Consider the following 52110-nt stretch of genomic DNA (forward strand, 5'->3'; position numbering starts at 1 on the left):
TCAAGAAAGGCAGCTTTCCCCAACGAGGATGCAGTCTTCAAGATTTTCTACCTACGCATCCAAGAGCTCTATAAAAAATGGAAGGGTCGTCACGTCGCAAACTGGGCGATGGTCCGGAACCAGCTGCTCATGGACGACAGGATGTCTCAGCTTATGCAGCAATACGATGTTGCTTATTGAATCGATTTACACAAAACTCTTGACACACCCGCTTTTAAACCGGTTATGCTGGAAGAACATTTTCGGTGTGTACCAGAAATCATTGGTTATAGCAATGAAAAAATGTATAATAATCGAATTTTGCCATTGCGGGATTCTCATTCTTCAGAATTAATGCCACCTGTTATTAACTATCGAGTGGATGGTAGACGTAATGGTAAAGCAAAAATTAATGACAAAGAGGCTGAGTGTATCGTTTCCTTGATGTTGGCTTGTTGGGAACAAACTGAATATGCTGATAAAACGTTTGGTATCATTTCGTTATTAGGTGATGAACAAGCTTTTTATATTATGAATTTTGCATATAATCATGATATCAATATGCAAGAGTGGAATCAGCGACAAGTCGTGGTTGGAAATGCAGCATCCTTTCAGGGGGATGAACGCGATGTCATGTTTCTAAGTATGGTAGATGACGATGAATCGGCAAATCGTAGTCGTACTAAACTGGATTTGCGAAGAAGATATAATGTTGCGGCTAGTCGGGCGAAGGATCAGTTATGGGTCGTAAATTCTCTAGACTATACTAAACTTAAACATGGGGAAAATCTTGAAGATGAAGATGTTCGTTTTGGACTTTTAGAATATGCTGAAAATTATCAGGAACATAGAGCGCGTTTCTTGGAAGCGGAAGTTAAGGCTGAATCACCTTTTGAAGCTGAGGTAGCTAAATATCTATTGGCGAAAGGCTACCATATCCAGCAACAGTATGAAGCAGGTCCATATCGCATCGATATCGTTGTATCTTATGAGAACAAACAAATTGCCATTGAATGTGATGGAGAAAGATTCCATAGTGGAGCTGCGAAAATTGAAGAAGACATGGAAAGACAATGTATATTACAACGTATTGGATGGAAGTTTATTCGTATTCGTGGTGGCATGTATTACCGGGATAAAGACGGTACCATGGAGGATGTTATTAAAAAGCTCACCACTTACGGGATTTATACTGAAAATTCTCAGAACAGCGCGGACGATGATCAATATCATTCATGCGGTTTGTACCAGCGTGTTGTTAATCGAGCTCAACAAATTAGAGATGAATGGCATAAACAAGATAATGTGATAAAAACTGCTGCTAATAAAATTGTTCAATATCCAGAGTCAATAAGCGAAGTTCCATTAAAAGCTGTTATGTCGCCTGGAAATCAATATAAGGTTCATTATAAAAAAGAAACAGTGGCCCCCAAAACACTGAATTTGAAGCAACAAAGAAAAATCAAGATGGGTGATAAAGTAACGGTTAGATTAAATGAAAGTACAAAGACATATATCATGATGAAAAACTCTAGAGGTTCTCTTACTGAATTAACAAAAGCATGTTTAGGGCACTCTGTAGGAGACGAGATTATCTACCAAAATAATAAAGGAAAAATCTTAGGAATTAAGTAGTCTAGCTGAACACGGCTGAAAAGGAGATTTTATGGATAAAACAATATTTTCTATAGGCGGGAAAAACTGCCTTATTTATTCAGCAGGGCAGCCGGTGTATCTATTGATACAGCCTGTTGATGACCATGATTGGGAGGTATTGGACGAACAGGTAACAGCCATTGCGAAGGCTGTCCAAGTACCTTTCGTTTTTGTCGCTTTTCTGGTAAAAGATTGGAATCAGGAATTATCTCCCTGGGATAGTCCTGCTGTTTTTGGGTGTTCTGATTTTGGGCATGGTGCAGCCGAAACCCTACACTTCGTAGAAACAGTTCTCTTGCCAGCTGTCCGCCTGCGATACCATTTACCGGAAGGCATCCCCGTGGTGTTAGGCGGATATTCCCTGGCAGGGCTCTTTGCTTTGTGGTGCGCCTGGCAGACGCCAGCCTTCTCGCTATTGCTGCCGCGTCGCCGTCGGTCTGGTTTCCCCATTGGCTGGATTATGCCAGTCAGCGGCCGCCACAGACCCAGGCCGTATACTTGAGCCTGGGCGACAAAGAGGAAAGGACGCGCAATCCTGTCATGGCGGCGGTAGGGGACTGTATTCGTCAGCAGTATGCCTGTTTAGCAGAATTGTCCCGCATGCAGGTGCTGTTGGAATGGAATAAGGGAAACCATTTCCAACAGACTGGGCAGCGTTGTGCTAAGGCTTTTGCATGGTGTGTGTCATCATTGGCGCAGGGGCCAGGCGGCGCCAGCAGCACCAGAGGATAGCCAGCCAGACGGGCATGATGAGGACGGCTGTGAGTATGTCCGGCATTTGGGTCATCATGAGGACGATGAAGCAGAGGAAGGCCAGGCAGAAATAGTCCGCTGCCGGATACCAGAGGGACGGGAACTTCGTGGTCTTGCCTGTTTTCTGGCAGTAAGTCTTGAATTTCAAGTGCGTCACGATGATCGTGACCCAGTTGACGATGGTGGCGCCGACTGTAAGGGACAGGAAGTACATGAAGATTTTTCCCGGGAAGAAATAGGTCACGGCGACGACGAACAAGGTCAGGCCCGAGCAGAGACAGAGCGTGTGGACCGGTACGCCCCGAGACGACAGCTTCTTGAACCATTGCGGGGCGTTGCCTTCTTCTGCCAGGCCGAAGGCGATGCGGGAATTGCCGTAAATGGCCGAGTTATAGACGGAAATGGCTGCCGCCAGGACGACGAAGTTGAGGAGATTGGCCGCTGCCGGGAAGCCGACGTTAGTGAAAATCTGGACGAAGGGACTGTTCTGTGTGCCAATCTGGTTCCATGGCCACAAGGTCATGATGACGACCATGGTGCCGATGTAGAAGACGAGGATGCGCCAGATGATCTGGTTGATGGCCTTGGGCAGGGACCGTTCGGGATTTTCTGCTTCTCCCGCCGTGATGCCAATCAGTTCGACGCCGCCAAAGGAAAAGATGACCGTCACCATGGCCAGGCAGAAGCCCCAGATCCCGTTTGGCAGGATGCCGCCGTAATCCCAGAGATTGCTGAAATTCTGCGGGAAGGGCCGGCTGTCCTGGCAGATGAGCCAGGCGCCGAGGGCAATCATGCCCAGGATGGCCGCCACTTTGATGAAGGACATCCAGAATTCCGTTTCACCGTACGCCCGGACGTTGACCAGGTTGAGACAGGTGATGGCCATGAGACAGACCAGGGCCGTCACCCATTGCGGCAGGTCGGGCAGCCAGTAATGGACGTAGATGCCGACAGCCGTCAATTCGGCCATGCTGATGATGACATAAGAGAACCAGTAATTCCAGCCCAGCATGAAACCCGGGAAAGGGCCCCAGTACTTGTCGGCGTAATAACTGAAGGACCCGGACACCGGTTCTTCGACGGCCATTTCCCCCAACATGCGCATGATGAGGAAAATGACGATGCCGCAGATGAGATAGGCTGCGATGACCGACGGCCCGCCCAGGGAAATGGTCGACGCCGACCCATAAAACAACCCCGTACCGATAGCGCCGCCCAGGGCGATCATCTGGAGATGACGATTCTTCAGGCCGCGCTGCATCTGTGATGCTTCTTTCATGAAAAAGACCTCCTAACAAAAAAAAAGGCCGCACGAAAGTTTACACCCAAGGTGGTGTACCCCTTCGTGCGGTCGTTTGACGATTACACTCTGTCTATTAGTATAGAACAAAAATAGCGCTTGTCAATCCGGGAAAAACAAGTGAAGACAGATTACGACGCATCAGCCATATTATGACCGGGCCTGCACAGTTCTGTTACAGCTATCGTGGAATGCTATCTTTTTCTTTATTGAGAAGCTATAATGAAATAGAAATAGGCGGCTGCTATCTTTTGGCTTGCAAATAGCTGGCAGCGGCTCCTCAAGAAAGAAGGATGATTTTTGTTGCAATATATATGCAGGTCTCTCGATTGTGTTATAATGGCAGAGGAGGCGGGGAAAATGGGCCAATTCGTCAATGCGGACGGAGAACGGTGCAGTGTCGATCAGATCGTCAGGAACTTATTGAAGGAAGACGTGACCTATGAATTCATTGCGCACGTTGCCCAATGCCCGTTGGAAACGGTGAAACGCATTGCCGCTAAACAAAAAAAGCAATAGGGAGTGATTCGTTTGAAGATTTTAGTTGTCATGGATGTCGATGCAAAACAGAAACAGTGGCTGGAAACAGCTGCTCCGGAAGCGGATTTTTGCTATTGTCCCGGTGATGGGACCCAGGCCGGCAAGGCGCTGGATGAAGCGGACGTCATCATTGGCAATATCGCTCCTGACCTGGTGAAGAAAGCGTCACAGCTGCAGTGGCTCCAGCTCAACAGTGCCGGTGCCAACGAATACTGCCAGCCCGGTATCCTGCCGGCCGGCGTCACCTTGACCAATGCGACCGGTGCCTATGGCCTGGCCTTGTCGGAACACATGCTGGCCCAGACACTGGCTATGATGAAGAAACTCTATCTTTACTATGACAATCAGCATCAGGCCCTGTGGCGCGACGAAGGGCCGGTCACGTCCCTCTATGGCGCGACGGTCGTCGTCGTCGGTTTTGGCAATATCGGCCGTAACTTCGGCCAGCGCGTCAAGGCCATGGGGGCACACGTCATCGGCTTGCGCCGCCGTCAGGGTGCCGTACCGCCGGAAGCTGACGAAATGGGGGATATGGCCCATTTCAATGAATACCTGGCGAAAGCGGATATCGTCGCTTCGTGCCTGCCCGATACGCCGGAAACGTATCATATCTATGACGCCGCGCGCTTTGCGGCCATGAAGAAAGGCGCTTATTTCGTCAATGTCGGCCGCGGCACCAATGTCGACCAGGCCGCTTTGCAGGAAGCCGTCGCCCAGGGCCATCTGGCCGGCGCTGCCCTGGATGTTACCGACCCGGAACCGCTGCCGTCGTCGGCCCCCTTGTGGAAGACGCCGGGCATCTACATTACGCCGCACATCTCCGGCGGCTATCATCTCCGGGCGACGCACGACTACATCGTCCGCATCGCCGCAGATAATCTCAAACGCTACCGGGCCGGCGACCCTCTGGAAAACATCGTCGACCTCATGACCGGGTATAAAGCATGAGAAAATGGCTTGTCACTAAGCGACAAGCCATTTTTTTAGGGGCTAGTGGTTAGCAGATGGTTTTGAATTTAAAGTCCTCTCTGCGAACTACAAACTCTCTGTACTACACTTATAGAGTAAAAGAAAGCTAGCCCCTAACCCCTAACCACTAACCACGGGCTTGACGATGGTGCCGGTTTTCCGGCAGGTGACGCGGCCGCTGGTCGTGTCGGTCAGGCTGGCGGCAAAGGCGTCGCTGCCGCTTTGCGGGACTTCCATGGTGAAGGTCACGTCGGCGGCGAAATCCCTGCCGGTAATGGTGCCGCCGTGGTCGGGGACGAAGCGTTCCATCGTGCTGACCAGGGGATAGGCGACAGTCGCCGTCAGGATCGTGAAGGGCGTATAGACGGCGATATCCGCGGCTTCCAGGGCCAGGGCGGCAGCGTGGCTGTAAGCCCGGATGAGGCCGCTGGCGCCGAGCTTGATGCCGCCGAAATAACGGGTGACGACGATGGCCGTATTGGTCAGGCCCTGCTTCTTGAGGACTTCCAGGATAGGACGGCCTGCCGTACCGGCTGGTTCGCCATCGTCGCTGGAACGCTGGAAACGGCCGTCCGGCCCGACCTGGTAGGCCGAGCAGTTGTGGCGGGCATCCCAGTATTTCTTTTTCATTTCCTCGATGAAGGCTGCTGCCTCGTCTTCGGATTTCACTTCGCAGACCGTCGCGATGAAGCGGGACTTCTTGATGACATATTCAGCGTCGGCCCGGCCGTAGACCGAGCGGATGAGAGATTCCATAACACACATCGTCCTTTACATTTTTCTTCCATCATACCATGGTTTAGTGGCTCGTGGCTAGTGGTTCGTGGCTCGTAGGGGCTCGCACGTGGCGAGCCCCTACGAGCATATGTGAGAATTCCATGACCCGTTTACATGAACAGTCCATGCTAGGGATTTTGATGATTCTCCCAGCAGTGGGAACGAGAAATCATACATATCCTGAAGCGGGCGCCCCACGCGGTCGCCCCTACAGAAAACAGCGCTAGCGTTTGTAGGGGCTCGCACGTGGCGAGCCCGCCAGGGGATATGTGAGATACTTGTGAATCGGATTTGCATGAACTTTAAATTTAAATCCATCCGCTAACTGCTAACCACTCAAAAAGAGGCTGTCTTAATGCGACAGCCTCTTTTTGTAACACTTTATTTTTTGCCATTGATATTCAATAATGTTTTAATAGCCTCCTGTTTTTCCGGCGGCAAGGCGTGGATGGCCCGGATGATGTGGCTGTCGTCTTCGGTGATGGAAGCACAGAAGTCGCAGCTGTTGCCGTGCTCTTCACTGCCTTTGCAGTACATGCCCGGCCGGCCGACGAGGATACAGATGGGAATCTGGAAAAAATCAGCCATTTTCAGGAGTACTGAAATATCCGGTGAATAGAGGCCTGTTTCCCAAGAATAGACGGCTTGTTTGGACATGCCAAAGAGGGCACCGAAAGCCGTCTGGGTTAAGCCCTTTTTTTTGCGATAATATCTAATTTCTTGTCCTAAAGTCATGCGCGTTCACTCTTTCTGTACACAATAGTCTCTGTTGTACACATTCAATTTCGTATACTATACAACACAATGTAATATACACTGATCATTATAATATGGAAATCATTATAATATGGATGATAAAAAGCGTCAACCGTATGATTCTAAGAACTTGCAAGTATTATGCTTAAATATAATATTGGGACGAAAAATGATACTTAAATTAAGAAAAATATTGATAAAAACATAGAGATGTATACGGAGTATAGAATAAAAAGCTATTTATGGCTGAAAAAGGCACGAATCAGGCGGACCAGGCTTTCCTGGTCGGCAGCGCCCATCAGTTCCCGGCACGAGTGCATGGCCGTAATGGGGATGCCGATATCCATGGCCCGCAGGGGGAGATTGGCTGAGAGCAGGGAGCCCAGGGTCGAGCCGCCGGGGATGTCCGACCGGTTCATGAATACCTGATAGGGGATATCATTTTCACGGCAGAGGGATTTGACGACAGCTACGGCAGCGGCGTCCCCGGCATAGCGCTGGCTGCTGGCGATCTTCAGGGCGACGCCGCACCCCATGACGGGCTGGTTGGTGACGTCGCATTTTTCCGGCACGTTGGGATGGATGGCGTGGGCCACGTCGACAGAGAGCATGAAGGCCCGGGCCAGGTCGGCCGAGAAGTCATCGTCCGTCAGGCCGAAGGCGTGGTAGATGCGGTGCAGGATGTCCGGCAGGACGTGGGAGTCCGCCCCTTGTTTCGTCTGGCTGCCGACTTCTTCGTTGTCGAAGAGGGCGACGACGTTGAGGCCGTCGGAAGCGGCTGTTTCGGCAAGGCCCGTCAGGCAGGCCAGGACCGACGTCAGATTGTCCAGGCGCGGCGACGATACGAATTCATCGTGCCAGCCCAGGCGGCAGCCTTCTTCATAGGGATAGACCGTCAGGTCCCAGGACAGGATGGCTTCGGGCAGGCAGCGGCATTTTTCCGACAGGAAATCGAGGAAGAAATGGTCCGTCAGCTCGCGCTGGTCCAGGCCCATGAGGGGCAGCAGGTCTTTCTGCGGGTTGAGTTCGACGCCTTCATTGGCCCGGCGGTTCATGTGGATGGCCAGGCGGGGAATGGTCAGAATCGGTCTCCCTGCGTCGACGAGGCGGATTTCCGGCTGGAAGGCATCGCTGCCCTGGAGGGCCACGGTCCCGGCCAGGGACAGGGGACGGTCGAGCCACGATTCGCGCAGCAGGCCGCCGTAGACTTCGGCGTTCAGCTTGAGGTAGCCGTGCTGGCGGATTTCCGGCCGATATTTTATTCGCAGACAGGGGAAATCCGTATGGGCCGCGCTCAGGCGCAGGTGGCGGCGCACATCGGAACCCGTGCGGAAGGCGATGAGGCCCGAATCATAGAGGGGGACGTAATAGGCACCGTTCGGCGCCAGTTGCCACGCTTCGGACAGGGACAGGGCCTGGAAGCCGGCCCGGTCGAGATAATCCCGGCTGGCCTGGACCGTATGGTACGGCGACGGGCTGTGATGGATAAAATTCAATAAGTCCTGGATATAATCATAAGTCATGGAGGTCATCCTTTCTGACGAGATAGGTCGGTTATTTCAATAGTAGTTCTTATTATATCATATATATAAGATTCTATGGAATGATATGTTTTTTTGCGGCTTCCTCGCCAGCCATGGTATAATAAAAAGGATTTTATTTTTTGAAGGGACGCTTATGGATTTACACGTAATCTGTCAATTTTTAGGAAGGATCGCCTGGGCCCAGGCCGGCGTCATGGGTCTGCCACTGCTCATGGCCCTGGCTTTCGCCGAAGACAGCTGGCCGGCCTTTATGGGCACCATGGCCGTCTGTGCCCTGGCTGGCTGGGCTTTCCTGCGCTATGGCCACGTGCGGACGAAGAAACTGACCATGCGCGAAGGCATTGCTATCACCGGCCTGGGCTGGCTCCTGGCAACTTTTTTGGGGATGCTGCCTTATTGCCTCGGCGGCTACCTGAACTATTTCGACGGCCTGTTCGAGAGCATTTCCGGCTTTACCGGGACCGGGGCGACGGTCATCCCCGACTTGGAGGTCCTGCCACAGAGCCTCCTCTTCTGGCGCAGCCTGACCCACTGGCTCGGCGGCCTGGGCATTGTCGTCATCTTTATCGCCCTGCTGCCGGAAGCGGGCCAGTCGACGGTCTACATGTACAACGCCGAATCGACGGGGCCCACGCGGGAGCGGGTTCTGCCCAGGCTCCACGACATGACCCAGGTCCTGTTCCGCATGTACATGGCCTTCACGGCGGCGCCTTCGTCATCTTCCTGCTCTGCGGCATGGATTTCCTCGGCGCCTGAACCATGCCTTATCGACGGTCTCAGCCGGCGGCTTTTCCACGTACAACGCCAGTGCGGCTCACTTCGAGAGCCCGGCCGTCGAAGCCTGGATGACCTTCTTCATGATCCTCACGGGCGGCAACTACGGCCTGTACTACCAGGCCTGGCAGAAGGGCTGGCACGTCCTGCGGCGCAATACGGAATTCAAGGCCTACCTGCTGATCATCGCCGCGGCGACAGTCCTCATCGGCCTCAACCTCATGGACGGCTTCGACGTATCGGCGCCGACAGCCCTGCGCTATTCGTCGTTCCAGGCGGCGTCCATCGCGACGACGGGCTTCGTCTCGGCAGACTACGACCGCTGGCCGCCCTTTTCCAAAGGCATCCTGCTGGTGCTCATGATTTCCGGCGGCTGTGCCGGTTCGACGGCAGCGGGCCTCAAAGTCTCGCGCGTCGTCATCATGGTGCGCTACATCTGGCAGGCAGCCAAAGCCAAGCTCCATCCCCATCAGGTCTGGGGCCTGACCATCAACGGCCACCGCGTCGGCGACGATACGGTCATCCGGGCGGCCCAGTTCTGCTTCCTCTATATCATGTTCATCGCCCTCTGGGCCCTGCTGCTGACCTTTGACGGCATCAACACCTTCGACGCCATCGGCATCAGCGTTTCCACCATGGGCTGCATCGGCCCGGCCTTCGGCATCACCGGCGCGACCTGTACCTATGCCGAACTCTCGGTCTTCTCCAAATCCATCCTCTGCCTGTCCATGCTCCTGGGACGACTGGAAATGTTCACCCTCCTGGTCATGCTGCGCAAGAGCTTCTGGAAATCCAGGAGCAGCTGGTAAATGAGAGAAAGATTAAATTTTGCTGAATTCAATTAAAGGACGATTAAATTTTCGAAAAGGGGTTAAAAAATAGGGCATACTATACATATAGATTCTTACAGTATATGTATAGGAGGGATTGTCATGAAGAAATTCGTAGCTTTGGCCCTGATTTTGGCAGGCGTGGTCCTGTTCCAATTCGCCTCTGACTTTGAAAACGCTTTTAGTGAGCCACCGCCGGCCGTAGAAGAGCCATTGCCGGAAAAAGCCTTTGTCTATGTCACGGGAGCCGTTAAGAATCCTGGCCTCTATGCGCTGGAAACGGGGAAAACGGCTGGCGAAGCCGTAGAAGCAGCTGGCGGCATGATTGCCTATGCCGATACGGGAGCCGTCAATTTAGCAGACCGCGCAGAAGACGGTGCCCATATCCACGTGCCCTATGATTTCCAGGGGATTCCCGAAAATCCGGCGGAAGCCGGCAAGGTATCTTTGAACCGAGCCGATGAGAAAGCCCTTACGGACCTGCCCGGCATCGGACCAGCTATGGCGGCTAATATCATCGCTTATCGCCAGGAACACGGCTCTTTTGGCAGTATCGAAGAACTACAGAAGGTCAAAGGCATCGGTCCGGCGAAGTTCGCCAAGCTGAAAGATTTGGTGTGCTTATGATGGGAAAGGTTAAACCGGAATGGGTCAGCCTGTCCCTGGTCCTGGCCCTGGCTGGGGGCATTACCCTGGCAGATGTGCTTTCTTTGGCTTTGAGCCTTTGGATTTCTTTGTTCCTGCTGTCTTTGCTGGGCCTATTCTTTTTCCGGTCCCGCAGCCGTATTGCCCTAGTTGTCTGTCTGGTCCTGGCGGCTCTTAGTCTGGGCGCCGGCCGTCTCCAGCTGGAGGCAGAGCGCTGCGAAGCCCTGCCGCATCAGGCAGCTGGTGCCAGGCTGACCGTGGAAGGGACGCTGCAAGAACGGCGCAGTACCTATACGAATGAAAAGGGACAGGTCGGACGGTACATTATGCAGGTCCGGCGCTATTCCTATGACGGGGAAGCGGACGTACAGCCTGGAAACGGCTGTATCTATGTGACTTTGCTGGAACCGCAGGTCGTAGGCAGTACGGTTGTCGTCACTGGCGACAGCCGGCCTTTGACATACTATAAAAATGACGGCATGTACGACGCCCTCCATCGCGACCGGGAAAAAGCGATTTACTTGCGGCTGTTTGCCGATGATGGGGAAAAGGTGGTCGTGACGGCTCCGCCAGGTCGCTGGGAGGCCTTTTTGCAGGATTTGCGCCAGGCTTTGACCGGGCGTTATGAGGTCATCCTCGGCGAGACGTATGCACCGGTACTGGCTAGTCTGCTCTTTGGCGGCCATTACGAGGACTTGCCGCCAGGTCTGCTGGAATCATTCAGTACGACCGGGCTGATTCATATATTATCTGTTTCCGGGTCTCACGTGGCTTTGCTGCTGGCCGTCATCCAGCTCATAGGCCGCGTCCTGGGATTGCGGCCGCGCAGCTTGTGTTGTATTTCTGTGACTTTTCTCTTCTTATACGGCGCGTTGTCGGATTTTTCGTCGCCTGTCGTCCGGGCGTCCCTCATGGGGGCCGCCAGTGCCTTGAGCCTGACGGCGCGGCGCGAATACCTGGCCGGTCATGCTCTGGCCCTGGCTATGGCCGGGATGCTGCTTTACAGCCCATACCTTTGTTTTGACTTGAGTTTCCGCCTGTCCTGTGGCGCCTCGGCAGGCATCATTCTTTTTCAGCGGCCCGTAAGCTCCTGGTTTGCGGGTCTGCCTTTGTTTTTGCGGGATTGCCTGACTGTCTGTGTGGCGGCCCAGATTCTGGTCGTGCCCCTCTTGTTTTCGGCGTTCTTTTCTTTTCCCGTCTATTCGCTGGTGGCCAATGTCCTGGTCGCACCGGTCTTGGACCTGGTCATGGTCCTCGGCCTGTTGGCGTCGGTCCTGTCCCTCTTGTGGGGCAGCGCTGCCGATATGGTGTTGTGGCTCATCAAGCCCTTGCTGGTCCTGGCTCTGAAGGGCAATGCCTTCATCGCCGCCTTGCCGGGGAGCCGCTTCTGGGCCGGTCAGCCGTCGAAGTGGGCCTGTTTGGCCTGGTATCTGGCTGTAGTCTTTGTCTTTTGCCCCTCTTTTCGCAGGCGCATGGGTCCGCCCTTGCTGGCCTGTCTGGCGGCGGCCTGGTTCCTGCGGCCATCCGGGCCGGGCGTCCTGGTCCTCGATGCCGGACGGGACCAGGTGACGGCTGTCATTCATGAGGATAAATCGGCCGATATATGGTATAATAAATCGAGATTCGCCAACCCCGACCAGGCAGCTGTCGTCGTGACGCCGGCTTTGCGGGCTCATGGCGTCTTCCGGCTCCGCCAGTGCCGTGTCGATGGCGACGGGGCGGATCATACGCTGGCCTTGCTGCGGCGGGATTTTACCCTCCTGTCCGGGACGGGGAGCGGCGATGTGCCTTTTCGCTGTCTGGCGTCGGTGGCCAGGCCTTTTCCGGCAGGACCGCTTTGTCTGGAATTCCGGTCCCTGACGGGCTGGAATGGCCGGGATTTCCCCGTATCGGCCATGGCGACCATTGTCTATGGCTCGCGCCGCAGCGATGAAACCCTGACAGAGTGGGGCGAGACGGCGGCCGGTTACGGTGTGCCTTGTTTTTCGCCATCCCGGGACGGCCAGGTCCGTCTGTACCGCTGGCGGGGGCAGTGGCGCATTTCTACGTTTAATGAGGAACAGTCATGGAATATAAGAAACATATAATGATTATTTATGGGACAGAACCGTATGTCATGGAAGAGAGTCGGAAGCGGTTCCTGGCGGCGGCCCACGAGCGGGCCGGCGGGGAAGCCGAGATTCAGTCTTTCCAGAAGGATGCTGTGGCGGCGACGGTCGTCGAATCCTTCCAGGGGTCGAGTCTCTTTAGCAGTGGGACGGTCACGATTTGGTATGACTGTCCCTTTCTGCCGCTCAAGCGCGGCGGCCGGTCGCGGAGCAAGCTCACCAAGGATGAGCAGTGGTTCCTGGACGAGGCCCGGCGGCTCAGCGACGAGAACAGTCTTTTGTTCTATAGCAAGGGCAAGATGGATACGGGCAGTGCTTTTTTCAAGGCCCTGAAGCCCATGGCCGACGTCGTGGCGGCCGAAGCGGTGACGGAAAAGACGGTCATGCCTTATGTGACGGACTATTTGAAAGGGAAGGGCAAGCGCCTGACCAGCCGGGCCGTCGCCTATTTGCGGGCCCTGTTCCAGACCTGGGGTGATATTTCGTTGCTCTATGTCTTTTCGGAGCTGGAGAAATTGTGCATCACCGTGCCCGACAGCAGGAAAACCGTCGATGTGGCCGATTTGCAGGACCTCTTTGCCGGGACGATGGAAAAGAATCTCTTCACCTTTATGGATGAATTTTTGCGGCGCAATGGGGAAAAGACCCTGCCTTTTTTGGAAGGCCTGTTCAGCCGGCAAGATGCTTTTTTGAAGAATACGGGCTATATGTTGTCGCGCCTGCGCCTGCTCCTGGCTTATAAGGAATTGCGCCGGGCCCATGCCGGCCAGCACCAGTGCGAACAGATCCTGCAGACCATCAATAAGGGCCGCAGCGTAAAATATGTCTTATACCACTTGCAAAAAGTGGCATCTTATTGGAAAATAGAAGAGTTGGAAAGTTGTATTTGCCAAATTTTTACGCTCCAGCTCCATATCCGCCGCGGCACGGCGTCGCCGGCCGATATGGGACCCCTTATTTGTTTGTATTGTAGGTAGGGGCCGCCTACGGCGGCCCGCAGGTCGCAGGTCGCAGTTCGCCTCCCCTCATAGGGAGGTGGCCTGAAAGGCCGGAGAGGTTGATTTGCCGTTTGCAGGAGCAGTTGAAATATAGAGAAAAGGTAGGTTAGCATGTGAGAGATGTAGGGGCGACCACGTGCCTTTTCAGCCCGTCAGGTCATGACTGTAAGGAATGGCAGGACGGTTGCTGGAACGGACAGCTGAGGCTGGCGGCCTGCAGATCGCAGGGGAGAACCTCTCAGTCAGCTTCGCTGACAGCTCCCCTATGAGGGGAGCCAGGGGCGATTGAAATATAGAGAAAAGGTAGGTTAGAATGTGACTGACGAAGAACGAGCACGGAAAGAACGGATGAAGGAATATCGCCGGCGGTACCGGGAAAAGCATGGATTGCCTCCGGAAAAGGACACGCCGTCCTGGAAGAAGCGGGCTGCTGTTGTCTTGGCCTTGTGTGTGATTGGTTTCGGCGGCTTTTTTGCGGCCCAGAGCAAGGCGGAACAGATGGTGACCCTCAATGGGCAATCTATTGCCGATATGACTGATGAAGAAATCACCAATTATCTCGACCTCCACGAGAAGGAAGCGGAAGACCGCAAGCTGCGCCTGGCCGCGGACGGCGTCGATGTGACGCTGGACCTGGACGAACTGGGAGCCAAGTTGGACCGCAGCTATATCGATGATGAACTGCATCTCGTCGGCCGCCGGGGCCTGCCCTGGCAGCGCGTGGCCGATGTGGTGACGACGCTCACGCAGGGCAAGGATGTGCCCCTGGCCATTGCCGTTGACGAGGATAAATTGGATAAGGCCCTGGCCGATGTCCACGACAAGTACGATAAGGATCCGCAGAATGCCTATGCCTATGTCAAGGACGACCAGAAGACTGTCGCCATTGAAGATGCCAAGGACCGCATCGTCATCAATACAGATAAGCTGAAAGATGCTGTGACGGCCAAACTGCATACGGGCAGGACGGACACGCTGGACGTCCCCGTAGACAGCCGGGAAGGGGCGGACATCAAGGCCGACGACCTCAAGAATATCGACACGGTCTTGTCGTACTATACGACCCATTTCGATGATACCAACCCGGACCGCAACGTCAACATCCGCCTGGCACAGAAGCGCCTCAACCACGCCGTCGTCATGGCCCAGAAGGATTTCTCCTTTAACAAGTATGTCGGCACGCGGACGCCGGACAAAGGCTATAAGCAGGCACCGTCGTATTTTGAAAACAAGCTCGAACAGTCGACAGGCGGCGGCGTCTGCCAGGTCAGTACGACCCTGTTCAATGCGGCTTTGCGGGCGGGCTTGTTCATTGCCAGCCGGGAACCGCATTTTGCCCCGGCCGCTTATGTGCCCGTCGGCATGGATGCGACTGTCGCCGATGACGGCCTGGATTTTGCCTTTACCAATCCTTTCCAGCATCCGGTCTGCGTCTATACCGTCGCCGGTCAGAATACGGTGACGACGTATATCCTGGGCAATCACGCCGATACGTGCAGTGTGTCCTTTGAAACGACGCATCTCCAGAACCTGCCTCATAAGGTCATCAAGAAGCACGACGACAGTGTGACCGAAGATAAGCGCAAGCAGGAAGGCTACGACGGCCATGACGTGACTATCCGCCGGACCGTGGCTTACAGCGACGGCGACCGCCATGTCGATACCATCGAGTCCCATTATGAACCGAATGATGAAATCATCCTCACGCCCGGCGACGATAGCGAAGAAGTCGTCAGCACGGCGGACCTGGAACCGCAGGACCCGCTCCTCAACGCACCGCACGACATGATGGACTTCAATGTCCCGGCGCCCGATGCGGTCAACACGGCCGATGAGGAATAACTCATCGGTTCATGTAGTAGGGGCTCGCACGTGGCGAGTCCGTCAGGTCATGACGGTAAGAAATGGCAGGATAGCTGCTGAAACGGACCGCTGTAGAGGGTGAGTCCGTTTGGATTTTGTAGGAATTTCACCAACAGGTAGCGAATGTTCCCACACTGTGTGCGACGGGCGTCCCACGTGGACGCCCCTACCATGGATGGGAAGCAGGGGAGGCATGTAGGGGCCGTCCCAGTTCAGTGGTTAAAATTTAAAGCCATTGTCTGCAAACTCCAAACTATAACGTAAAAGGGACCGCGCATGGTGGTAAAAACTTTGTGCGACAGGCCCGCTTATAGAAAGGAAAATATATGAAAGTCTGGCATATTGTTCCTAAAAATGATATTTTGATCCCCGTCGACGGCGGGCGGTCGGTGACGGTCGCTTCGATTGCGGCCGATCTGGCCGGTCATGCCTGGCATGTCCGGACGGAATCGCCTTATGCCATCGGCGATATGGATCTTCTCCGCGACCGGGTCAGCCGGAAATTGGGCCTGGACGGGACGGTATCGGTCGAACACCGGGTGACGTCGGTCTTTCACGGCGGCGATATGTCTCTGGCCGTGCCCGACAATGACCCGCTGCGCCAGGTCGCCGATATTTCCACTGATGATATGGAAGGCTACGGGATTCCTCATGAAGACTGCTACGATTCCATTTACGATGTGGACGACGAATTGTACGCCGATGAAGATTACAAGAAGGCCTGCCAGTCGGCGTTCCAGCCCGGTACGGGCAGTACCAGGACGGGCACCAAGACCGGCGGCGACAGCCGGGTCTGGATGGGCCGGGCCTTTGGCGGCGATGCCGTCGCCATCAACGACGTCCTCGGCGAGGAACAGAACGACGTTATCCTCAAGGGGAAGGTCGTCAAGGTCGAGTTCCGGGAACTCAAGTCGAAGCGCATCCTCCTGACCTTCCAGATGGCCGACAGCACCAACGGCATTTCAGCCAAGAAGTTCCTCGACGTCAGCAATCAGGGCGGAGGCGGCAAGTTCCGCCGCAAGAACACGCTGACGCCGGAAGAATACGACAACCTGGTCAAGAAGCTCAAGCCCGGCGTCTACGTCCGGGTCCACGGCAATATCCAGTACGACAATTACCAGAACGACTACGTCCTCATGGCCTACGACATGATGGAAGCCGACGGCGGTACAGTGGAACGGGAAGACCATAATCCCACGCCGCGCGTCGAACTCCACCTGCATACGGTCATGAGCGACATGGACGCCCTGATCACGGTCAAACAGCTCATCAAGACCATCAAGAAGTGGGGCCATCCGGCCGTTGCCGTCACCGACCACGGCGTCGTCCAGTCCTTCCCGCTGCTCCAGGAAATCTCGACGGACAAGACCAACAACGTCAAGGTCATCTATGGCATGGAAGGCTACCTCTTCGATGATAAGATCGACCAGTCGTACCATATCATCATCCTGGCCAAGAACCAGATCGGCATCCGCAATCTCTATAAATTGGTCAGCATTTCCCATTTGAAATATATCTACCGCGGCCGGCCGCGCATCCCCCCGGGCGGTCCTGTCAGAATACCGCGAAGGCCTCATCCTGGGCTCGGCTTGCGAAGCCGGCGAGCTGGTCCGCTCGATGGTCCAGAAGAAGCTGCCTTATGAAGAATTGAAGAAAATCGCATCGTTCTACGACTATCTGGAAATCCAGCCGCTCACCAACAACGGCTTCCTCGTCCGCGAAGGCTTCGTCGCCGATGAAGAAGGCCTGCGCGACATCAACCGGACGATCCTCAAGCTCGGCGATGACCTGGGGAAATTGACCGTCGCCACCTGCGATGCTCATTTCATGAACCCCGAAGACAAGATTTACCGGGAAATCCTCATGACTGGCAAGGGCTTCAAGGATGCGGAATTCCAGCCCGACCTCTACCTGCGCACGACCGACGAGATGCTGGCTGAATTTGCCTACCTCGGCGAGGAACGGGCGCGGGAAGTGGTCATTACCAACCCCAATAAGATCAACGATATGATCGACGACTGCCGGCCGGTGCCGAAGGAAACGCTCTATTTCCCGCAGATCGCCGGTTCGTCGGAAGCACTGAAGAACATGTGCTATAAAAAGGCCCATGAAATCTACGGCGACCCGCTGCCGAAGATTGTCGAAGACCGATTGGAAGAAGAATTCACGTCCATCCTGGGCCACGGCTTCGGCGTCCTCTATTACATCGCCCACAAGCTGGTCAAGCACTCCAACGACGACGGCTACCTCGTCGGCTCCCGTGGGTCTGTCGGCTCGTCCTTCGTGGCGACTATGTCGGACATTACCGAAGTCAACCCCCTGCCGCCGCATTATGTCTGCCCCAAGTGCCAGTGGAGCGAGTTCTTTACGCACGGCGAAGTCGGCGGCGGCTTCGACCTGCCCGACAAGGTCTGCCCGAAGTGCGGCACGCCGCTCCACAAGAACGGCCACAACATCCCGTTCGCTATCTTCCTGGGCTTCGACGGCGACAAGGTCCCTGATATCGACCTCAATTTCTCCGGCGAATACCATCCGAAAGCCCATAAGTACACGGAAGAACTCTTCGGCAAGGACAACGTCTTCCGCGCCGGGACCATCGGTGCCGTCAAGGACAAGACGGCTTATGGCTACGTCATGAAGTGGGCCGAAGCCAAGGGCATCAAGGTCAACGATGCCTATGTCAACAGCCTGGTCGCCGGCTGCACGGGCATCAAGAATACGACGGGCCAGCATCCGGGCGGCGTCATGGTCATTCCCCGCGATATGGACGTCCATCATTTCACGCCCGTCCAGTATCCGGCCAACAAGAAGGACAGCGGCATCATTACGACCCATTTCGATTATCACTCCATCGAAGGCCGTCTGGTCAAGCTCGATATCCTCGGCCATGATGATCCGACGGTCATCCGCATGCTCGAAGATATGACCGGCATCAAGGCGACGACTATTCCCTTTGATGACCCGGCGACGCTGAGCCTGTTCAGCTCGACCAAGGCCCTGGGCGTGACGCCGGAAGAACTGGGCTCGAAAGTCGGCAGCCTGGGCATCCCGGAATTCGGCACGTCCTTCGTCCGCCAGATGCTCGTCGACACCAAGCCCAAGACCTTTTCCGAACTGGTCCGCATTTCCGGTTTCTCCCACGGCACCGACGTCTGGCTGAACAATGCCCAGAATCTGATCACGTCGGGGACGGTCCCCCTGAAGGAAGCCGTCTCGACGCGTGACGACATCATGAACTATCTCATCCAGCACGGCATCAAGCCCAAGACGAGTTTCAAGGTCATGGAAAATGTCCGTAAGGGCAAGGGCATCGACAAGCTCAATAAATTGGGCCAGAAGACGACGGACTACGAAGGCGAGCTCAAGGCCGGCCACATTCCGCAGTGGTTCATCGACTCGTGCCACAAGATCGGCTACCTCTTCCCGAGGGCCCATGCCGTGGCCTACGTCATGATGGCTTTCCGCATCGCCTGGTACAAGATTAACCAGCCTCTGGCCTACTACTGCGCTTTCTTCACGATCCGTGCCAAGGCCTTCAAGCTGTCGGCCATGATCCACGGCCTGGAAGGGCAGGAACGGGCCATGAAGGAAATCGCCGCCAAGGGCAAGAGTGCGTCGAAAATCGAACAGGACCTCTATTCGGCCCTGGAACTGGCCAAGGAAATGAGCCTCCGCGGCTTTTCCTTTATGAATGTCGACATCAACCGCTCGGCAGCGACGAAGTTCACCATCTGCGACGGCAAGATCCTGCCGCCCTTTACGGCCATCGACGGCCTGGGCGCCAACGTAGCCGAACAGATCGTATCGGCCCGCGAACAGGCGCCGTTCAGCTCCAAGGCCGACCTCAAGATGCGCGGCAAAGTGTCCCAGTCCCTGGTCGACGTCATGAGCCAGGAAGGCTGTCTCGGCGATTTGCCCGAAGATGAACAGATCGACCTCTTCGCCATGTAGGCGGAAAAAACATTTCCTCGACAGATTGACTTTCGTGCCGTATAATGTTTTTAGTATTTAACGAACTAAAGGAATCTGTCTTAGAAAGAGGGATTGTCATGGCAGTGAATGAAAAATTGCGAGACCATTTGCACGATCAGTTATTTCGTGCTATTTTGGAATTGAAGAGTGTCGAAGAATGTTATGAATTTTTTGAAGACCTTTGCACCATTCAGGAAATGAAGGCCATTTCGGCCCGCCTGGAAGTGGCCCGTATGCTCAAGGCCGGCGATATCTATGAAGACATCGTCAAGAAGACCGGCGCCAGCACGGCGACTATCAGCCGCATCAAGCGCTGCCTGGTCTACGGCAGTGGCGGCTACGAGAAGATCCTCTCCCGCATGGCCGAAAAGGACCCGGATTTCCTGAAGTTATCCAAGTAGGAGGGTAGCCGATTTCATGAAGGCTAAGATTGATGTCACCATTTTCCATAATGGTGATATGGATATATTGCATGCTTCCATTTACGAAGAGTTGTGGAAGGATTATTGTACATTTAAAAAACGGGCTGCCATGCAGCAGGACAAGGGGACCAAGAAGGGCACGTTCCTGGCCCGGCGCTATTACCGGGCGGCCCTCTTGTCCCTGTTCGCTTTCTTTGAAGGCGTCTTGAACAGCTGGGTCAAGACCGTCATCCAGGAACGGCAGGAATTTGCCGGCGTCGAACGGCAGGATACGCTCAAGAAGTGCGACGCCATGGTGGAATACTGCTTTTTCTGCTCCTATACCAAGCGGCCCGGTACGTTTTGTTCGCTTTACGGCTATATCAACCGCTATGAACAGCACGACCTGGCCCTCATCGAGCACATCGACGGCCAGACGCTGGGGCAGATCGAGACGGCCATGGAAGAGTTCTTCTGTTACGTCGAAGCCATGACCGCCCTGCGCCGCTTCCCGAAACCGAACGAGTCGACGACGGGCCTCGTGAGCCGCCTTGGCGGGATGGTAAAGGATTGCCGGGGCTGAACGGAAAGGATGTGTTACCTATGAGTGACAAGTATTACCTCGGTTTCGATGCCGGGACGCAGAGCGTCAAAGTCGCCGTCTACGACGAAGACCAGCACTGCCTGGCTATGGACACGGCCAAGACCCATCTGGCCTACCCCCAGCCGGGCTGGGTCCAGATGGACGTCGATGAATATTACCGCCTCATCAAGCAGTGCATGGCTTCGTGCAGCCGCCAGATGGAAGAGAAGGGCTGGGACGTGAAGAACGTCCGGGCCATCATGGGCGACGGGATCATCTGCGGCATCGCCGGTATCGACGCCGACGGCAACGCCATCACGCCTTATGTCAACTATCTCGACAGCCGCACGGCCGACGACGTGGAAGCCTGAAGGCGCAGAAGCTGGCCATCTGGGGCAAAGAAACGGGCAATGCCGAACCGAACATCATGTTCCCGGCCATGTTCGCTCGCTGGTTCATGAAGAACGTCCCGGCCTGGCAGGAAAAGGGCGTCAAGTTCGTCCACAACTGCCCGTACGTCCTCATGCACCTGGCCGGCCTCAAAGGGGAAGACGCCTTCATCGACTGGGGCGCCATGTCCGGCTGGGGCCTGGGCTATGACGTGGTCCAGAAGAAATGGTCGCCAGAACAGCTGGATATCCTGGGCATCCCTGAACGCTATATGCCGCGCATCGTCAAGCCCTGGGACATCATCGGCAGGCTCTGCGAAGAAGATGCCATGGAAACGGGCTTCCCTGCAGGTATCCCCATCTGCGCCGGCGCCGGCGACACGATGGAATCCATGATGGGCAGCGGCATCCTGGAAGCGGGCCGCGCCGTCGACGTCGCCGGGACGTGCGCCATGTTCTGCGCCGCCACGGACGGCATCATTCCGGAACTGTCCGTGCCGGGGAGCAACCTCATCTTCAATTCCGGCACCCTGCCGGGGACGTATTTCTACTGGGGCATGGTCCGCACAGGCGGCCTGGCCCTGCGCTGGTTCAAGGACAGCATTGCCCGCGAAGAAGGCGATGACTACTACGGGACCCTGGACGAACTGGCCCGGCGCCATCAGCCCGGCTGCGACGGGGCCATGTTCATTCCCTACCTGACCGGCGGCAACGGCGACTATCCCAACGTCCGCGGGACCTTCACGGGCCTGACCCTCGACTCCGACCAGGGGGCCATGTGGCGCTGCGTCCTCGAAGGCATCGGCTATGACTATATGGAAATCACCGACCGCTACCGCAAGGCCGGCATCGACCTGACCCAGCTGACCATCACCGAAGGCGGCAGCCGCGATGAACTGTGGAACCAGATCAAGGCCGACATGCTGGATACGAAAATCGTGACCCTCAAAGTCGCCGGCGGCGCCGTCCCGACCAACTGCATCGTCGCCGCCTATGCCGCAGGCGACATACCGGACCTCAAACAGGCCCTCCAGCGCCAGCTGGAAATCAAGGCCACCTACGTGCCCGACGAAAACCATACGGCTACCTACCGCAGGGCCTATGACAAACGCGAAAACCTGCTCAAAGCCCTGAACGGCACTTTGTGAGTCGTGGCTCGTGGCTCGTAGGGGCCGCCCAAAGGGCGGCCCGCCTGAATCCCATGAGCAACGCTATCCGTAATTCGCCGGCCGCTTCGGATTCCGATGCGGCGGCCCGCCGCGACAGACTCAAAATGAGAACGACGCTTCGGGATACCCTCAGCGCGTAGCGGGCCGCCCTCTGGGACGCCCCTACGGATGCCGTTGCACGGCAGCGCCTCAAAGGGAAAGCATCGCCTTGGGTGATTTTCGACTCGTAAAAATGGCCCCGATTGGGGCTTTTCGTAGGGGCCGTCCTGATAAGGCGGCCCGCCTGAATCCCGTGAACAACGCTATCCGAAGGGCGGTCCGTTCGGCTCTCCTCATAGGAGAGCTGTCAGCGAAGCTGACTGAGAGGTTGTCCTTTCGTGATAGTTTATCGTACGGAGTTTGTAGTTTATAGTTTGTAGAAGTTGGTTTTAAATTTTTTACCATTTGCTGCAAACTAAAAACTACAAACTTAAAACTCAAAAAGAGGCTGTCTTAATGCGACAGCCTCTTTTTTGCGGTATTCCCACAAGCGGGCCATCCGTAAACGGAATTCCCACAAGCGGGCCGCCCGCCACGGCTGTCCGTTCCAGCAGCTGTCCTGTGCCTCCCGTTGGTCAGCACCTGACGGGCTGGAAAGGCTTTGGGGCGGCCCCTACATGCGACATCTTTGATGTCGCGGCGACCTGCGGGTGGGGATTCCCAAAGGGAATCCCTACCCATGCACTTTGTGAAAAATAGAAGTATCTCCCATGACGTAAGTTCATAACGTCACATAGATCTATGAGATAATTCTATCGAATGATGCAAAGAAGTAATTTGACTTCTTGATTATTGCATAAAACGCATGTCATAAATGTGAAAAATTGAAAAAAGTGCCGTTTTTTAGTGGATTTTTTTGGGAAGTGTGGTATACTATCAGTGTAAGCAGTGAATCTTATTTAGAACGTGCGTGATTTTTTTAGAAGAATCTAGTGAAAAAAATCACGCGACGAAGGAGGAGTTAAACATGAGTAAAGTAATGGTTATTGGTGCAGGTACAATGGGTTCTGGCATTGCACAGGTTTTCGCAACGCACGGCTGGGATGTCGTCTTGAACGATATTAAAGACGAATTCATCGCTGGCGGCAAAGCTAAAATCGAAAAACAGCTGACCAAACAGGTCTCCAAAGGCAAAATGACCCAGGAAGACAAAGACGCAACTATGGCTCGCGTTTCTGGCTTCGTAACCCGTACGGCTGATAACATGAAAGACATCGACCTCGTCGTTGAAGCAGCTATCGAAGACTTGAAGATCAAATCGGCTATCTTCAAAGAACTCGACGAACTCTGCCCGGAACACACGATCCTCGCATCCAACACTTCGTCCCTGGCTATCACCCAGATCGGCGCAGCTACGAAACGCCCGGACAAAGTCATCGGCATGCACTTCTTCAACCCGGCACCGGTCATGAAATTGATCGAAGTCATCAACGGCATCGCTACTTCTGAAGAAACGTATGAAAAGATCGACAAACTTTCGAAAGACCTCGGCAAAACACCGGTCAAAGTTAACGACTTCCCGGGCTTCGCTGGCAACCGTATCGTCATCCCGATGCTGAACGAAGCTATCCAGGCTTTGATGGAAGACGTTGCTTCCAAAGAAGACATCGATAACGTCTGCAAACTCGGCTTCAACCATCCGATGGGACCTCTGGCTCTCTGCGACCTTATTGGTAACGACGTCGTTCTCCACGTTATGGAAGTCCTCTACGAAGGCTTCGGCGATCCGAAATATCGTCCTTGCGCATTGCTCAAGAAATATGTCCAGGCAGGTTACCTCGGCCGTAAGACTGGCAAAGGCTTCTACGATTACACGAAATAAGTTAGCGATCTGCTAATCGAATACGGGGCGTGACTTTCACACCCCGTATTATTTTTAGAATCTCATGCGCGTATTGACAGTGCGCCTATCCTGTCGGCAGGGGCGGTCTGACTGGCAGGAGTCCCTTTGGGGAGGGCAGCCTGTTGTACATACTATTTCTATACTATACTATTAACACTATTATATGTATTTAGGAGGTTTTTCTCATGGATTACCAGAACATTCTTTTTGCTGTCGAAGACGGTATTGCAACGATCACCATCAATCGTCCGAAAGCTCTGAACGCCCTGAGCCAGGCTACGGTCAGCGAATTGAAGGACGTTGTCGAAAAAGTCGCAGTTGATAAAGCTATCAAAGTCGTCATCATCACCGGCGCAGGTGCTAAATCCTTCGTCGCTGGCGCTGACATCAAAGAAATGGCTTCCAAGAACGCTGCTGAAGGCCGCGAATGGGGCCAGTTCGGTCAGAACGTCTTCACGGAAATCGAAAACCTGCCGCAGCCTGTCATCGCAGCTATCAACGGCTTCGCTCTCGGCGGCGGCTGCGAACTCTCCTGCGCTTGCGATATCCGCTATGCAGCTGAAAACGCTAAATTCGGCCAGCCGGAAGTCGGTCTGGGCATCACTCCGGGCTTCGGCGGCACACAGCGCCTGACCCGTGTCGTCGGCCGCGGCCACGCTAAAGAACTCATCTACACGGGCGGCATGATCGACGCTGAAAAAGCAAAAGCTATCGGCTTGGTCAACGAAGTCTTCCCGCAGGAAGAATTAATGCCGGCTGCTGTTAAACTGGCTAAGAAGATCGCTAAGAACGCTCCGATTGCTGTACAGCTCTCCAAAGCTGCCATCAACCGCGGCATCAACTGCGACGTCGTAACCGGTATCGCTTATGAAGCTGAAGTCTTCGGCCTCTGCTTCTCCACAGCCGACCAGAAGGAAGGCATGGCTGCTTTCTGCGAAAAACGCAAAGCAACTTTCGAAGGTAAATAATTCCATTGTTTGACTCCTAATAGAAAAGGGCCTGTCGCTATGCGGCAGGCCTTTTTCTGTTGAGCAACCTCTCAGTCAGCTTCGCTGACAGCTCTCCTATAAGGAGAGCCACGAGCCACGAATTACGAGCCACTAGCCTTTTCACAAAATTGTGTTACAACGGCCACAGGAAGGCGAACCAGGCGTGGTATAATGAATTGCAAAAAAATTTCAATTCGAGGTGACCTCTTCATGAAAGGTAAACATATTCCCGCTCTGGCTGTGCTCTGCTGTGCCCTCAGCCTGACGGCTCCTGTCTGGGCCGCACCGGCAGTGGATGGCTTAGATCAGACGGCCGTGACGGCGACGGCAGCGGCGACAGCGGCTCCATCTTCTATCCGCGACGTGACGGCCTTGAGTACGGTCTATGATGACGGCGAAAGCGTATCGGCTGTAGCCCTTCATTATCCCAAGACCATTGATGCCAGCCGCCTGAAGGCGTCGGATTTCACCGTCGCCGGCAAGACGATCGACAAGGTCTATACCAATGATGCGCCGGAAACGGCCCTGGCCGGCAAGAAGGGCAGTTACGTCATCGTCAGCCTAGTCCATCCGGCTACGCCCTTGCCGACGGCAGCTTCCCAGAAGAAGCCCAAAGATGACCAGGGCGATAAGGGCAAAGAAGGCTCCAACGCCTTGAACGGCGGCGATGCGCCCATGTATTCCGACCGCAAGGCACCGGACCTGAGCGTCGCTGTCAGCCAGACCGGGACGATCTACGCGACGGATGGCACGGCTTATGGCCCGACGACGACGGCCCTGGCTGCCGACAAGACCGTCGATGCCGTCAAGGACGCCTTTAAAACTTATATATATAAGGACCCGGCTACGGGCTATGAAATGCCGTATAATATTTACCTGCCCAAAGATTACGACGCCGACAAGGCCAAGACTTATCCCATGGTCGTCTTCATCGCCGATGCCAGCGCCAACATCAACGACCCCAAGGCCGTCCTCTATCAGGCAACGGGGCCATCGTCTGGGCAACGCCGGAAGAACAGGCCAAGCATCCGGCCATCGTCCTGGCGCCGCAGTATACGGAAGACCTCATCCGCTCTATCGGCATGATGACCACCGATACCCACCAGTGGACCCAGGGCCTGACCCTGGTGACGGACCTCATCATGGATGTATCCAATAAGTACCGCGTCGACAAGGACCGCATCTACGGGACGGGCCAGTCCCAGGGCGGCATGGCCAACATCGCCATCAGCGACGCCTATCCGGAACTCTTTGCCGGCCAGTACCTCGTCGCCTGCCAGTGGGATACGCAGGAAATGGAAAAACTCAAGGGCAAGAACCTCTGGATCACCGTCTGCCAGGGCGACAGCAAGGCCTTTCCGGGCATGAACGAAGCGACGGCCCTGTGGGAAAAGGACGGCGCTGTCGTCGCCCGCAGCCGCATGTGGGACAGCACGGGCGGTACGCCTGTCTTTGAACAGATGATGCGGGTCATGGAAGACCAGCAGGCACCCATCAACTATACGGTCTTCAAGGACGGCAGCCACATGTATACCTGGTCCTTTGCCTACAATATCGAAGGCATCCGGGACTGGCTCTTTGAACAGACCAAGGCCGAAGATGTCCTGAAGAAAAAGGCACCGGCCGGCATGGATGCCAAACAGCACGGCAAGGACGGCGCCCATAAGGGCAGCCCCCAGGGCAAAGCCCTGCTCAACACGGGTATTGCCTACTTGTACGGCCAGGACGGTGCGACGGACTACGACGTCGCCCGCGAATGTTTCCAGAAGGCCTGGAACGACGGCAACATGAAGGCCGGCCGCTACCTGGGCCTCATGGCCGCTAACGGCTTGGGCGAAAAACAGAGCGATGCCCAGGCTGCCCAGTGGTACGACAAGGCCTAGCAGAAAGGCGATACGACCAGTATGTATCTTTTGGGCAAGTGCTACGAACAGGGCAAGGGCGTCAAACAGGATTACGCCAAGGCCAGGAGCCTCTACGAAAAAGCGGCTCAGCGCATAAAGCCTCCCTTACTAGGGGAGGTGGCCCGAAAGGGCCGGAGAGGTTGAATTTCACTGTAGGGGCTCGCACGTGGCGAGCCCGCTGGGTATATGTGAGATACTTGTGACCGATGGGTGTGAGCGGGCGCCCAACGTGGCGCCCCTACAGAAAAAAGAGCTGTCGCATGTGCGGCAGCTCTTTTTTTACAACTAATTTGACTTTTTGACTTATATTCTCTTGACAAAACATATTCTCCATGCTATCTTATATATAGTCTTAGAAGTCAAATAGTCAGACCACTAAAAATGGTCAAATGAGCAGAAGGTGAGTACGATGGATTTGGATGCACGAAAACAGAAAATACTGCAAGCCATTATTCAGGATTACATCTCCTCTGCCGAACCTGTCGGGTCGAGAACGATTGCCCGCAAGTATGACTTAGGCGTCAGCGCCGCGACGATCCGCAACGAAATGTTCGATTTGGAAATAATGGGCTACCTGGAACAGCCTCACACGTCGTCCGGCCGCATCCCGTCGCTGAAGGGATACCGCTTCTACGTCGACTGCCTGCTCAAGCCGACGAAGATCACGGACGCAGAAAAGCAATTCGTCCGCGCCTGGTTCCAGGACAAAGTGAGCAGCGTCGACCAGATTTTTCAGTCGACGGCCAAGTTACTGGCCAGGATCACTCACAACGTCACCCTGGTCATGGCGTCACAGCGGCTCAATTCCAAGCTGAAGTACATCCGCTTCTTACCGCTCGATGACCGCCGGGCCATCATGATCGTCGTCACCGATACGGGACAGGTAGAGAACTGCATTTATCCCAAACCGGCCGGTGCCAGCCTGGACGATCTGAACATCATCGCCCAGCGGCTGACCAACTACCTGGCCGGCATGGCCATGGACCATATCGATGAAAAGGCCATCGAAGCCTTTCACGAGACCATCGTCGACGACGTCGAATTGTACCGCCTGGCCTTCCGGGCCATGGGACGGGCCTTCCACAAAGACCAGCAGTTCTACAAAGGCGGGACCATGGAGCTCCTGAACAAGCCGGAGTTCAAAGACGTCGACAAGGCCAAGAGCCTCTTTACCATGCTGGAAGAACAGGATGTCGTCGCCAATCTCCTTCACGACGAGGGCGAAGGCGGGGCCGTGACGGTCCGCATCGGCGAAGAAGCGAAATTGTCGTCTATCAATGATTGCAGCATCATTGAAGCGACCTTTACCGACCATGATGTAGTCCTCGGCAAGCTGGCCGTCTTGGGACCGGCTCGTATGGAGTATGCCAAGATCATCGGTCTTTTGGACTTTATGAAACAGCATGTGACACATATGCTGGCACATTACCACGACGATAAGTAGGGAGGGGTACACAGACATGAGTAAGAAAGAAAATAAAGAAGAAAAAGATACCGTATTAGCAGAAGACGCGGAAAAAGTCGCCGAAGATGCTGCTAAGGAAAAGGTAGACGAAGCCAAGGGAACCGCGGCAGATGAAGGCGCCGATAAAAAGGCACCGGATGCCAAAGACGCTGCTGCCAAAGCGGAAGCCGACAAGGCCGCCAAGCTCCAGCAGCAGTTCGTCCGGCTCCAGGCAGATTTTGCTAACTATAAGAAACGCACAGCGGCTGAAAAGCTCCAGATTTCAGAAGTCGTCAAGATGGACGTCATCACTAACATCCTTCCGGTCATCGACAATTTCGAACGGGCCCTGCAGGTCCCGCAGGATAAGGTGGCCGATGATGTGAAATCCTTCATCGACGGCTATGAAATGATTTACAAACAGCTCCTGGGCGTCCTGGAAAAGGAAGGGGTCACTAAGATCGATGCTGTCGGCAAACCTTTCGACCCCAATTATCATCAGGCCGTCATGCGCGTGCCCAGCGACGAATACGATGACGACGTCGTCGTAGAAGTCCTCCAGGAAGGATATCTCCTGGGCGACAAGACGCTGCGTCCGGCCATGGTCAAAGTTGCATTCAACGGTTAATCATCGTTTGAAATAAGATTGGAGGAATCTTTTATGAGTAAAGTTATTGGTATTGACTTAGGTACAACAAACTCCGTAGTAGCTGTCATGGAAGGCGGCGAACCTACGGTCATCACGAATACGGAAGGATCCCGCCTCACACCGTCTGTCGTCGGCTTCTCCAAGACGGGCGAACGCCTCGTCGGCCAGCTGGCAAAACGTCAGGCCGTATCCAACCCGGAAAACACCATTTCGTCCATTAAACGCCACATGGGTGAAAACTACACCGTAGACATCCAGGGCAAGAAATATACACCGCAGGAAATTTCCGCTATGATCCTTCAGAAATTGAAGGAAGACGCTGAAAGCTACCTCGGCGAAAAAGTCACCCAGGCCGTCATCACCGTTCCGGCATACTTCAACGACGGCCAGCGCCAGGCTACCAAAGATGCTGGTAAGATCGCCGGCCTCGACGTTCTCCGTATCGTCAACGAACCGACGGCAGCAGCCCTGGCTTATGGCTCGATAAAGGCGGCGACGGCAAGATCCTCGTATTCGACCTCGGCGGCGGTACTTTCGATGTGTCCATCCTCGAACTCGGCGACGGCGTCTTCGAAGTAAAGGCTACCAACGGCAACACGCACCTCGGCGGCGATGACTTCGATAACAAAGTCATGGAATGGATGATCAGCGAATTCAAGAAAGAAACGGGCATCGACCTCTCGCAGGATAAGATGGCTGAACAGCGCCTCAAGGAAGCTGCTGAAAAAGCTAAGATCGAATTGTCCACGGTCCTCTCGACCAATATCAACCTGCCCTTCATCACGGCTGATGCTACGGGCCCGAAACACCTCGATTTGACCTTGACCCGTGCTAAATTCAACGAATTGACGGAAGACCTCGTCCAGGCTACGATGGAACCGACCAAGAAAGCCATCGCTGACTCGGGCTACACCATCGACGAAATCGACAAGATCATCCTCGTCGGCGGTTCCAGCCGTATCCCGGCTGTCCAGGATGCCATCAAATCCATCCTCGGCAAAGAACCGAGCAAAGGCGTCAACCCCGATGAATGTGTCGCTATCGGCGCAGCTATCCAGGCCGGTGTCCTCGTCGGCGATGTCAAAGACGTCCTGCTCCTCGATGTTACGCCGCTTTCTCTGGGCATTGAAACCCTCGGCGGTGTCTTCACCAAGATCATCGACCGCAACACGACGATTCCGACTTCCGGCAGCCAGGTCTTCTCGACAGCTGTCGATAACCAGCCGTCTGTCGACGTCCACGTCCTTCAGGGCGAACGTGAAATGGCAGCCGACAACAAGACCCTCGGCCGCTTTGAACTGACCGGCATCCCGGCTGCTCCCCGTGGAGTACCTCGTATCGAAGTCACCTTCAACATCGACGCCAACGGCATCGTAAACGTTTCGGCAAAAGACCTCGGCACAGGCAAGGAACAGAAGATCACCATCAAATCTTCGTCGGGCCTCGACAAGGACGAAATCGACCGCATGGTCAAAGAAGCTGCCGCTCACGAAGCGGAAGACAAGAAACGTAAAGAAGGCATCGAAGCTAAGAACAACGCTGACTCCCTCATTTACCAGGCCGAAAAGACCATCAAGGATATGGGCGACAAAGCCGACGCTTCCAAAGTTTCGGAAATCAAGGATAAGATCGCTGCCTTGAAAGAAGCCATGAAGACCGACGATACGGATAAGATCAAAGCCGCTTCCGAAGCCTTGACCAAACCGCTCTATGACCTGACCAGCGAAATGTACAAGAACGCAGACGCTGCCCAGCAGGCTCAGCAGCAGGCAGCCGGTGCCCAGGCCGGTGCACAGCAGGCCCAGAGCGATGGCCAGAAAGATGAAAAAGTAGTCGACGCCGATTACACGGTAGTCGACGATGACAAGAAGTAAGATAGATAAGAGGGGCTGCCCACATGAGTAAAAGAGATTATTATGAAGTCCTCGGCGTTCCCAAAGACGCCAGCGACGCAGAAATCAAGAAAGCTTTTAAGAAATTAGCGCTCAAATACCATCCGGACCGCAACCCGGACAACCCGAAGGCAGCAGAAGAAAAATTCAAGGAAATCAACGAAGCGTACAGCGTCCTGTCGAATAAACAGAAACGCGCCCAGTACGACCAGTTCGGTCCGGCAGCATTCCAGAACGGCAATGCTGCCGGTTCCGGTGCCGGTTTCGGTGCCGGTTTCGGCCAGGGCGGCTTCGGAGGTTTTGGCGGCTTTGGCGGATTCGGCCAGGGCGGCCAGGGCTTCGGCGGCTTTGAAGATATCTTTGATTCCTTCTTCGGCGGCCAGGGCAGCCGTCAGTCGGCCAATGGCCCGCAGCGCGGTGCCGATTTGCGCTTCGACGTAGACATTACCTTTAAACAGGCTGCCTTTGGTACGGAAATGGAAATCCAGGTCCCGAAAGAAGAAACGTGCGATCACTGCCACGGCAACGGTGCCGAACCGGGAAGCAAGGTAGATACCTGCCCGGACTGCCACGGCACAGGCCAGCAGCGCGTCGTCCAGAACACGCCTTTCGGCCAGATGGTCAATGTCCGCACCTGTTCCCGCTGCGGCGGCACAGGCAAGATCATCCATGACAAGTGCAAGAAATGCCATGGCACGGGGACGGTCAAGGTCCGCAAGAAACTGAAGATCAAGATCCCTGCCGGTGTCGACGACGGCGCACGCCTGCGCGTAGCCGGTGAAGGCGAACCGGGCGTCCGCGGCGGCGGTCACGGCGACTTGTACGTCTATATCTTCGTCCGCCGCGATCCCAAGTTCACCCGTGAAGGCAACGACATCTTGTCCCAGGAAACGATTTCCTTCGCCCAGGCCGCCCTGGGGTCGAAGATCCTCGTCGAAACCCTGGACGGCAAAATCGAGCTGACCATCCCGGCCGGCACCCAGACGGGGACGGTCTTCCGCATCCGCGGCAAAGGCGTACCGGTCCTGGGGTCCAAGAACCGCCGTGGCGACCACCACGTCCAGGTCACGGTCTCCGTACCGACGCACCTCAACGCCAAACAGAAGGAACTCCTGCGGGAATTCGCCTATGCTGGCGGCGAAACGTGGGTGGGGGAGCCAAAGCCGGCTGAACAACCGGCCGACGGTGACGCCACGAGCGCGAAGAGCGACAAGAAAGATACGAAGAAGACCAAGAAGAGTTTTTGGAGTAAGTTAAAAGAAGATCTGTAAAGATAAAGGGAGTATGAACGATGCAATGGAATGAAGTAGATTTGCTCGTTTCCCCAACGGCCACCGATTTGGTGGCCCTTCTTGTTTTTGAATGTGGAAGCAATGGCTCGGTCATCGACGACGAGCACCCGGACCACAAAGGGCGCATCCGCATTACGGCGTATTTCCCGCTGGCACAGGAAGGTCTTGTGGAAACGATACGAGAAAAGATGGGCGCCCTGGAAAAACGGGGCGTCGACCTGGGCGACTGGAAGGTCGTCGAAAAGAAAGCTGACGATAAGGACTGGCTCTTTGCCTGGCAGGAACACTTCCATCCCAAGAAGATTTCCCGCCATTTCTGGGCGGCCCCGGCGTGGGAACCGGCCCGTCCGGCCGACGGAGAAGACGTCCTTTCCATCGATCCGGGCCTGGCCTTTGGCAGCGGCTTCCACGACACGACGTGCATGTGCGTCCAGTACCTGGAAGATACGGTGAAGGCCGGCGATACGGTCTTTGACATCGGCACGGGCACGGGCATCCTGGCCATTGCCGCCGCCAAACTGGGCGCATCCCACGTGACGGCTGTCGACTTCGACGGCGTCGCCGTCAAGCAGGCTGCGGTCAATGCCAAACTGAACGGCGTCGAAGACAAATTGACCATCGCCAACAGCGACCTCCTGGCGGCCATCCCGCAGGGGGAAAAGGCCGACGTCGTCGTCGCCAACTTGGTGACCAATGCCGTCCTGGCCCTGCTGCCGACGCTGCCGCCGTATCTCAAGGAAGGCGGTACGCTCATTGCTAGCGGCATCATCGACGAACGCATCGACGAAGTGCGCCGCGCTGCCGCTGCCGTCGGCTTCACCTGGGTCGATGAACAGTTCCGCAGCGGCTGGTATGCCGTCCAGATGAAGAGGTGAGACTATGCGTAAGATTTTCACGGATTTCCCCATTTGCGGGACCTTTGAATTGTCTGCCGACGATGCCCATCACGTCGTCGTCGTCCTGCGCCATACCGTCGGCGATACGCTGAACGTCACGGACTGCACCGGTGCGACCTATGAATGTTTCATCACCCGCATGGAAGGCCATTCGGCGTACCTCACGCCGGCGCGCAAGATTTCCGACGGGCCGTCGTCCAACGGCAGGGTCATCCTGGCGGCAGGGCTCCTCAAGGGCGACAAGTTCGACTGGGTCGTCCAGAAGGCGACGGAACTCGGTGCCGGGCGGATCGTTCCTGTACAAATGGAGCATTGTGTAGTAAAATTAGATGATAAACGGCGGCAGGCACGGCTCGAACGCTGGCAGCGCCTGGCCCTGGAAGCGGCCAAGCAATGCGGCCGCGACGACGTACCCGACGTGGCACCGGTCATGAGCTTCACGGAACTCGTCGACGCCTATGCCGACACGCGCTTCGTCATCCCCTATGAACAGGAGACGGCGCCCTTGTCGGAAGCCTGCCACGACGTGCGTACCGGCGACGTCGTCATCGCCATCGGTCCCGAAGGGGGCTATGCCGAAAAAGAAATCGCCTATGCCACGCAGCGTCTGTCGTGGTGCCGCACGGTCTCTCTCGGGCCCCGCATCCTGCGCGCTGAAACGGCGTCGCTGGCGGCCCTGTCTATCATTATGTACGAAAGAGGATTCAAGTAATGCCAACTATCGCTTTTGCCACTCTTGGCTGCCGTGTCAACCAGTACGATACGGACAGTATGCGCGGCCTCTTCCTGGCTGCAGGCTTCACGGAAGCCGATTTCAATGGCCCGGCCGACGTCTATGTCATCAATACCTGTTCGGTCACTCAGGTCGGCGAAAAGAAATCGCGCCAGCTCATCCGGCGGACGAAGAAGCGCAACGATGCGGCCAAGGTCATCGTCACCGGCTGCTATGCCCAGCTCGACCCGGAGCTTTTGACGTCCATGCCCGAAGTCGACGCCGTCGTCGGGACCAATGAACGCAAGCGCATCGTATCCATTGTCCGCGAACTCCTGCACGACGAAGACGACGAAGCCATCACAGCCGTCCACGACGTGCGCCGCCACGATGAATTCGAGGAAATCCCCCTCTATCCGTCGGCAGTGGAACACACACGGGCCGACCTGAAGATCCAGGAAGGATGCAACAATTTCTGTTCCTACTGCATCATTCCCTATACGCGGGGCGCTTTGAAATCGCGCCAGCCCGACGCCATCGTCGCCGAAGCCAACCGCCTGGTCGCAGCGGGCTTCAAGGAAATCGTCCTGACCGGCATCCACCTCGGCGCCTATGGCCGCGACCTCAACGACCATCCGTCGCTGGCCCACATCCTGGACCGCCTGGTCAAGGAAACCGACGTGGCCCGCATCCGCCTGGGTTCCATCGAGTCCCTGGAAATCGGCGACGACATGATCGACGTCATGAACAGCTCGGACCGCATCTGCCCGCATCTACACCTGCCCCTCCAGTCCGGTTCAGACCCGATCCTGAAGGCCATGAACCGCCATTACACGGTGGCTGAATATGAGGACCTCATCGCCCGCCTGCGCAGCCGCATCGACGGCCTGACTGTCTCGACGGACCTCATCCTGGGCTTTCCCGGCGAAACGGAAGCCCTCTTCGAGGACACCATGGCGACGCTGGAACGCCTCTCTTTCTCGCATATCCACGCCTTCCCGTATTCCCAGCGCAAGGGGACGCCGGCAGCGGATATGAAGGACCAAGTCGAAACGGCGGAAAAGAAACGGCGCGTCGAACTCGTCAATGAACTGTCGGCCCGCCAGAAAGCGGCGCTCCTGACGGCCCTGGTCGGCAAGAAGGCCTCGGTCCTCATCGAAAAACAAGACGGCACGACAGGCGAAGGCTTTACGGAGAACTACGAACGGGCCGTCGTCGAAAATCTTCCGCCTCATGCCGAAGGCACCGTCGTCGAAGTCACCCTCATCGGCACTGACGGGCAGAAGCTGGAAGCGCGTTGTTAGTGGCTCGTGGTTTCGGCCTGAGGCCTAGTGGCTCGTGGTTTCGACCTGTGAGCCCCTAACCCCTAACCACTAGCTGCTGACTGCTAACCCCTAACCCTTGTAGGGGCTCGCACGTGGCGAGCCCGTCCGGAATATGAACGCATTCTGCCTGCATGATTACGACGGTCTGGTGGGCCAGAAAGGCTTTCAGGCCGGCCCCTACGTACACCTACCTAAGGAGGAATTTATCATGGAAGACTGCATTTTCTGCAAGATCATCGCCGGGGAAATCCCGAGCACGAAAGTTTGGGAAGACGATAATTTCTTCGCCTTCAAGGACATCAATCCGGTCGCTCCGGTCCATGTCCTGGTCATCCCCAAGAAACATATCCAGAGTATCGCCGACTTGACGCCGGACGATGTCGCTGTCGCTGGCAAGATGCTCTATGCCATCCAGAAAGTCGCCCAGGTCATGGGCCTTGATAAAGACGGCTTCCGCGTCGTCTTCAACACCGGTGAAAAAGCAGGCCAGACGGTCCATCACATGCACGCCCACATCTTAGGCGGCAAAGAAATGGCTTGGCCCGGCGTATGAGTGAACGGCAGCGGAGACGGAAGCCCCAGCGCCAGGTGACGATTACAGCGGCGGCCCTTACCCGCATCATCGCCATCGTCCTGCTCGTCGGCGTCGTCGCTTTCCTGATGATCCACAAAATTTAATCTTCTTCTCATAAAAAAAGACCCGGAAGGGTCTTTTTTTCATGTAATTTTAATCTTTCTCGTCTACGATGGACGTAATCGGATACATTGAGAAAGGGGAATCGCCATGGAGAAGAATCTATTAGGCTATTATGGAGAACAAGCGGCGCTGGCCTTTGTGCGCCAGGAAAAGGGCTATCACGTGCGCTGCTGTAATTACCGCAACCGCCTGGGAGAAATCGACATCATCGCCGACGACGGCCATACGCTGGTCTTCATCGAAGTCAAGACGCGGACGACAGGTTCTTACGGCCTGCCCTGCGAAGCCGTCGAGAAACGCAAGCGCCGTCAGATCACCCGCGTGGCCTCGGCCTATCTGGCCCAGTTCGATCTTTGGGAGCGGCCATGCCGGTTCGACGTCATCGAAGTCTGGCCAGGAGATAACGGACAGCCTGGCATCCGCCACATTGCTCATGCCTTCCTGGCCGAAAGGCGGTGACGCCGTGTTCGCGCGTATCTATGGGGCGGCGACACTGGGCCTGAACGGGCACGTCATCGCCGTCGAAACGGATATTTCCAACGGCCTGCCGTCGTTCGACCTGGTCGGCCTGGCATCGACGTCGGTGAAAGAGGCCAAAGAGCGGGTCCGGGCTGCCGTCAAGAACAGCGGCTATGAATTTCCCATGCGCCGCCTGACGGTCAACCTGGCGCCGGCTGACCTGAAGAAGGACACGTCCGGCCTGGATTTGAGCCTGGCCGTGGCTATCCTGGTGTCGAGCGGCCAGATTCCCGAAGAGGCCTGCGAAAAATGTCTCTTCATGGGCGAACTGGCCCTGGATGGGCGCATCCGGCCGGTGAACGGTATCCTGCCCATGGTCCTGGAAGGGGCCGCCCAGGGGATGAAGACGGTCTTCGTCAGCCGCGACAATGCCGCCGAAGCCCTGCTCTGTCCGGACCTCACGGTCTACGGTGTCGATACGCTCTGCGACGTCGCCGCCTGCCTGACCGGTGAAAAGCCGCTGGACGCGGCCCGGCCGGAACCCTTGGCGCCGGACCAGCTGGACTATGACGTCGACTTCGCCGAAGTCCAGGGCCAGGCCGAAGCCAAGCGGGTCCTGGAAATCGCCGCAGCCGGCGGCCATAACGTCCTCATGATCGGCCCGCCGGGAAGCGGCAAGACCATGCTGGCCAAGCGCATCCCGACTATCCTGCCGCCCATGAGCGAAGCCGAGGCCCTGGAAGTGACCAAGATATACAGCGTCGCCGGCCTTTTGGGCAAGGGGCGGCTCCTGCAGCAGCGGCCTTTCCGCAGCCCTCATCACACCATTTCCATGGCCGGCCTCGTCGGCGGCGGGTCCATCCCCAAGCCGGGCGAAGTGACCCTCAGCCATCACGGCGTCCTCTTCCTCGACGAACTGCCGGAGTTCCCCCGGTCGGTTCTGGAAGTCCTGCGCCAGCCCTTGGAAGACGGCGTCGTCCACATTGCCCGCGTCCAGGCGGCCCTGTCCTATCCGTCGCGCTTCATCCTGGTGGCGGCCATGAATCCCTGTCCCTGCGGCCGCTACGGCTTCGACGAAGGCTGTACCTGTTCGGACAGCGAGATACGCCGCTATACCCATAAGATTTCCGGCCCTCTCCTGGACCGCATCGACCTCCACGTCCGCGTCGAACGGCCGGCCTACTGGGAACTGACGGCCCGGCGGCGGGCCGAACCGTCGTCGGCCATCCGCTCGCGGGTCCTGTCGGCGCGCCATCGCCAGCAAGAGCGCCTGGCTCCTTATGGCTGTACCTGCAACGCCCATATGGGCCACCGGGAGATACGGGCCACGTGCCAGCTGACCGAGGCGGCCCAGCAGTTGTTGCGCGAGGCCTTCGACGCCCTGCGCCTCAGTGCCCGCAGTTACGACCGCATCATCAAAGTGTCCCAGACCATTGCCGACCTGGCCAAAGAACCGGTCATCGCCAAGGATCACGTGGCCGAAGCCATCAGTTACCGCAATAAGATGCACCAGCCATGAAGGGGGGATGAAGGTGGAACAGGAAACGATGTACGCAGCGGCCCTCCAGTCCCTCAAGGGCTGCGGCAGCCGCCGCCTGCAGGCCCTCCTCGACGTCTGCCGCTCGCCCAGCCAGGCCTGGGGTGCCGTCTGGGATGAAGACCTGCGGCGCCGGACGGGGATTCCGGCCAAGATTTTTTCTCAGCTCAGGCAAGAACGAGATGTTTTTGATTGGGATACCTTCCAGCGCAGGCTGTCTTTTTATGGCGTTCGGCCCGTCGCCCTGTGGGACGACGATTACCCCAGCTGGCTGCCCTTCATCGCCCAGCCGCCGCTGGTCCTCTTTTGCCAGGGGACGATGGAGCGCGACAGCAGCAGTATCGCCATCGTCGGCTCCCGCAAGGCCAGCCCCTATGGCCTGAATGCCGCCGAGACGCTGGCCGCTGAGCTGGCGGCCCAGGGCCTCACCATCGTCAGCGGCGGTGCCAGGGGCATCGATACGCGGGCCCATCGGGGCGCCCTGAAAAGGAAGGGGCGGACTGTCGTCGTCGCCGCCAACGGCCTGGACCGGACCTATCCCAGGGAGAACAAGGCCCTGTTCCGGCAGGTCGTCGATAGCGGCGGCGCAGTCATCTCGGAATATGCCTTCGGCGTCGAGCCGCTATCCCGGAATTTCCCGGCCCGCAACCGCATCATCGCCGGCATGGCAGCGGCGACGATCGTCGTCGAAGCGGCCCTGCGCAGCGGCTCCCTGATTACGGCTGACCTGGCCCTCGACGAAGGGCGCGACGTCTTTGCCATGCCGGGCAGTGTCTTTTCCGAGACCAGCCGGGGGACGAACCATCTCCTCCGGCTCGGCGCCATTCCCCTGACCTGTGCTGACGATGTGGTCCGGGAATTCCGCCGCCGCGGCTGGCAGGGGCCGGAGACGGCCTGCCATGAGGAAGGACCCAGCCTGAGTCCGGCCGAACAGGCCGTCATCGACGCCATCCCCTTCGACCGGGCGGCGCCGGTGAGCGAGCTCCTGGAAAAGACGGGCCTCGCCGTCGCCGACCTGCTGCCCATCCTCCTGGCCCTGCAGATGAAGAAAGCCGCCGAGGAACTCCCCGGCGGCTATATCCGCTGTGCTGCGGCCTTTTCTGCCCTATAAGGCGGTGATATACGCTTGGGCTTTGTCGACGGAGACGACGTCGATCCAGCCGAAGGGGACCAGGGCATGACAGCAGGCAAAGAGGGTATGATGGTCTGTGATGAATTCTTTCAGGGCGGCCATGGTCTGGCTGCTGCCTTCGACGCGGCCATAGCCGGCGACGGCTGCGTCGATGAGGGCATTGTCCGGCCATTCCTCGCGGAAGCAGCTGTGCAGGAAGAGGAACAGGTCCAGGACGGGCGCCGGCGCGTCGACGAATTTCTTTTCATTTTCCCAGTCGAGGAAGGTAATCGTCCCGGTTTCCTTATCGTAGGCAATGTCCCGCAGGGCCGGCCGACCGTGGTGCAGGCCGGCGGCGTGGAGCTGAGCCAGTCCCTGGCCGGCTTTTTCAAAGGCATCGTGGCGGACGGCGGCGTATTCCGCTTCCTTGGCTACGCCCTGCAAGGTCTTGCCGGCAGCTTCCATGACGAAGAAGTCTTCATCCAGGAGGACGACCTTCGGCGCCAGGGGAAGGCGGGCGTTGACGGTCATGATCTTGTAGGCTTCGCACCAAAAGGCGGCCGACGGATTCTGTTTGGCAAAGGCATTGCGGCCATTGCCCATGCGGCGCTTGACGAAGTACGTTTTATTTTCAAAAGAAAGTGATAAAATCCGCTTGTCCGGCGCTTTTGTGATGGCAGATTGAACGGATTTTAAGAGAGACCTGTTGAACAAGAAAGTCACACCTTTCAAAATTTTAAGATATAGTTTCAATATTTACAGTTTCTACACATAAGAACGTGCCTATATTATAACAAATTTTGTCAGTAAAATAAATGGCCTGGCCCTTGGAAATAAGGCATTTTCCTGCGAACTCCCCTCGAAATAGACCATCTTGTAAACAAGATGTTATATTGAATTTGATAAACGCTATTGACACGTGAAAGAAGACACTTTATAATAATAAACGTAAATGAATATCAATTTTTTCAAGGGAGATGTGTCGTATGTTTCAGAATACAGATTTTTGGATTGGCTTAGGTATCGGTGTCGTCGCTGGTGTTTTCGGCTATAAACTCATGTCCGAACGGGAACAGCAGCTCCTGGCTATGCAGCAGCCCGCTGCCGGTGCGATGACCGCTTCGGTACCCCTGGCTGAATTGCAGCGTCAGAAAGAAGAATTGGAAGACATGATCGCAGCTCAGGAAACCGCACAGGCGAAATAAGTTTGTAGGGAAGGCCTTTGCGGTTTCAGCGGAAGCCTTTAAATTTAAAGCCATCTGCTAACAACTAACCACTAGCCACTAACCACTTAAAAGGGCTTGTCGTCGTGCGACAAGCCCTTTTTAAGAGGCACAACACCAGGAAGGACTGCTTGTATGATCATTCCGACGTCGAAATGGGACCTCATCATGAGAGCCGTTTCTATTTCGTCTTACTTACCAGGCCGTATCCGCCTGCACAGTAAAAAACTCATTGGCAATGCCGAATTGGGCCGCAAGGTCTACGCCTACATTGCCAGTTATAAAGAAATCGACAAGGTCGATGTCAATGTCCTCACGGGTTCCGTCCTGATCACCTACCGGCCGCAGGTCCTGCGGGCCAATCGGGAACTCGTCCGGGTAGAGAACTATATCATGACCCATGTTGAAAGGAGAAGGTAATTATGTCTTATGCCTCAGGTTTTATGGTGGGCACGTCGATCGGCAAAGCCGTATACGACTTGTTCCACAATAAGAAGGGCAAAGCGGCTGCCGCAGCTGCGCCCGCCGGTGCCTTCCGGCCTCAGGTCCAGGCGGCAAAGGGAGTCCCGGAAGTGCCCCGTTTCGCCTGCGTATCCGTCTTGAAAGGCCGTCGCCGCTATCGGGCAGCGGCCCTCGTCGGCAATGCGGAACTGGCCCGCTTGATCGAAGAAAAAGTCAGCACCCTGCCCAATATCCAGTTCATCCAGGTCAGCGTCGTCACGGGCAGCATCCTGGTCTTCGCCCACAGCGAAGGGACCTTGGACCGGCTGGAAAACTTCTTCCGCTTCCGCCTCTTCCCGAATGTCGTCGAAGGCATCGTCAGTGCCGTCTGCGATGCAGAAAAACAGGAAGGCCAGAAAAAGGAAGAGACGACGTATCTCAAAGCGGTCCGCGATACGGGGGCTTTTTTCAGCAGTATCATCCGCAATGAATCCAGTCGTTTTTTTGACTTGCGCACAGTCGCTGCCTTGCTCCTGACCCTTCGCGGCTTGCGCAAAGTCGTATTCATGGGACAGCGCCCGTCAGGACCACAGATGCTGTGGTGGGCCCTGTCGTTGTTGAGGGGGCGTTAAGTCATGTACATGCGCAATACCATCTTCCTGCACAGCGAGATCCCCAGCCGCATGCGCCCTGTCCTGAGCGTCAAGCTCCGCCAGGTCCGCGGCATCGTCTCGGCTGTCGTCGAAGAAAAGAAGGTCACCGTCTACTATGTGGGACAGCTGGACCTGCGGGCACTGAACCTGTTCATCCGTGCCTTTGAAGAAAAATATGGCCGCAAGAAGGAACAGAAAGACGACGACATGGATGTTGCTACGTACCGCCGGGAAGCCATCATCTCCGTCGGCGGCTTCATCGCCATGAACATCCTGCGCAAGGTCAACCCGGAATTCTACGGGTCGATCCTCTTGTTTCGCCGATTATTTACCTTATATATTGCACGCCGCTACATTAAGAACGGCATCATGGGGCTCGTAAAGGACCATCAGGCCAATGCCGATACCCTGACGGCGACGGCAGTCGTTGCGTCCGTCCTGGCTGGCAAGCCAGAATCGAGCCTGACCCTCCTGGCCCTGTCGAATGGGGCCGAAATGATGACCGAATACGCTGCCGAAAAGGCACGCCGTCAGATTTCGGGCCTCCTCAAACTGGACCAGCGCGACGTCTGGCTCGTCGAAAACGGCCATGAACGCAAGGTCCCTGTCGAATCGCTGAAGCGGGGCGACCTCATCGCCGTCCACTTGGGCGAAAAGATTTGCGTCGACGGCAGCGTCGTCAGCGGCAATGCCGCCGTCAACCAGGCCTCCATCACGGGCGAATCCAATCCGGCTATTAAGCAGGAAAAATTGCCGGTCTATGCGGGCAGTGTCATCGAAGCGGGCGACTTGGTCATCCGCGTCGAAAAGGTCGGCGCCGACACGTCCCTGGCCCAGATCATCCACCTCGTCGAAGAAGCCCAGACCCGCCGGGCGCCGGTCCAGAACTTTGCCGATAAGATGGCCAACCTCCTGGTTCCCATCTCCTTCATCGGCGCAGCCATCGTCTACGGGGCCACCAAAGACTGGCAGCGCGTCCTCAACCTCTTGTTCATCGACTTCTCGTGCGGCCTGAAATTGTCGACAGCGACGGCCATCTCGGCAGCTATCGGCGTGGCAGCCCGCAAGGGGATCCTCATCAAGGGCGGCAACTACATTGAAAACCTGGCCGACATCGACACGGTCGTCCTCGACAAGACCGGGACCATCACCATGGGCGTCCCCCAGATCGACCACATCGAAACCGTCGAAGGCGTAGACGATAAGGAAATGATCCTCCTCGCCGCTTCGGCTGAAATGCACTCCGTCCATCCTCTGGCCGTAGCCGTTCAGAAATACGTCAACGCCCAGGGCTGGCAGACGCCGCCTCATGCGTCGTCGGAAACCGTCGTCGCCCGCGGCATGAAAGCGACCGTTCCCGATTTTGAAGGCTACGAAGGCGGGGACATCCTCGTCGGCAGCCGCCGTTTCATGACCGAAGAAGGCGTGGAAGGCATGCCGGCGACGGATAACAAGACCTGGGGCAAGAACCTCTTGTACATCGCCCGCAACGGCGAATATCTCGGCTTCTTGGTCATCCAGGACCCGGTCCGTCCGGGTATGAAGAAGACCCTGAACCGCATGCGCCGCCTGGGCATCGACGAAGTCGTCATGCTCACCGGCGACTCGAAGGACGTCGCCGCCGAAGTCGCCCGCGACATGGATATCGACTCGTATCATGCCGAAATCCTGCCGGAAGACAAAGCCAACTACGTTATGAAGATGCAGAAGCGGGGCAACGTCATGATGGTCGGCGACGGCATCAACGACGCACCGGCCCTGGCCTTTGCCGACATCGGCGTCAGCCTCGGCGGCAACAAGACGGACATCGCCGCTGAATCGGCAGCCATCACCATCCGTTCGGAAGACCCGTCGAAACTGTACGATGCCCTGTACATCGGCAGGGAAACGATGCGGGCCATCAACCAGAACTTCACGGCTACCATTGTAGTCAACTCGGCGGCCATGCTGCTCGGCGCCTTAGGGAAAATCAGCCCCCTCTGGGCTGCTGTCATCCACAACACAGCCACCCTGGCCGTCGTCCTCAACAGCGTCCGCATCCTGAAACCGGCCCGCCCGACCAGACGCCCGGCATAGGGAATCGCGCATGCCAATGGTTTGTAGGGGCTCGCACGTGGCGAGCCCGTCCGGGAGATGAATACATTCCCATATCAAGCAGAAATGGGCGCCCCACGTGGCGCCCCTACAAAAGGACTTGTCGTTATGCGACAAGTCCTTTTTATAAATGAATTTCAATAGCAACTATTGACAGGGTTTGTGAAAAAATATATAATGTTTATGGTAATGAAATGTATTATCATTAATTAGAAGGGATGTGTGAGTATTATTTACGGAGCTGAAAGGAGCGATGTAAATGAGTGTCGTCATCGTAGGTGGAAATGATTGTATGGTTTGTCGCTATAAGCGTATTTGCAAAGAGTACGATTATAAGGCAAAAGTCTTTACACAGGTACCAAGCGATTTCAAATCGAAAATCGGGTCGCCTGATCTTGTAGTGTTGTTTACCAGTACCGTGAGCCACAGTATGGTCCGTTGCGCCATCAAAGAAGCGCAGCGCAAGAACGTCGAAGTCGTCCGTTCCCATACGAGCAGCTCGAACGCGCTGAAGAACATATTAGCCGCCCGGATGGAAGAGGCCGTCTGAGGCAAGCAAAGGGGAGTTAGTCATGAAAATTGTTTCATTAGCCGATATGAAAGTCGGCCAGTCGGGCGTTGTCGATGCCTTGAAGGGACGGGGAAATATCCAGCACCGTCTCGTCGACATGGGCGTCGTCAAGGGCTCGCATATTTCAGTCTTCAAAAAGGCCCCGCTCGGAGATCCCATTGAGGTAAAAGTCAAAGGGTGCGCACTGGCACTGCGCATGAATGAAGCGGCGATGATTTCCGTCGCCGTAGAACAATAAAGGGGGTACATAGTAGTCATGGAAAATGCAGCGAAGATCAAGATTGCCCTGGCCGGCAATCCGAACTGCGGTAAAACGACGATTTTTAACAACATTACCGGCGCTAAACAGCACGTCGGCAACTATCCTGGCGTTACTGTCGAAAAGAAAGAAGGTCATCGTACCTTCAACGGCAAGGACCTGCTCTTCGTCGACCTGCCCGGCACATACAGCCTGACGGCACGGTCCCTCGATGAAGTCGTAGCCCGTAACGTCATCATCAATGAAAAACCGGACATCATCGTCAACGTCCTCGATGCGTCCAACCTGGAACGTAACTTATACCTGGCCGCACAGCTCGTCGAACTGGGCCGCCCCATGGTCATCGCCCTGAACATGATGGACATTGCCGAACGCATGGGCATCCAGATCGACCTCAAGAAGCTGGGCAAACAGCTCGGCGCCGTCGTCGTGCCCCTCGTCGGCAGCAAGAACATCGGCACGAAAGAACTGCTCGACGCCATTTCCAGTACGCAGACCCAGAACCTGGTCAATGCCAAAGTCGATTACGGCGCTGACGTCGAATCGGCGATTGCCAACCTGACCGATGCCATCGAAAAAATGGGCATCATCAAATACCCAGTCCGCTGGCTGGCCGTCAAGCTCCTGGAAAACGACTCCGACGCCATCGCCAAAGTCCGCGCTATGGAAGGGACCCAGTCCATCCTGGCCCTGGCTTCGACTCTGCGCGATTCCCTGGCCAACAAGATCGATTTGGACTTCTATTTCGCTCAATGCCGATATCAATTCGCAACTGATGTATTTAATAAATCGATTATCAATGTCGGTTCGAGCGACTCCTTGTCCGACAAGATCGACAGCGTCCTGACCCACCGTTACTTAGGGATCCCGATTTTCCTGGCCCTCATGTGGCTCATGTTCGTCGTCGTCATCAACGTTGGCGCCTACCCGCAGCTGGCTCGACACGGGCTTCTCGATGCTCGGTGACTGGTGCAGCGATGTCATCGAAGATGAACAGCTCCGCTCCCTCGTCGTCGACGGCGTCATCGGCGGTGTCGGTTCCGTCCTTTCTTTCGTTCCCCTTATCGTCCTCTTGTACTTATTCATCAGCCTTCTCGAAGATACGGGTTATATGGCCCGTGCCGCCTTCCTCATCGACCGCGCTATGCGTGCCCTGGGGCTGCACGGCAAGTCCTTCATTCCTATGATCCTCGGCTTTGGCTGCAACGTACCGGGCATCATGGCCGCTCGTACACTGGACAATGAAAAAGACCGTCTGGTCACGATTCTGGCCTGCCCGTTCATGAGCTGCGGTGCCCGCCTGCCGGTATACACCTTGCTCATCGCCGCTTTCTTCGGCGCTTCCGGCCACGGTGGTACGGTCCTCTTCGGCGTATACCTTTTAGGTATCATCATTTCCGTCTGCGTCGCCCTGGTCCTCCGTCATACGACCTTTAAGGGCGAACAGGAACCGTTCGTCATGGAAATGCCGCCGTATCACATTCCGACCTTGAAAGGCGTCCTCATGCACATGTGGGAACGCACGGTCTTGTACCTCAAGAAAGCCGGTACTTTCATCCTCGGCGCATCCGTCCTCGTCTGGTTCCTCACGGCATACCCGATGGACGTCGAATATTCCCAGGACTTCGATGCCGCTAAAAATCAGGTCACGGCTGAAATGGAACAGAAACAGTCTGACATCCTTCAGTCCTACGGCCTCAGCGCTATCGAAGACAATGCCGCTTTGAACGATATGTATGAATCCATGGTCGCTGCCGCTGATGAAGCCGCTGACGAAGCCGATGCTGACGAAGCCGATACGGGCAATGCCCTGAACCCGGCTGCCGCTTTGGGCTCCGTTGAAGACCAGGTCAAGAATTCCGAAGAAGAAGAAGACAACTTGTTCATGGGTAAATACCCCCAGAGCTTCGCCGACCTGCAGGAACAGAATCCGGCCGTCTTCGCCCAGGCTCTGCCGCTCTTCGATGCCAAAGCCGATGCTGACGACGAAACGTCCAAACTCGACGACCAGCAGACGGCTGAAAAACTGGAACAGTCCTATGCTGCCCGCCTGGGGCACTTCGTAGAACCGGTCATCGCACCGCTTGGCTTTGACTGGAAGATCGGCGTAGGCCTCATCGCCTGCACGGCTGCTAAAGAAGTCATGGTTTCGACCTTGGGTACGATTTACAGTGTCGGCGGTGACGACACCCACGAATCGGGCATCGTCGCTTACCTCCGTGATGACCCGGACTTCACCCCAGCCGTCGCCCTGTCGCTCATGGTCTTCGTACTGCTCTACATGCCGTGCGTCGCTGCCATGGCCGTCATCAAACGTGAAACAGGCTCGTGGAAAATGCTCCTTGCCAGCGATGCCATGTGCCTCGTACTCTCGTACGTCCTGGCCTTTGTCACCTATCACCTGGCCCTCATGGCCGGCCTCGGCGCTTAAGACTTGAAGCAGCCCCTTCCATAACGTATAATATTAGTGGCTCGTGGCTAGCCTCCCCTCATAGGCCCTTTTTGGCCCGTCAGGCGTTGACCGCAGGGAAAGGCAGGACGGCTGCCAAAACGGAGAGCCGGCTGGAGGTGGCCCAAAGGGCCGGAGAGGTTGATTTCACAACGAATAATTGCTAATCCCGAGAGGAGGTATATCTATGAGTCCTGCAACCATTATCGTCGCTATCGTCGTCATCATCGCCGTAGCGTACTTCATTCACCATATCCGCGGCCTGTTCAACGGAACGGCCAGCTGCTGCGGCAACTGCTCAGGCAGCTGCTCATCCAGTGGAAAAACAAAAACGGGGGACGATTCCAAATTGCCTCCGTGCTGCCGGAAATAGCATAAGAAAAGGAGCTGTCGCATCGCGACAGCTCCTTTCAAGTTGTTAGTGGCTAGTTGTTAGTTGTTAGCGGATGGGTTTAAATTTAAAGCTTTTTTCTGCAAACTACAAACTCTGTGCTACAAACTATAAAGTAAACGGGGCATCACATGATGGCAGAAACCTTCGTGCGACAGCCTCTTTTTGCTTTCCGCCTGCTGCGACGGCAGGAAACATGGTATAATGAAAGAAAAGTATCAGAAAGGATGAAGTCCATGATTAAACGTTGTAACCATGACTGTGATTTTTCCTGCCAGCAGTCAAAAAAACAGAAGGTGCGAGTCATCGGCGGCACCGGCGTCTTTACGCTCCTCGTGTCGGCCCAGGTGCGCAGTGAGAACGGGAAGTAACTCGAATGAAGGACATAGCATGAAATCTATTGGTTCAATAATCAAAGAGAATCTGGTACTTTTTCTGGCAGTGGCAGCGGCGCTGGCGTCGATGACGGCCGTACCGCCTTCGGCTGCTTATGCCGGGTATATCAATATGCCTGTACTGGCGATTTTGTTCTGTCTCATGGTCGTCATCGGCGGCGTGCGGGAAAGCGGCGTCTTTTCTGCCGTGCTGGCCCGTCTCCTGCTCCGCCTGGGGACGATGCGCCAGCTGGCGGCGGTCCTGGTATTTGCCTGTTTTTTTGTCAGCATGTGGGTGACCAATGATGTGGCCCTCCTGACCTTTGTGCCTTTTTCCCTGATGGCCCTGCCCAAGGTGGCCAGTGAGGAACAGATGGCTCTTGTCATCGTCCTCCAGACGCTGGCGGCGAATCTGGGCAGTATGTGTACGCCCGTCGGCAATCCGCAGAACTTGTATCTTTATTTTTATTACGCTATGGATTTGCCATCGTTTCTGACGCTGCTCCTGCCATATACCCTGGTGTCTTTCCTGCTGCTTACGCTGTCCCTGTTCCGCTTGCCGGGGACGCCGATTCCCATTTCCGTCCGGCTGGCTGCCCGGCGGACAAGGAACCTGCCTGTCTTGGCGCCATCGCGTCGGCTCTGGCTCTTGGGCGGGATGTTTTTCCTGTCCCTGCTCACTGTGGCCCATGTCCTCGATTACCGCCTTACCTTGGCCATCGTTATCGTCGTTACGTCATTGACCCGGCCACGGTATTTCCGTTATGCCGATTACCGGCTTCTGGGAACCTTTGTGGCCTTTTTTATCCTCGTAGGCAATATGAGCCAGCTGCCTGGCTTCCGGGACCTGTTGACGGGATACCTGGAAGGCCATGAATTCCTCATCGCCCTTTTGGCAAGCCAGGTCATCAGTAATGTGCCGGCAGCCGTCCTCCTGTCGGGCTTTACCGATGAGGCAGCGGCCTTGCTGCTGGGAACCGATATAGGTGGCCTGGGGACACTGATCGCCTCCATGGCAAGCCTCATTTCCTATGGCATGTACGTCCGGGCCTGTCCCCGGCAGCAGGGAAGGTATCTGAAACTATTTAGCCTGCTCAACCTGGCCTATCTGCTGGTGCTGGTCCTGTTTGCCTGGTTGTTGGTCAGGTGCTGAAACGGACTGCCATAGAGGGCGCGACCGCGCTGGCTATATGGAAATGAAGTGAAGCAGTATAATTGAACAGGGCCTGTCGCACGTCATCGTGCAGGACCCTGTTTTTTATAGGCAGAAAACGTATTACTTTTTTAGATTAAAATAGATGAGAATCTGCTTCGGTCATTTGGCAGTCAAAATGGCAGAATGACAGAAAGCCGGAAAAGATGGTATAATGAAATAACTTGGTCGCTGACCGACTAAGAAAAGCGACCGAGATAGATGACAGCGGATTTGTATTTCTGCAAGGGAAAAGACTGATTTAGGCAATGATAGGATATTATATGATTATGAACGCGAAAAAATTTCTTGATGAATTTCTAAAGAAAATAAAGAAGAAGAGCGTTTATGAAGGTCGGAAATTATTTGATATTTATAAATCTGATTCAGCGTATACACCTGTGATTACAAATATTATCAATGAAATCATTAAAGAAGCTGATTATACTCCTCAAAATGAATATTTCAGAATTGATGTTGTAGGATGGACTTCACATTATGCGGATATGAAAAAAGATGCTGATGAGGAAGGTATTGATATAAAACCTCATCTGTGGGATTTGAAAATTGCTGTTGAGCATGAGAATGATAAGTCTGACTGGTCAGATGAAGTGATGAAATTGATTCATGTTAAATGCCCACTAAAAGTTGTTATTGCTTACAGCTATTCTGATGAACGAGGCATAACAGAACTTAATAAGTTGAAATTTCTTGCTGGTCAGATGAAAAAGGTCGAGGCTTTTAATATCGGTAAAAAACAGGAAGAATATTTGATTATTCTTGGAAATGGATGTAATCATAAAACGGGTATGCAAGATTATCAAGACTTTGGGTATATTGGTTATTTATATGATTGGGAGGCTGAAGCGTTCACAAAATTAAACTGACCAATGCGTTCGATTAGTCGAAAATAACTTGGTCGCTGACCGACTAAGAAAAGCGACTAAGTTAACGACTAAGGTAGCGATATGTTGAGAGGATGAGCCTAGTACATCCGTAAACCCGTTTTTCGTGGGTGCTCCGTTAGGCAGTTGGATGATTACCCTGGCAAATTGGAGGACTGGAAATCGTACATAGACTGGAGCGGGCGCCCCACGTGGCGCCCCTACGCACCAATGTCTTGTGTTGTAGGAACGTGACGGGCCCTTTTCAGTCCGTCAGGTCATGAATGCAAAGAATGGCAAGATGGTTGCTGAAACGGACCGCCGTAGAGGGTGTGCCAATAAATGGCCTTGGCAGACTTTTCACTCGTTGCGTCTTGCCGGTTCTATGTGAAAACACGTGCCATAGCCATTCCTGAATACGCTGAACCAGTCTGAATATAAGGAAAAATCACCTGTTTCAAGGGTTGGGTTATGCCCTTTGAAACAGGTGATTTTTATATAGAGCTTTTTTTGCTTGCAATTAAGCCTAGCAGTTTGCGAGAAGGACCAGAAGGTTTAATGTCAATTTTTCCTTTATGTCTGGGAAGACGCTAGGATAAATACAAGTGCTTTTATCCAGGTATGTCAAGAATTTTGTGTAAATTTCTTAGAAATCTTTGTCATATTTTTCCATCAGAGGGCCAAGCCGTTCCTTTGAAATATAGGATTAGGATGATGTATGAATGTATTGTAGGGGGGAACATATATGGTATAATTTAGAAAAATGAAAAGGGGAAGACAAATAATAAAAAGCCAGCTTTTGTATGGTTTCCATTTGCTTTATACAAGAAAATACATAAAGTGTGGAAAAAAGAAAGTTTGCAGAATGAGTAATCGTAATATTGGGAGAGCCATTATGGATCAGAATTATTTTGAAAAATGGAAAGAATGTTCGGAAAAGTGGAATACATTATTTAATGAAGCGAACAATTTAGGATGTAAATTGTATGATGATAAAGATATGGATCTTAATCATTGGCATCAGATGGATTTAATTCAGATAAATTTACTATGGTTGAAGAGCTTACTCATCTATGAACATGCATTAAGTTTCATTGAACAAGACATATCTGATGATGAGAGATTTGAGGTCGCCAAGATTCATTATCATGTTACGGAAATAGAAAAACTTAATATTGATTGTATATTGAATAATTGTAAGAATTTTGCTATCCGTGATGGATATGCAGGTTATTTTATGGAAAAAGTCCGACGCTTTGTGGAAGATGTAAAAGAAGATGTAAAAGATTCTTTCTTTTCTGACTCAGAAGAATCAGAAGACTAATTAATATGTAAGGGGCTCCTATGTTTTCAAAATACAAAGAAGTTTTGTATCCTAATGGATATCCTAAGTATGAAGGTTTTTTTGCAGATGGAAAATTAAACGGCCGTGGCAAATCCTATTATGAAAATGGCAATTTACAGTACGATGGATACTGGGTGAATGGATTATACGACGGAGAAGGCGTTTTATACGATGAAGCTGGACGGGAAGTTTATAAAGGCCGATGGACTAATGGCAAACCGGAAAAGGCCGTTTTTAAAACTTCTTATACTACTGAATCAGAATCGCCTAAGCTGCGGCAATACATGGATGAATTGAATTCGTTAATCGGATTACTGGATGTCAAAAAAGAACTGAATAGTTTGATTAATTTTGTGAAAATTCAAGGCTTACGAAGCCGGCAAGGATTGGAAGTTCCTAATATTTCATTGCACATGGTATTTACAGGGAATCCCGGAACAGGGAAAACGACGGTAGCCCGATTGATGGGAAAGATTTTGTTTGAACTTGGTTTTTTTGTCAAAAGGGCACCTTGTCGAAACCAATCGGGCGGGATTAGTAGCCGGATATGTCGGGCAAACGGCATTGAAAACAGAAAAAGTTGTCAAACAGGCTATTGGCGGCGTCCTTTTTGTCGATGAAGCTTATTCATTGGCGACTGACGATAGTTATGGACAAGAAGCCATTGATACGTTGCTCAAATTAATGGAAGATAATCGCGGGAATTTAGTCGTCATCGTGGCAGGGTATCCTGAATTGATGAAACAGTTCATTGATACGAATCCGGGATTGTCTTCGCGATTTAGTAAATATATCCCCTTTAAAGACTATTCTGTCGATGAACTCATTGAGATTTTTGAATTCATTTGCAAACAATATGCTTATCACATTACGGATAAAGGCAAAACCGGTAGTGTCAAGATTCTTTCGCAAATTCATTTCATCCGCCAGTAAATATCGTAATCAGATATATGGATTTTCCTCGTCATTTGGCTGCTCAATTTCCATCTTGAATAGATGCTCCATGTCCATATAGCGTTTTGAGCCCCATTCCGAGGCGGCAACATGACGAAGTCTGGCACAGACGAGCATCAAAGCACTGTTGCCGTCAGGAAAGGCACCAATGGCCCGTGTACGGCGGCGTATCTCGCGATTCACCCGTTCTGTTAGGTTATTCGTGCGGATCCGGCTCCAGTGTTCTGTTGGAAAATCCATATAGGTCAAGGTTTCGCCCACGCTGTCCTCGACTTTCTTGGCTGCGGATAAAAGCTTCATTTCACGGAGCTTGGCGGCAATGGAGACCGCCTTTTCCTGTGCAGCTTCCTTGCTCTCCTGCGCGTGGATTGCCTTGAGCATTAAGGTAACCTGCTTCATCTTAGTCTTTGGCGTCACTGTGAAGACGTTCCGGTAAAAATGGACCGTGCAGCGTTGGTATTTGGCTTCAGGAAAGACTACAGGGA

49 protein-coding genes and 6 pseudogenes are annotated in these 52110 nt (G+C 54.8%); 48 read left to right on the forward strand and 7 right to left on the reverse strand.

Translation table 11 applies throughout. The features are described 5' to 3' along the window. The 3 genes and pseudogenes from NM10_RS14115 to NM10_RS14365 all read left to right on the forward strand — a co-directional run. Positions 1 to 180, forward strand: a pseudogene (locus NM10_RS14115) (IS256 family transposase); the annotation flags it as partial. 45 nt (positions 181 to 225) lie between these two features. Further along, a complete protein-coding gene (locus NM10_RS03430) occupies positions 226 to 1614 on the forward strand; it encodes an AAA domain-containing protein (protein WP_071601825.1) in 1389 nt (462 codons plus the stop codon). Positions 1615 to 1645: 31 nt separating this feature from the next. Next, the gene (locus NM10_RS14365) at positions 1646 to 2137 is read left to right on the forward strand and encodes a hypothetical protein (protein ID WP_020310213.1); all 492 of its coding nucleotides are present in this window, start codon (positions 1646 to 1648) and stop codon (positions 2135 to 2137) included. A 159-nt stretch (positions 2138 to 2296) separates the two neighbouring features. Here NM10_RS14365 and NM10_RS03440 read toward each other — a convergent pair whose 3' ends face one another. Next, positions 2297 to 3667, reverse strand: a complete 1371-nt coding sequence (locus tag NM10_RS03440) for an amino acid permease (RefSeq protein ID WP_020310214.1) — start codon at positions 3665 to 3667, stop codon at positions 2297 to 2299. A gap of 381 nt (positions 3668 to 4048) precedes the next feature. On the opposite strand from NM10_RS03440, the gene NM10_RS13990 reads away from it, so the two are divergent. After that, positions 4049 to 4207 carry a hypothetical protein gene (locus tag NM10_RS13990; RefSeq protein WP_020310215.1) on the forward strand — a complete coding sequence of 53 codons (159 nt, stop codon included), beginning with the start codon at positions 4049 to 4051 and terminating at the stop codon, positions 4205 to 4207. Between the two features lie 3 nt (positions 4208 to 4210). Next, positions 4211 to 5176: a D-2-hydroxyacid dehydrogenase gene (locus tag NM10_RS03445; RefSeq protein WP_239639584.1), complete on the forward strand. Its 966-nt coding sequence runs from the start codon at positions 4211 to 4213 to the stop codon at positions 5174 to 5176. 141 nt (positions 5177 to 5317) lie between these two features. Here NM10_RS03445 and NM10_RS03450 read toward each other — a convergent pair whose 3' ends face one another. From NM10_RS03450 to NM10_RS14370, 4 genes are all read right to left on the reverse strand, one after another. Continuing rightward, positions 5318 to 5953, reverse strand: a complete 636-nt coding sequence (locus tag NM10_RS03450; protein WP_020310217.1) for a YigZ family protein — start codon at positions 5951 to 5953, stop codon at positions 5318 to 5320. A gap of 402 nt (positions 5954 to 6355) precedes the next feature. Continuing rightward, the gene (locus tag NM10_RS03455; RefSeq protein WP_020310218.1) at positions 6356 to 6709 is read right to left on the reverse strand and encodes a helix-turn-helix transcriptional regulator; all 354 of its coding nucleotides are present in this window, start codon (positions 6707 to 6709) and stop codon (positions 6356 to 6358) included. A gap of 257 nt (positions 6710 to 6966) precedes the next feature. Continuing rightward, complete coding sequence (locus NM10_RS03460; RefSeq protein WP_020310219.1) at positions 6967 to 8253, reverse strand: M18 family aminopeptidase; 1287 nt, start codon at positions 8251 to 8253, stop codon at positions 6967 to 6969. Positions 8254 to 8434: 181 nt separating this feature from the next. Then, positions 8435 to 8581: a hypothetical protein gene (locus NM10_RS14370; RefSeq protein WP_239639596.1), complete on the reverse strand. Its 147-nt coding sequence runs from the start codon at positions 8579 to 8581 to the stop codon at positions 8435 to 8437. Here NM10_RS14370 and NM10_RS14920 point away from each other — a divergent pair. The 28 genes and pseudogenes from NM10_RS14920 to dprA all read left to right on the forward strand — a co-directional run. Beyond that, positions 8534 to 8920 (forward strand): annotated as a pseudogene (locus NM10_RS14920) (potassium transporter TrkG); the annotation flags it as partial. The gene NM10_RS14370 and the pseudogene NM10_RS14920 overlap by 48 nt on opposite strands. 106 nt (positions 8921 to 9026) lie before the next feature. Further along, positions 9027 to 9857 carry a TrkH family potassium uptake protein gene (locus NM10_RS14925; RefSeq protein ID WP_256378954.1) on the forward strand — a complete coding sequence of 277 codons (831 nt, stop codon included), beginning with the start codon at positions 9027 to 9029 and terminating at the stop codon, positions 9855 to 9857. Positions 9858 to 9980: 123 nt separating this feature from the next. Further along, a complete protein-coding gene (locus tag NM10_RS03470; RefSeq protein WP_020310220.1) occupies positions 9981 to 10505 on the forward strand; it encodes a helix-hairpin-helix domain-containing protein in 525 nt (174 codons plus the stop codon). Beyond that, complete coding sequence (locus NM10_RS03475; RefSeq protein ID WP_239639585.1) at positions 10505 to 12610, forward strand: ComEC/Rec2 family competence protein; 2106 nt, start codon at positions 10505 to 10507, stop codon at positions 12608 to 12610. The genes NM10_RS03470 and NM10_RS03475 overlap by 1 nt, the downstream gene beginning before the upstream one ends. Continuing rightward, on the forward strand, positions 12589 to 13608 hold the full coding sequence (gene holA / locus NM10_RS03480) for a DNA polymerase III subunit delta (protein ID WP_020723890.1): 1020 nt from the start codon (positions 12589 to 12591) through the stop codon (positions 13606 to 13608). Before NM10_RS03475 ends, holA begins: the two co-directional genes overlap by 22 nt. 336 nt (positions 13609 to 13944) lie before the next feature. After that, complete coding sequence (locus NM10_RS03485; protein WP_239639586.1) at positions 13945 to 15471, forward strand: VanW family protein; 1527 nt, start codon at positions 13945 to 13947, stop codon at positions 15469 to 15471. A gap of 347 nt (positions 15472 to 15818) precedes the next feature. Further along, positions 15819 to 19443 (forward strand): annotated as a pseudogene (locus NM10_RS03490) (PolC-type DNA polymerase III). A gap of 98 nt (positions 19444 to 19541) precedes the next feature. Further along, positions 19542 to 19865, forward strand: a complete 324-nt coding sequence (locus NM10_RS03495; protein WP_020310224.1) for a YerC/YecD family TrpR-related protein — start codon at positions 19542 to 19544, stop codon at positions 19863 to 19865. A 16-nt stretch (positions 19866 to 19881) separates the two neighbouring features. Then, entirely contained in the window at positions 19882 to 20448 is a 567-nt protein-coding gene (locus tag NM10_RS03500; RefSeq protein WP_020310225.1) for a hypothetical protein, read from the forward strand. Between the two features lie 20 nt (positions 20449 to 20468). Further along, positions 20469 to 20819, forward strand: a complete 351-nt coding sequence (locus tag NM10_RS14930; protein ID WP_256378950.1) for an FGGY family carbohydrate kinase — start codon at positions 20469 to 20471, stop codon at positions 20817 to 20819. Between the two features lie 68 nt (positions 20820 to 20887). Next, the gene (locus tag NM10_RS14935; RefSeq protein WP_256378951.1) at positions 20888 to 21985 is read left to right on the forward strand and encodes an FGGY-family carbohydrate kinase; all 1098 of its coding nucleotides are present in this window, start codon (positions 20888 to 20890) and stop codon (positions 21983 to 21985) included. Between the two features lie 1027 nt (positions 21986 to 23012). Beyond that, positions 23013 to 23867, forward strand: a complete 855-nt coding sequence (locus tag NM10_RS03510; RefSeq protein ID WP_020310226.1) for a 3-hydroxybutyryl-CoA dehydrogenase — start codon at positions 23013 to 23015, stop codon at positions 23865 to 23867. Between the two features lie 206 nt (positions 23868 to 24073). After that, complete coding sequence (locus NM10_RS03515) at positions 24074 to 24856, forward strand: enoyl-CoA hydratase-related protein (RefSeq protein ID WP_020310227.1); 783 nt, start codon at positions 24074 to 24076, stop codon at positions 24854 to 24856. Between the two features lie 231 nt (positions 24857 to 25087). Continuing rightward, complete coding sequence (locus NM10_RS14385; protein ID WP_239639587.1) at positions 25088 to 25963, forward strand: hypothetical protein; 876 nt, start codon at positions 25088 to 25090, stop codon at positions 25961 to 25963. Then, a complete protein-coding gene (locus NM10_RS14390) occupies positions 25960 to 26760 on the forward strand; it encodes a hypothetical protein (protein WP_239639588.1) in 801 nt (266 codons plus the stop codon). The genes NM10_RS14385 and NM10_RS14390 overlap by 4 nt, the downstream gene beginning before the upstream one ends. 21 nt (positions 26761 to 26781) lie before the next feature. Next, complete coding sequence (locus tag NM10_RS13200; protein WP_020310228.1) at positions 26782 to 26925, forward strand: SEL1-like repeat protein; 144 nt, start codon at positions 26782 to 26784, stop codon at positions 26923 to 26925. 265 nt (positions 26926 to 27190) lie between these two features. Next, complete coding sequence (gene hrcA, locus NM10_RS03525) at positions 27191 to 28225, forward strand: heat-inducible transcriptional repressor HrcA (protein WP_020310229.1); 1035 nt, start codon at positions 27191 to 27193, stop codon at positions 28223 to 28225. Between the two features lie 16 nt (positions 28226 to 28241). Further along, a complete protein-coding gene (grpE, locus tag NM10_RS03530; protein ID WP_020310230.1) occupies positions 28242 to 28853 on the forward strand; it encodes a nucleotide exchange factor GrpE in 612 nt (203 codons plus the stop codon). Positions 28854 to 28886: 33 nt separating this feature from the next. Continuing rightward, positions 28887 to 30748 (forward strand): annotated as a pseudogene (dnaK, locus tag NM10_RS03535) (molecular chaperone DnaK). Between the two features lie 23 nt (positions 30749 to 30771). Further along, entirely contained in the window at positions 30772 to 32037 is a 1266-nt protein-coding gene (gene dnaJ, locus NM10_RS03540) for a molecular chaperone DnaJ (RefSeq protein ID WP_020310231.1), read from the forward strand. Positions 32038 to 32057: 20 nt separating this feature from the next. After that, entirely contained in the window at positions 32058 to 32933 is an 876-nt protein-coding gene (gene prmA / locus NM10_RS03545; protein WP_020310232.1) for a 50S ribosomal protein L11 methyltransferase, read from the forward strand. 4 nt (positions 32934 to 32937) lie between these two features. Further along, on the forward strand, positions 32938 to 33666 hold the full coding sequence (locus tag NM10_RS03550; RefSeq protein WP_020310233.1) for a 16S rRNA (uracil(1498)-N(3))-methyltransferase: 729 nt from the start codon (positions 32938 to 32940) through the stop codon (positions 33664 to 33666). After that, on the forward strand, positions 33666 to 34970 hold the full coding sequence (gene mtaB, locus NM10_RS03555) for a tRNA (N(6)-L-threonylcarbamoyladenosine(37)-C(2))-methylthiotransferase MtaB (protein WP_020310234.1): 1305 nt from the start codon (positions 33666 to 33668) through the stop codon (positions 34968 to 34970). Before NM10_RS03550 ends, mtaB begins: the two co-directional genes overlap by 1 nt. 229 nt (positions 34971 to 35199) lie before the next feature. Next, positions 35200 to 35544 (forward strand): histidine triad nucleotide-binding protein, encoded by a 345-nt coding sequence (locus NM10_RS03560; RefSeq protein WP_020310235.1) that lies wholly within the window; start codon positions 35200 to 35202, stop codon positions 35542 to 35544. Next, on the forward strand, positions 35541 to 35669 hold the full coding sequence (locus tag NM10_RS14940; RefSeq protein WP_256378952.1) for a hypothetical protein: 129 nt from the start codon (positions 35541 to 35543) through the stop codon (positions 35667 to 35669). Before NM10_RS03560 ends, NM10_RS14940 begins: the two co-directional genes overlap by 4 nt. Before the next feature lie 106 nt (positions 35670 to 35775). After that, on the forward strand, positions 35776 to 36147 hold the full coding sequence (locus NM10_RS03565; protein WP_020310237.1) for a YraN family protein: 372 nt from the start codon (positions 35776 to 35778) through the stop codon (positions 36145 to 36147). A 4-nt stretch (positions 36148 to 36151) separates the two neighbouring features. Then, a complete protein-coding gene (locus NM10_RS03570; RefSeq protein ID WP_020310238.1) occupies positions 36152 to 37666 on the forward strand; it encodes a YifB family Mg chelatase-like AAA ATPase in 1515 nt (504 codons plus the stop codon). Positions 37667 to 37673: 7 nt separating this feature from the next. Further along, a complete protein-coding gene (gene dprA, locus NM10_RS03575; RefSeq protein ID WP_020310239.1) occupies positions 37674 to 38795 on the forward strand; it encodes a DNA-processing protein DprA in 1122 nt (373 codons plus the stop codon). Here the strand turns inward: dprA and NM10_RS03580 are convergent. Continuing rightward, positions 38790 to 39509 carry a hypothetical protein gene (locus tag NM10_RS03580; RefSeq protein ID WP_020310240.1) on the reverse strand — a complete coding sequence of 240 codons (720 nt, stop codon included), beginning with the start codon at positions 39507 to 39509 and terminating at the stop codon, positions 38790 to 38792. The two genes, dprA and NM10_RS03580, sit on opposite strands and share 6 nt — an antisense overlap. A gap of 198 nt (positions 39510 to 39707) precedes the next feature. On the opposite strand from NM10_RS03580, the gene NM10_RS15240 reads away from it, so the two are divergent. The 15 genes and pseudogenes from NM10_RS15240 to NM10_RS14125 all read left to right on the forward strand — a co-directional run bounded on the left by NM10_RS15240 (position 39708) and on the right by NM10_RS14125 (position 51604). Beyond that, on the forward strand, positions 39708 to 39815 hold the full coding sequence (locus NM10_RS15240) for a hypothetical protein (RefSeq protein ID WP_370856688.1): 108 nt from the start codon (positions 39708 to 39710) through the stop codon (positions 39813 to 39815). Continuing rightward, positions 39782 to 40000, forward strand: coding sequence for a hypothetical protein (locus tag NM10_RS03585; RefSeq protein WP_020310241.1), 219 nt, complete (start codon positions 39782 to 39784; stop codon positions 39998 to 40000). Before NM10_RS15240 ends, NM10_RS03585 begins: the two co-directional genes overlap by 34 nt. Positions 40001 to 40153: 153 nt before the next feature. Then, positions 40154 to 40438 carry an HMA2 domain-containing protein gene (locus NM10_RS03590; protein WP_020310242.1) on the forward strand — a complete coding sequence of 95 codons (285 nt, stop codon included), beginning with the start codon at positions 40154 to 40156 and terminating at the stop codon, positions 40436 to 40438. A gap of 2 nt (positions 40439 to 40440) precedes the next feature. Further along, complete coding sequence (locus NM10_RS03595; protein WP_020310243.1) at positions 40441 to 41091, forward strand: HMA2 domain-containing protein; 651 nt, start codon at positions 40441 to 40443, stop codon at positions 41089 to 41091. A gap of 3 nt (positions 41092 to 41094) precedes the next feature. Beyond that, a complete protein-coding gene (locus NM10_RS03600; protein WP_020310244.1) occupies positions 41095 to 43188 on the forward strand; it encodes a heavy metal translocating P-type ATPase in 2094 nt (697 codons plus the stop codon). Between the two features lie 277 nt (positions 43189 to 43465). Then, entirely contained in the window at positions 43466 to 43756 is a 291-nt protein-coding gene (locus tag NM10_RS03605; RefSeq protein WP_020310245.1) for a DUF2325 domain-containing protein, read from the forward strand. Positions 43757 to 43778: 22 nt separating this feature from the next. After that, entirely contained in the window at positions 43779 to 44015 is a 237-nt protein-coding gene (locus tag NM10_RS03610) for a FeoA family protein (protein WP_020310246.1), read from the forward strand. Between the two features lie 18 nt (positions 44016 to 44033). Continuing rightward, positions 44034 to 46467, forward strand: a pseudogene (gene feoB / locus NM10_RS15245) (ferrous iron transport protein B). Between the two features lie 205 nt (positions 46468 to 46672). After that, positions 46673 to 46858 (forward strand): FeoB-associated Cys-rich membrane protein, encoded by a 186-nt coding sequence (locus tag NM10_RS03620; RefSeq protein ID WP_020310247.1) that lies wholly within the window; start codon positions 46673 to 46675, stop codon positions 46856 to 46858. 254 nt (positions 46859 to 47112) lie between these two features. Then, positions 47113 to 47247 carry a hypothetical protein gene (locus NM10_RS14945; RefSeq protein WP_256378953.1) on the forward strand — a complete coding sequence of 45 codons (135 nt, stop codon included), beginning with the start codon at positions 47113 to 47115 and terminating at the stop codon, positions 47245 to 47247. Positions 47248 to 47266: 19 nt separating this feature from the next. Further along, entirely contained in the window at positions 47267 to 48403 is a 1137-nt protein-coding gene (locus NM10_RS03630; protein ID WP_071601826.1) for an SLC13 family permease, read from the forward strand. A 323-nt stretch (positions 48404 to 48726) separates the two neighbouring features. After that, positions 48727 to 49329 (forward strand): hypothetical protein, encoded by a 603-nt coding sequence (locus NM10_RS03635; RefSeq protein WP_239639592.1) that lies wholly within the window; start codon positions 48727 to 48729, stop codon positions 49327 to 49329. A gap of 892 nt (positions 49330 to 50221) precedes the next feature. Continuing rightward, on the forward strand, positions 50222 to 50650 hold the full coding sequence (locus NM10_RS03640; RefSeq protein ID WP_239639593.1) for a hypothetical protein: 429 nt from the start codon (positions 50222 to 50224) through the stop codon (positions 50648 to 50650). A 20-nt stretch (positions 50651 to 50670) separates the two neighbouring features. Then, positions 50671 to 50841: pseudogene (locus NM10_RS14405) on the forward strand (hypothetical protein); the annotation flags it as partial. Between the two features lie 325 nt (positions 50842 to 51166). Then, positions 51167 to 51604, forward strand: a complete 438-nt coding sequence (locus tag NM10_RS14125; protein ID WP_239639594.1) for an AAA family ATPase — start codon at positions 51167 to 51169, stop codon at positions 51602 to 51604. 9 nt (positions 51605 to 51613) lie between these two features. On the opposite strand, the gene NM10_RS03650 is transcribed toward NM10_RS14125, so the two are convergent. Continuing rightward, on the reverse strand, positions 51614 to 52110 hold a 497-nt coding region (locus NM10_RS03650), incomplete at its 5' end, for an IS256 family transposase (protein WP_020310253.1).

This window comes from Megasphaera sp. NM10 (genome assembly GCF_000417505.1).
In the GTDB taxonomy this organism is placed as follows: Bacteria; Bacillota; Negativicutes; order Veillonellales; family Megasphaeraceae; genus Megasphaera; species Megasphaera intestinihominis.

Bases quoted from the DNA above. Each gene is read 5' to 3' on its own strand.
- NM10_RS03430 (WP_071601825.1), top strand. From the start codon at position 226: ATGCTGGAAGAACATTTTCGGTGTGTACCAGAAATCATTGGTTATAGC.
- NM10_RS14365 (WP_020310213.1), top strand. From the start codon at position 1,646: ATGGATAAAACAATATTTTCTATAGGCGGGAAAAACTGCCTTATTTAT.
- NM10_RS03440 (WP_020310214.1), bottom strand. From the start codon at position 3,667: ATGAAAGAAGCATCACAGATGCAGCGCGGCCTGAAGAATCGTCATCTC.
- NM10_RS13990 (WP_020310215.1), top strand. From the start codon at position 4,049: ATGGGCCAATTCGTCAATGCGGACGGAGAACGGTGCAGTGTCGATCAG.
- NM10_RS03450 (WP_020310217.1), bottom strand. From the start codon at position 5,953: ATGGAATCTCTCATCCGCTCGGTCTACGGCCGGGCCGACGCTGAATAT.
- NM10_RS03455 (WP_020310218.1), bottom strand. From the start codon at position 6,709: ATGACTTTAGGACAAGAAATTAGATATTATCGCAAAAAAAAGGGCTTA.
- NM10_RS03460 (WP_020310219.1), bottom strand. From the start codon at position 8,253: ATGACTTATGATTATATCCAGGACTTATTGAATTTTATCCATCACAGC.
- NM10_RS03470 (WP_020310220.1), top strand. From the start codon at position 9,981: ATGAAGAAATTCGTAGCTTTGGCCCTGATTTTGGCAGGCGTGGTCCTG.
- NM10_RS03475 (WP_239639585.1), top strand. From the start codon at position 10,505: ATGGGAAAGGTTAAACCGGAATGGGTCAGCCTGTCCCTGGTCCTGGCC.
- holA (WP_020723890.1), top strand. From the start codon at position 12,589: ATGGAATATAAGAAACATATAATGATTATTTATGGGACAGAACCGTAT.
- NM10_RS03495 (WP_020310224.1), top strand. From the start codon at position 19,542: ATGGCAGTGAATGAAAAATTGCGAGACCATTTGCACGATCAGTTATTT.
- NM10_RS03500 (WP_020310225.1), top strand. From the start codon at position 19,882: ATGAAGGCTAAGATTGATGTCACCATTTTCCATAATGGTGATATGGAT.
- NM10_RS14930 (WP_256378950.1), top strand. From the start codon at position 20,469: ATGAGTGACAAGTATTACCTCGGTTTCGATGCCGGGACGCAGAGCGTC.
- NM10_RS14935 (WP_256378951.1), top strand. From the start codon at position 20,888: ATGTTCGCTCGCTGGTTCATGAAGAACGTCCCGGCCTGGCAGGAAAAG.
- NM10_RS03510 (WP_020310226.1), top strand. From the start codon at position 23,013: ATGAGTAAAGTAATGGTTATTGGTGCAGGTACAATGGGTTCTGGCATT.
- NM10_RS03515 (WP_020310227.1), top strand. From the start codon at position 24,074: ATGGATTACCAGAACATTCTTTTTGCTGTCGAAGACGGTATTGCAACG.
- NM10_RS14385 (WP_239639587.1), top strand. From the start codon at position 25,088: ATGAAAGGTAAACATATTCCCGCTCTGGCTGTGCTCTGCTGTGCCCTC.
- NM10_RS14390 (WP_239639588.1), top strand. From the start codon at position 25,960: ATGATGACCACCGATACCCACCAGTGGACCCAGGGCCTGACCCTGGTG.
- NM10_RS13200 (WP_020310228.1), top strand. From the start codon at position 26,782: ATGTATCTTTTGGGCAAGTGCTACGAACAGGGCAAGGGCGTCAAACAG.
- hrcA (WP_020310229.1), top strand. From the start codon at position 27,191: ATGGATTTGGATGCACGAAAACAGAAAATACTGCAAGCCATTATTCAG.
- grpE (WP_020310230.1), top strand. From the start codon at position 28,242: ATGAGTAAGAAAGAAAATAAAGAAGAAAAAGATACCGTATTAGCAGAA.
- dnaJ (WP_020310231.1), top strand. From the start codon at position 30,772: ATGAGTAAAAGAGATTATTATGAAGTCCTCGGCGTTCCCAAAGACGCC.
- prmA (WP_020310232.1), top strand. From the start codon at position 32,058: ATGCAATGGAATGAAGTAGATTTGCTCGTTTCCCCAACGGCCACCGAT.
- NM10_RS03550 (WP_020310233.1), top strand. From the start codon at position 32,938: ATGCGTAAGATTTTCACGGATTTCCCCATTTGCGGGACCTTTGAATTG.
- mtaB (WP_020310234.1), top strand. From the start codon at position 33,666: ATGCCAACTATCGCTTTTGCCACTCTTGGCTGCCGTGTCAACCAGTAC.
- NM10_RS03560 (WP_020310235.1), top strand. From the start codon at position 35,200: ATGGAAGACTGCATTTTCTGCAAGATCATCGCCGGGGAAATCCCGAGC.
- NM10_RS14940 (WP_256378952.1), top strand. From the start codon at position 35,541: ATGAGTGAACGGCAGCGGAGACGGAAGCCCCAGCGCCAGGTGACGATT.
- NM10_RS03565 (WP_020310237.1), top strand. From the start codon at position 35,776: ATGGAGAAGAATCTATTAGGCTATTATGGAGAACAAGCGGCGCTGGCC.
- dprA (WP_020310239.1), top strand. From the start codon at position 37,674: ATGAAGGTGGAACAGGAAACGATGTACGCAGCGGCCCTCCAGTCCCTC.
- NM10_RS03585 (WP_020310241.1), top strand. From the start codon at position 39,782: ATGTTTCAGAATACAGATTTTTGGATTGGCTTAGGTATCGGTGTCGTC.
- NM10_RS03590 (WP_020310242.1), top strand. From the start codon at position 40,154: ATGATCATTCCGACGTCGAAATGGGACCTCATCATGAGAGCCGTTTCT.
- NM10_RS03595 (WP_020310243.1), top strand. From the start codon at position 40,441: ATGTCTTATGCCTCAGGTTTTATGGTGGGCACGTCGATCGGCAAAGCC.
- NM10_RS03600 (WP_020310244.1), top strand. From the start codon at position 41,095: ATGTACATGCGCAATACCATCTTCCTGCACAGCGAGATCCCCAGCCGC.
- NM10_RS03605 (WP_020310245.1), top strand. From the start codon at position 43,466: ATGAGTGTCGTCATCGTAGGTGGAAATGATTGTATGGTTTGTCGCTAT.
- NM10_RS03610 (WP_020310246.1), top strand. From the start codon at position 43,779: ATGAAAATTGTTTCATTAGCCGATATGAAAGTCGGCCAGTCGGGCGTT.
- NM10_RS03620 (WP_020310247.1), top strand. From the start codon at position 46,673: ATGAGTCCTGCAACCATTATCGTCGCTATCGTCGTCATCATCGCCGTA.
- NM10_RS14945 (WP_256378953.1), top strand. From the start codon at position 47,113: ATGATTAAACGTTGTAACCATGACTGTGATTTTTCCTGCCAGCAGTCA.
- NM10_RS03630 (WP_071601826.1), top strand. From the start codon at position 47,267: ATGAAATCTATTGGTTCAATAATCAAAGAGAATCTGGTACTTTTTCTG.
- NM10_RS03635 (WP_239639592.1), top strand. From the start codon at position 48,727: ATGATTATGAACGCGAAAAAATTTCTTGATGAATTTCTAAAGAAAATA.
- NM10_RS03640 (WP_239639593.1), top strand. From the start codon at position 50,222: ATGGATCAGAATTATTTTGAAAAATGGAAAGAATGTTCGGAAAAGTGG.